Here is a 54,363-nt window from a genome sequence, read left to right as displayed (position 1 = left end):
TGTGGTGTCGCGGCAGGCCGGGCTGCGTCGGGCGCTGACCTCCAGGGTGCCGTTCTGGCAGCTGTTGCGCGGCTCGCTGCTGATTATCGAGATCTGCTTTTTTGCGCTGGCGCTGCAATCGGTGCCGCTGGGCGAATTGCAGGCGATCTCGCTGGTCTATCCACTTCTGGTGACGCTGTTCTCGATTCCGCTGCTGGGCGAGAAGGTCGGCGTGTTCCGCCTGGTGGCGGTCGGCGTGGGGTTTGCCGGCGCACTGATCATCGTGCGTCCGGGCGGGCTGCCCATGGACTGGGGTGTCGGTTTTGCGGTGATCGCGGCGACCCTTTATTCGCTGTATATCGTGCTGACCCGCAAGGTAAGCCAGTACGACAAGGCGCCAACCAGCCTGGCCTATACCGGGATTATCGGGCTGGTGCTGTCGAGCGCGGTGGGCATTTTCTTCTGGCAGCCCATGGCCTGGCCGGATGTGGCGCTGGTGGTCACGATGATGGTGACCACCTGTCTGGGCCATGGGGTGATGATCTATGCGCTGTCACTGGCACCGGCCAGCACGGTGCAGCCGTTCAACTATTTTTCGCTGCCCTGGGCCATCGTGCTGAGCATCGTGGTGTTCGGCCATGTGATTGACCCGGTGTCGCTGGTGGGCGCGGGCATAGTGGTGGCAGCGGGCCTGGTGGTAATGGCCCGCGAGCGGATCAAGCGCGTGCCGATCGTTGACGGCCCGATCCTGCCCGGGCGGGAATAATCAGGCGAAGAGTTTTGACAACCAGACCCCGCCGGCGGCGCTGACCCCGGTCAGGAAGGTGCCCCAGGCCATGTCCACCGCGGCGATGGTGGGGGTGAAGCCCTTCATCGTCGACAGGTTGGTCAGATCGTAGGTGCCATAGGCAACAAAGCCGAACAGGGCACCCAGCGCCAGCGCCTTGAGCACGTCGCCTTCGGCAGGCGCGGCAACCAGGGCGACGACGCCCACCAGATAGGCCAGATAGAACAGACCCGCGACCAGCAAGTTGGGATTGGGTAGCAGGATGCTGCCGATCTCGCGCTGATAAATGCCCTTGCCCATGGTGGAGAGCCAGATGAAATCGAGCGGAAAAAATATCAGCGCGCAGGCAGCGTAGAGGATCAGGTATTTGGTCATGATGCGGGCTCCGGGCGGCGAGGTTGATGCTGATACGCGGCGGGGCGGTTGCAGGATCACCGCGATTGCGGCGTTCTGTCTTCGCGGGGCCTTGAAGTCCATGGCGGGGGAGGGCATGTCAGGGGACGCATGGAGGGTATGGTATGGTCTGGCTGCTGGAAATCGGGTTGGTGCTGCTGCTGGTAGGTGGTGGCTGGACCTATCTGACGCGCGGCAAGCGCGGCAATAACAAGGATTCGCTGACCATGCGCCGGGTCGATGCCTATATCGAGACCATAAGGCGTGAAGCCAGCAACAGGGATCTGGCGGCAATGAGCGACAGCGAGTTGCGCGACCTGCTGCATTCGGGCGCGCACAATATGCGTGTTGCCGGCGAGCGGAAGAACTGGGCTTTGCTGGGGGCTGGCGGGGTGACGCTGTTTTCCGGTGTGATCGCGGCCAATCAGGACGGCATGGCCGGCTTTGCCATTGTCATGGTGGTGGGGGCGCTGGCGATCTACGGACTCAACGAATTTCTGGTGCGTCGCTTGCGGGCGCCGCTTGAAAGGCGCGGCATTGACGTGGACCGGCTCACGGTCGAATAGCAGAACGCCGCCCCGAGGGGCGGCGTTGTCATTTGGGCTAGTCGCCGATGCAGAAATAGCCGTTGGGGCCATTGACGCAGACGCTGCTGTTATTGCGCGGATAGCTGGGGTAGATCGGGGCCGGACGCCGCGGGCGGGGGTCCCAGCCCCGGGGGCGCTGCGGCCGCGGATCGTAGTGCGGGGTGCGATCCCAACGGTCCCAACGATCCCAGCGATCATTGTTGTTCCAGCCACCCTGGCCGCCACGCGACAGGTAATTTGCCGACACCCAGCCATCGGGGCCGCGCTTTTCGACATAGCACCAGCCACCGCGACACTGCTGAACATCGACCTGCTCGCCACGGCGCAGCGAATCGACAACGCGGTATTGGGTCGACGGGCCAGAACGCACATTGACATTGCCGGTGGCGTAGGCCGGGGCAGCAGACGCAGCGGCAGCGGTGGCTACAAGCGCCAGAACTGCGAGGCCGCCTGCCATGAGTTTCTTGCTCAAAGCCATTGGTGATCTCCTTATCCTTGGAGGCATTGATGCCTGTGGGGGCAGATAACACCATGGCGCCTGAACCCAAGCTGAATGGCGCGTTGGGCTGGCGGTCAGAAGGTGAGCAGATCCACGAAGCGCTTGAGCCGCTCGCTCAGCTTCCTGCGCTGTTTTGGCTTGAGCTCGCCCAGCAGCGCCTCTTCAAGCTGGCTCCAGTGATCGGCAAGGCCATTGCGGATGCGCACGCCGCGTTCGCTCAGGGCAACGCCAGCAGCCAGTTGCGGCCCGACAGCCTGACGCGTGACCAGACCCCGTTCGATCAGGCGCGCCAGCCGGGCCGTCAGGCTGGCCTCGGACAGGCCGAGTTCGGCGGCCAGTTCGCTCTCAGTGGTGCCGGCACGGGCAAGCTCAAACAAAATGGCGTCGTCACCCGGCTCAAGGCCACGTTCGGCCAGGGGCAGCAGCAGCGCGCGATGCGCCAACTGGCCCGCCTCGATGAGCCGATAGAGCGTGGAGCGGGATGAGGGCTTGGACATGGGTGGGAAAATAGTCCGAACTCCTGGTGCGCGTCGATTGCGGTTGCAGTCTATCGTTAATCGGGGAACGGCCAAGACCGGATATTGTTCACCTGACGCAGGTGAGTTATGTCTCGATTGCAATGATCTGGTGAACGGGATGCCATGACGCAGGACCTCGCACGCATCCGCGCTTTTGTTCAGGTCTTTGATTCTGGTGGTTTTTCTGCGGCAGCGCGACAGCATGGCCGCTCCAAGGCGCTGCTCAGCAAATATGTCTCGGACCTGGAGGACTATCTGGGGGTGCGGTTGATGAACCGGACGACCAGAAAGCTCAGCCTGACCGAGGCGGGCGAAGGTTACTACCGCGAAGCCAGCGCGCTATTGCAGCAGCTGGACGATCTCGACGCCACCATATCCGACCAGACAGCTGAGCCGCGCGGCCTGTTGCGGGTGTCGGCGCCGCGCAATTTTGGCGAGGATACGCTGGCGCCGGCGATATTTGAGTATCTGCGCAAACACCCCAAGGTGACGCTCGATCTGCGGCTGGAGGATCGCTATGTCGATCTGGTCGATGAAGGGATCGACGTGGCGCTGCGGATCTCGACGCTGGCCGATTCCGCGCTGATCGCGCGCAAGATTGCCAATATGCATGTGATCGTCGGCGCCGCCCCGGAGCTGCTGGCGCTGCACGGCACGCCGAAACATCCGGAAGACCTGCGCAATCTGCCCTGCATTGTCGATGTCAATCTACAGGGTCAGTCGAACTGGCGGTTTGTCGAGGCCGGCAAGACGATTTCGGTGCCGGTGAATGGCCCGCTGCGGGTGAACTCGCCGCTGGCGGCACGCAAGGCGGCGCTGATGGGCCTCGGATTTGTCGTATTGCCGTCCTATCTGGCCGAACCGGTGATAGCCCGTGGCGAGTTGGTGCCAGTACTGACCGAGTTTCTGCCGACCGGGCAAACGCTGCAGGCGGTCTATCCGCATCGGCGTCATCTGGCCGGCAAGGTGCGGGCGCTGATCGATCATCTGGTCGAGTGGTTTCAGACCCACCCCATCCATTAAGGACGACACGTGAGCATCAATACTATTGGACGCCGGTGTGTTGGCGCCGTGCTGGCCGCTCTGGCCCTGACCCTGCCGGTCATGACCCTGCCCGCTCTGGCACATCCGCATATCCTGATCGATGCCAAGGTGACCATGCTGTTTGACGACAGCGGCGCCGTGGCCGGGCTGCGGCACCAATGGTCCTTCGACAGCACGTTTTCGGCCTGGATGATCCAGGGGCTGGACAGCAATGGCGACCGGCAGACCAGTCCGGACGAGCTGCAGGAGCTGGCCGACGAGAACATGGCCGGGCTCGAGGATTACGGGTTCTACACCTATGCCGGAGAGGGCGATGCGCGGATGACCTTCCAGCCCGTCGGTGACCAGCGCATGATCTACGAGGATGGGCGGGTGGTGCTGACCTATTCGGTGACGGCGACAACGCCCTTGCCGGTGACCGGGCGGTTCGAGCTGGCCGTGTATGATCCGGAATATTACGTCGCCATCGGGTTTGCCGATGCGTCGGACGTGACGCTGGAGAATGCTCCGGCCAGCTGTGCCGCCGTGCTGGAGCCGCCCCGGCCGATGGATCCGGCGGTGGAGGAGCGGCTCTATGCGCTGGGGCCCGAAGTGCTGGAGCTGCCGCCCGACCTGGCCGCAGCGATGCGCGGAACCCAGGGGCTGATCGCGGTGCGTTGCGACGGCAGCCCAGCCGCCGCACCGGCGTCAGCGCTGGAGGCTGCGACGGCGGTGGCAGAGGCCAAGCCGAGAACGCCGTTTGGTGGACCACCGGCCGAGGTGGGCCTGAACCTGCCGCAGACGGGATTTTTCGGCTGGCTGGCGACGCAGCAGCGCGATTTCTATGCCGCGCTCACGGCATCGCTGGATGCGTTGCGCAGTGACTGGACGGCGTTCTGGGTGCTGGGCGGGCTGAGCTTTGTCTATGGCATTCTGCACGCGGCCGGGCCGGGGCATGGCAAGGTGGTGATCTCGTCCTATGTGCTGGCCAATGAGACGCAGCTGCGACGCGGGGTGACGCTGAGCGTGCTGTCGGCCATGCTGCAGTCGCTGGTGGCGGTGGTGTTCGTGCTGATTGCAGCGGGATTGCTGGGCATGACCAGCCTGGCGATGGGCGACGCTGCCAACTGGATTGGCATCGCCTCCTACGCCATGGTGGCGCTGCTGGGGCTGTGGCTGATTGCCCGCAAGCTGTTTGGCTGGGGGCACAGCCATGGCCATCACCAGGAGGAGCCCGCCGCGCCCGTGACGCACGAGGCGCATGGGCATTTGCATCATGCGGCGGCGCATGAGCATGGCCACGACGCGCACCCGCACGACCATAGCCACGAGGACCATGACCATCACCATATGCATATCGTGCCGCCAGCGCTGACCAGTGGCAGCTGGCGCGAGCAGCTCGGCGTGGTGCTGGCGGTGGGGATGCGGCCCTGTTCGGGAGCGCTGGTGGTGATGGTGTTCGCGCTGTCGCAAGGGTTGCTGCTGGCCGGCATTGCGGCGGTATTTCTGATGGGGGTGGGAACAGCGATCACCGTGGCGGCGCTGGCGACGCTGGCAGTGACCGCCAAGGGGCTGGCGCAGCGGATCGGCGGCGCCGACAACCCGACCACGGCGGCGATCATGTGGTGGTTTGAATTGCTGGGTGCCGTGGCTGTGCTGGCGTTTGGCGTGGTGCTGCTGCTCGCCAGTTTCTAGGCGATCGCGTCTGGATCACTGTATGCGGCGCGACCCATAGCCGCCTTGCGCCATGGCATGGAGGCGTTATGGTGCGCCTCTGCCTAGAACTCTTCCAAACTGGCGTCCATGTCCGATCACCTGCCCCCCAATCATCCACCCGTCCTCGACCAGAAAATCGGCGTCCTGCTGCTCAATCTGGGCACGCCTGACGCCACCGATTACTGGAGCGTGCGGCGCTATCTCAGAGAGTTCCTCAGCGATCCGCGTGTTATCGAGACGCCGAAATGGCTGTGGTGGCCGCTGCTCAATCTGGTGATCTTGACGGTGCGGCCGCAGAAAAGCGGCCATGCCTATGCGCAGATCTGGGACAAGCAGGAGAATGCCAGCCCGCTGCTGGTGATCACCAGGCGGCAGAGCGCGGCGCTGGCCGAGCGGCTGGCGGGGCACGACAATGTCATGGTGGATTTTGCCATGCGCTATGGCAATCCCTCGACGCAGAGCGTGCTGGAGAGGATGCACGCCGCCGGCTGCACCAAGATCCTGCTGGTGCCGCTCTATCCGCAGAATTCGGCGACGACCACGGCGACGGCCAATGACAAGGCGTTTGACGTGCTCAAGACGATGCGGCGGCAGCCGGCGGTGCGCACTGTGCCGTCGTATTTCGAGGATCCCAAATATATCGAGACGCTCGCCCATTCGATCCGCGACGGGGTGGCAGCGCTGGATTTCGAGCCCGACCTGGTGATCACCAGCTATCACGGCATGCCGGTGACCTATCTGGAGCGCGGCGACGTCTATCACTGCCAATGCTACAAGACGACGCGGCTGGTGCGGGAGTATCTTGGCTGGCCCAAGGACAAGCTGATGGTGACGTTCCAGTCGCGCTTTGGCCCTACCAAATGGCTCGAGCCCTATACCGACAAGACGCTCGAAGCGCTGCCGGGCAAGGGCATCACCAAGGTGGCCATCCTGGCGCCGGCGTTTTCGGCCGACTGCATCGAAACGCTGGAGGAGATCGCCATCGAAGGCCGCAACAGCTTCATGGCCGCCGGTGGCGAGCAGTTCGCCTATATTCCGTGCCTCAATGACAGTCCCCAGGGCATGGACATGATCGAGGACATGGTGCGGCGCGAGCTGAGCGGCTGGCTCTAGGCCGCCGGCTACCAGCCAAAGCCGTCGAAATCGGGCGGACTGGCCTCGATCTTGGCGGCCCAGCCGACCAGATAGGACGCGTCGACCCAGCCGGTGTCGGTGACCAGGCACCAGCGGCCGCTATGGGTGCAATAGTCCAGCGTGACCGTGGCGCCATCGGCAAGGCGGCCGATCTGCTGGTAGCGCAGGCCCGGACCGCTGCGCACGGCAATATCGCCGCCGCTGACCCGCGCCGTCGGCTCGGCGGCCACGGCCTGGGCGGCGCTGAGCGCCACAAGGACCAGGCCGGCGCGGGCGATCGTTCTGAAGTCTGGCATGGCAAGCTCCGGCAATGGACCCGATAGCCTTGCCGCAGCAGCGTGGCGGCGGCAAGGCGGAGGGCTAGAGTTTGACCTTGGCATTGTCACCCATGTCGGGCGCCTGGCCGGTGACGGCGGCCAAGGCCATCTTGGCGGTGGTGACAAGCTGGTTGGGACTGTCCCACAGCTCGCCATCCTCGGGGGTGACGGTGAGCAGGCGGATCGCCGGATCGCTGGCATCGTCCCACCACGCCTTGTCCCAATCGCTCCACAATTGGGTGATCATGGCGCGGTCATTGCTCAGCCTGGCCTTGCCCGAGACGACGGCGTATTTGTGCCCGGCGCTATCGACCCAGGCCATGGAGACGAACGGGAATTGCTCGACCTGTTCGTTCTTGTGACCGGATTCGTCGACGAGAAAATAGATGCTGTGTTCGTCGCGCGACAGGCGGGCCGACAGGGGCCGACTGCGCTGGCGCTCGCCATCCCAGGTGGTGAACATGCAGATGTCGATCTTTCCGGCCAGTTCCCAGATGCGGTCCTGCACCTCGGCGGGCGTCTTGTCGTTGTCGTGGTGTGGCTTGACCATTTTGGCCTCCTTGGGTGTCTGTGCAAGGGCAACGGGTGGCAGCGCCACTGGTTGCCGACGATTTTTTCGTCTCAGCAAGGCGCGGGCGATTTTGGGCTGGATCGGCGGCGGGTGCGGTGGCAAGCCTTGGGCTGGCACTTTTCATCCCGGAGTCGGGCGCATGCGAATCTATCTGCTGATGGCCCATCCTGATCGGCACAGCTTCAACAATGCCATTGCCGATACCTATCAGGCGGCGGCGCTGGCGGCCGGGCACCAGCTGCAGCGGCAGGATCTGGCGACGCTGCATTTCGACCCGAACCTGCACCAGGGCTACAAGGCCGAGCAGACGCTGGAGCCCGATCTGGTGCAGGCGCAGGAGCTGATCGCCTGGTGCGAGCGCTGGGTGATCGTCTATCCGCTGTGGTGGGGCAGCGTGCCGGCGCTGCTGAAGGGGTTTTTCGACCGCACGCTGCTGCCCGGCCAGGCCTTCAGGCCGCATGAGCGCGACCCGATGTGGGACAAGCTGCTGACCGGCCGCTCGGGGCAGTTATTCGTCACCTCGGACGCGCCCAAGGCCTGGACCTGGTGGGCCTATCACAACAGTGACGTGCGCATGGTCAAGCATGCCGTGCTGCAGTTCTGCGGCATCAAGCCGGTGCGGGTGACCCGCTTTGCCGAGATCGGCAGCAGCACGGCGGCGCAGCGCGAGGCCTATCTCGAACAGGTGCGCGCCATGGCCGCCCGGGCGCGCTAGCGCCGGGGGCGGGGCGGGGCGGCAGCTGCTGCCTAGCGGCGCTTGACCGGGCAGGTGGAGATGCCGAGCAGGCGATAGATCGGGCAAGTGCCGATCAGGCCGGTGAGCAGGGGCACGAGGCCCAGCAGCGCGAACCAGCGCCAGCCGGCATCGGGGTACATGAAAAAGGCTGCCAGCAAGGCGAGGCCGACAATGACGCGGATGACCCGGTCGATGGTGCCTTCATTGGTCGTGAACATGGCGCTCTCCTGCGCTGATGGTGACGCTGGCAACACACTAGCAGCGCGCGGCAGCGACCGAATTGATCTGGAACAAACGCCCGGACGATGGCCCGGTGGGGCTTGGCCTGGGCTTGGCCCTGCGCCGGCATCGCCACGCGCGGTCGGGGCGCTGGCGGGACACGGTGGGAAGCGGCTTTCGCCCCAGAGAACAGGCAAGAAGAGGCGAAAGCCGCTTCGCACGATCGGGATTTGTGGCGCACGCCTCGAGCGGCCCCCCTTTCGGGGTGACGATCCCGTGGTGCGGCGGGGCGCCCGCCCCTCTCTCCGCACCGCCGTCGTCCGGCCGGTGGTCAGCATCCACGCCTGAGCCTGGGCGACCCCATGCTCCCCGTCTTCCCGCCCGGCGCCTCGTCAGCGCCGCGTGTTGGTGGCGGGAACGGGGCCAGTATGCAGCAGTTCCGCCGGGCGGGGACAAGCGGCACAAGGCGCCGCCCGCATCAGCCCGCGACCAGCTCACGAGCGGGCCATGGCCGCACGGTGCTCGGCCTGCATTTCTTCGCCCTCAATGGTGCGCCACTCGTTGTCGCCCTCGTCATCGCTATGGGCCTGCCTGAACAGGTCGAGCGCCAGCTGCGCATCGCGCAGCATGCCGGTGAGGTGGCGATGCTCGGGCGGCTGCAGGCGATCAAGCCGGGGCAGGGTGCGGGCGCCGGGTTCGCGCGAGATCAGCCGATAAATGTCGGCCAGCAGCACCGCGCTGGCCCGGGCGAGCAGCGGGCTGGCCAACTGTTTGGGCGCATGGACCTGCGCCGCATGCAGCGTGGCGCGCAAATGCAGCAGCCGCTCGCTCAGCTGCGCGTGCTCCAGTACTTTGGCGAATGAAATCAGATTGTCCATAAAACCCTCCCTGGCGGTTGTCCTGGCGCCCCCCAGCATGAGCGCGCGGCAGGGGCCGAGGATTAGTTTTGGGTTTTTTGGGTTTTTGGAGTGGGGCGGTGGCGGGCTCTGGCGCCGCTCTAGCGGCGGCGGCTGCGCCAGAGCAGGGCCGCGCCGGCCAGCAGCGCGACGAGGCCGGCAAGGGCCCAGGGCAGGGAGGGGCCTTCGAGCGGTTCACAGTCGCCGACGCAGAGGATGGGCGCCATGGTGACCAGCCCGATGCCTTGCAGGAACCACAGGCCCCCGAGCAGGACGAGGACGAGGCCGAAGGCGATGAACAGGTATTTCATGGCGAGGGTTCTCCAGCGGAGAGGCCAGCCTATGCCGGGGATGGGGTCGGGGCAATTGGGGGGGGGGGGGGCAACCGATATGCCGGTTTCTCCCTAGCTGATGAAACCGGCGAGGATAGCAGGGGGGAAAGGGGCAGGGATATTTTGGGTTTTGGGTTTTTGAAGGGGGGCTTTCCCCTTGGGGGAGAGGAATAGTCGGCGCGTTTCAATACCGTCCGTGGTCGCGGATCGCCGTGTCGATCTCGACTTCGAGGGCCGGATGGGCCGCGAGCGCGCGGGTGATCAGGGCGGTGTTGCTCTGGTCGATGGCGCTGGCCAGCTCGTGGGCGCAGGCGCGGTAGGCGTCGGGCGGCAGGCCCGCCTTGAGGGCCGGCAGCAAGGCCTGCAGCGTGCGGCCAGATTCGAAGGCGGTGCGGATCATGGTGCGGGCGAGATCGATGTCCATGGCGGGTTCCCGGTGCTGTCCTCGCCACAAGGATAGCAGCAATCCGGCGGCGGTCGATGGCGCTGCGCGGGGCGCGGTGCGTTCCAATGCACGGCGTCACCCTGGCCCCCGGGTCGCGTCGCGCCCGGTGAAAGGTTTCGGCAGGGGTCCATGCTGAGTCTTTCCAAAGTCTGGAAATTCATCAGGCGCTCACGGGAGCCACCTTGCGGCTGCGGCGCGATCTCGAGATGGGTCCCGGCCTGCGCTGGGATGACATCGGGGATGGGTGGGCCTTGTGGCCGCCCCGACGCATAGCCAGCCGGTGGCGCAGCGCGGCAATGATGCGTCCTGCGCGCGGCGGCAATATTGCACGCGGATCGGGAGCTGTGCGGAGGGGCGCTCTGCTGGACAGCGACAGCGTGCGGTGTGAGGCGATCTGTCGGTAGCCGAGAGCTCAACTGGCTTAACTTCTAAGCGAAAAGCTCTCGGGCATTTTCAAGCTTTGATGGCTTCGCGACCATCCATAAAATCATCTTCCAAAACGACGTCACTGCTAGTGTTCCAAGCATTCTCATGGCTAGCGCCATCTGAGCTGGTGGCCTCAAATGTCGCGGCGGACAGCAGCCAGCTTTCATATTTGGACTGAGAGTCATCAAGCATTTTATTGAAGATTGACTCCAATTTACTGATGTTGTTGGACTTGGACATAGAATCTCCCTCCGACCTGATTGCGCTTAGAATGGTATCAGGCGGTTAACGCTTCGTTAAGAAGAAAAGCTCCCATGTTAACTGAAATTGAGTTTCCGGAAATATTCATTGGGTTAGTTTCTCCAATAGGCGTAGATACTCAAGATGTTGATGCCTCTATAGCAAGTTATTTTAAGGCCGAGGGGTATTCAGTAATCCATATAAAGGTAACTGACTCGTTTAGAAGGCTCAAAGAGGACATAGTTCCTTTGAAGAAATTGGAGAACTCACCATTTTATGAGCGAATAGACAGTCATATAGAGTACGGAAACTACGTAAGGAAAAAATTCAACGACAACAGCATCCTGGCTTCGGCTGCGGTCTCGCTTATATTTAGGCAGAGGTGGAAATCAGAAGTAGCCAATCGACTGAATCCTGCGCTTCCTAGTTACGAGCGTCGCGTCTATATTATTAGTCAATTCAAGCGCAAAGAAGAAGTTGATTTGCTGCGGCAAGTTTATGGAGCGCAGTTTTTCCAAATTTCGGTTTATAGCCGTCGTGAGACGCGAATAAAGTATCTTTCTGCTAAAATAGAGGCTGACAAGCGCCAGGATGACAAAAGGCCTTCCGAAGATTTGGCTCGCTATCTTGTTGCCCGAGACGAGGACGAATCTCGCGAGCCTTTTGGCCAACGAGTGACAAGCGTGTTTCACGATGCGGACTTTATTGTAAACGTTGAAGCCCAGAATCAAACGATAGACAGGCAGGTCGAAAGGTTTGGCGAATTGCTCTTTGGCTCGAACGTCATCTCGCCCACAAAGTCGGAGTATGGCATGTACTCCGCGAAGGTTGCGGCGCTTCGAACATTGGACCTTTCACGCCAAGTAGGTGCAGCAATATTCTCGCCCGGAGGAGAAATTATATCTTTAGGTGCCAATGAGGTTCCCAAGGCGGGAGGGGGAACTTATTGGGCAGATGGTGGAGGTTATGATGCAAGAGAGTACGTCCTAAAAAAGGACTCTAACGATGAGAAAAAGCGTCTCGTAGTACGAGAGATGTACTCGTTAGCGATGGGAACGCAATTCGAAGAGAGTAAATTTCAAGAATTTATTGAGCGAGACGACGTAAAAAATTCTAGGGCGATGGACGCTATTGAATATGGAAGAATTGTGCATGCCGAGATGAACGCGGTGACAGATGCAGCAAGGTTAGGTCGAAATGTTCAAGATGCAGTGCTGTATTGCACGACCTTCCCGTGTCACGTTTGCGCAAAGCACATAGTTGCATCCGGCGTGAAGAGAGTTGTGTATCTTGAGCCCTACCCAAAAAGCTTGGCGCAGGATTTACACCCAGACTCTATAAGTGTTGATGGATCAGAGCGCGGGCGCTTTAGCAAATACCCGGTTGTCGAATTTGAACATTTCTATGGTGTCACCCCTCGTCGCTATCGAGAGTTCTTTGAACGGGGCAAGCGCAAGGCCGATGGAAGACTCCAAAACTATATAAAAGGAAGAAAAATTCCTATTATTAGAATAATACAGCCATCTTACGTCAATTCTGAGAAACTTTGCATAAAGGCTGGATTTGCCAAGCTCCATTCATTGAAGGGGCAGAACTAATAAATTCAGGGTATTGGCGTGGATCAGTATTATTGGCCTGAGGCCGAAGCGCTGGGGTCTGCAGGCCATGGCAGGGAAACGCACGGATGCGGTGGATATTGTGGATCGTTGGGGTGATCGCGGTGCTGCTCGGGCTGTTGTGGCTGGTGCAGGGGCCGATTCCGCCGATCCTCTGCGTCGCCGATTGCGAGACGCTGACCGGACCGGACCTGGGTTGGGCGATTGCCGGGTTGGTGCTGATGCTGGCGGGCGTGGCGGCGGTGGTTTGGGGCAGACCCCCACCTAGCCTCCCCCTGAAGGGGGAGGAATCGCATTAGGGTTGGGGCGCTGTTGGTGGATAAGCACCGGGTTACTCCTCTCCCTGAAGGGGGAGGGATTGGATCGGGGTTGGGGATGGACCCCCACCTGACTTGCCATTCGAGCATAGCTCTCATGGCTTTCTCCCCTCAAATCGCGCCGCTGGCGCGAGTTCCCTCAATTTGATTGAAGCGAAGTGTAGAGCCCTCGGGTCGAGCCCGAGGGTGACGCGCGGGTGGGTGGGGGGCGGTGGGATGACCACGAAGCGACCCCCACCTAGCCTCCCCCTGAAGGGGGAGGAATCGCATTAGGGTTGGGGCGCTGTTGGTGGATAGCACCGGGATACTCCTCCCCCTGAAGGGGGAGGGACCGGGCGGTGGGTGGGGTGGTATTGCAGGTTAACTCGATGCGCTCCTCCCCCTTCAGGGGGAGGTTGGGTGGGGGTGCGAACATGAAAGAGCAGATCTCCTTTGCCCGCGGCTTGCGGCGGGAGCAGACGGTGGCGGAGCGGCGGTTCTGGGCGCTGCTGGAGCCGTGGCGGCGGGCGGGCTGGCATATGCGGCAGCAGGCGCCGATCGGGCCCTATGTGGTGGATTTTGTCTGCAAGCGCGCCCGGATCATTTTCGAGATCGATGGCGACAACCACTTTACCGAGGCAGGTCTGGCGCATGATGCGCGGCGGACGGCTTTTCTCGCCGGGCTGGGCTATCGCGTGGTGCGCTTTGGCAATGACGAGGTGCTGACCAATATCGACGGCGTCGGCGACATGGTGTTCGGGGTGCTGGGGCCGGTGGATGGGGAGCCACCGGGGTGGGGAGAAAATCCGGACTAGCCGAGAGACCCTCACCTGACTTGCCATTCGAGCATAGCTCTCATGGCCTTGTCGGCTCAGATTGGTCCATGGAGCGATTTGCCCTGCGGGTCGGCTCGAAGCCCCTGAAGCGGCGCCCCCACCTAACCTCCCCCTGAAGGGGGAGGGATCAGATCGGGGTTGGGGATGGACCCCCACCCGGCCTCCCACTTAAGGGGGAGGGGCGCATCGAGGTTGTCCACGATGGTGCCCCTTCCACCGCGCGGCTCCTCCCCCTAAGGGGGAGGTTAGGTGGGGGTGCCGGGGTTGGGTGCTGGGGCTAGTTGACCTCGCCCTGCAGCGTATCCAGCTCCATCTCCCTTAGCCGCTTGACCTCGTCGCGGAGGCGGGCCGCTTTCTCGAATTCCAGGTTCGTGGCGGCTTCGCGCATCTGGGTTTCGAGGTCCTTAATGACGGCGGCGAGGTTGGCGCCGACATGGGTGGCTTCCTTGCCGTCGCGGCCTTTGCCGATACTGACGGTGACGTGGTCGCGCTCGTAGACGCTGTCGACGATGTCGTGGATGTTGGAGCGCACCGAGGCGGGGGTGATGCCGTGGGCCTCGTTATAGGCGACCTGCTTTTCGCGGCGGCGGTTGGTTTCGGCCAGGGCGCGTTCCATCGAGCCGGTGATCTTGTCGGCATAGAGGATCACCTTGCCGTCGACGTTACGCGCGGCGCGGCCGATGGTCTGGATCAGGCTGGTTTCGGAGCGCAGGAAGCCTTCCTTGTCGGCGTCGAGAATGGCGACGAAGCCGCATTCGGGAATGTCGAGGCCTTCACGCAGCAGGTTGATGCCGACCAGCACGTCGAAGGCGCCCAGGCGCAGATCGCGGATGATCTCGATGCGCTCGATGGTGTCGACGTCTGAGTGCATGTAGCGCACGCGAATGCCCTGCTCGTGCAGATATTCGGTGAGGTCCTCGGCCATCTTCTTGGTGAGGACGGTGAGCAGGGTGCGGTAGCCGGCCTTGTTGACCTGGCGGATCTCGTCGACCACGTCATCGACCTGGTTCTTGGCCGGGCGGATTTCCACCGGGGGATCGATCAGCCCGGTGGGGCGGATGACCTGTTCGGCGAAGACGCCGCCGGTCTGCTCCATTTCCCACTTGCCGGGGGTGGCCGAGACATAGACCGACTGCGGCCGCATGGCGTTCCACTCCTCAAAGCGCAGCGGGCGGTTGTCCATGCAGGAGGGCAGGCGGAAGCCGTATTCGGCCAGGGTCGCCTTGCGGCGCAGGTCGCCGCGATACATGGCGCCGAGCTGGCCGATGGTGACGTGGGATTCATCGACGAAGACCAGGGCGTTGTCGGGCAGATATTCGAACAGGGTCGGGGGCGGCTCGCCGGGCTTGCGGCCGGAGAAATAGCGCGAATAGTTCTCGATGCCGGCGCAGGAGCCGGTGGCTTCCATCATTTCGAGATCGAACAGGGAGCGCTGCTCGAGGCGTTGCGCTTCGAGGAAGCGGCCGGCGCCGTTGAGCTCCTGCAGGCGGGCATTGAGCTCGGCGCGGATGGCCTTGATGGCCTGGTTCATGGTGGTGCGGGGCGTCACGTGGTGGCTGTTGGCGAAGACGCGGATGAAGGTGAGGTCGGCGCTTTTCTTGCCGGTCAGCGGATCGAACTCGGTGATGGATTCGATCTCGTTGCCGAACAGGGTGACGCGCCAGGCGGCGGCTTCATAGTGGGCGGGGAAGATTTCAACGGTATCGCCGCGCACCCGGAAGGTGCCGCGCACGAAGCCGGTGTCGCCGCGCTTGTATTGCAGGGCCACCAGCTTGGCGAGCAGCTCGCGCTGGTCGATCTTTTGGCCCTTCTGCACGTCGATGGTCATGGCGGTGTAGTCCTCCACCGAGCCGATGCCATAGATGCAGGAGACCGAGGCGACGATGATGACGTCGTTGCGCTCGAGGATCGCCCGCGTCGCCGAGTGGCGCATGCGGTCGATCTGCTCGTTGATGGTGGATTCCTTCTCGATATAGGTGTCGGTGCGCGGGACATAGGCCTCGGGCTGGTAGTAGTCGTAATAGGAGACGAAATATTCCACCGCATTGTCGGGGAAGAAGCTCTTGAACTCGCCATAGAGCTGGGCGGCCAGGGTCTTGTTGGGGGCCAGGATCAGCGCCGGGCGATTGGTGGCGGCGATCACCTTGGCGGCGGTGAAGGTCTTGCCCGAGCCGGTGACGCCGAGCAGCACCTGGTCGGTTTCGCCATTGTTGACGCCTTCCACCAGCTCGGCGATGGCGGTGGGCTGGTCGCCGGCCGGCTCATAGGGCGTCACCATGCGAAACGGCTTGCCGTCGCTGCGCGTGATATTGCTCTTGCCCTGATGCGGCATCCAGGGGGAGGAGCCCTCCACCTCCTTGCGGCCATGCAGGATGATCTGTTCGAGCGCCTTGACCGTGGCGGTAACGCCGACGGCGGCGCCTTCCACCGTTTTGGAGGAGCCGGACTTCGAGCGGGCGCTGGCCATGGCCGATTGCAGCTTGCCCTCGGTATCGGCGCTGCTCGAGGGGCCGGTGGAGGGGACGTGGCCGAAGCCGGCCTGCGGGCTTTCGCCCATGCCGGAGAAATCGACGCGGTCGACCGAGTTTATTTTGGTCTTTGAGGTCTTGGCCGACATGCCGGTGGCGGTGTCGTTGGAGGATTTGGTGGTGCGGCGCTTTTCCAGCGCGGATTTCTTCCTGGCGGCGGTTTCGAGCGCCTTGCGGGCATCCTCGCGCACCTGCTCGGCCTCGGCCGCCTGCTTCTGGTCGGCGCGGTCGAGCGCGCGCTTGTTGCGCATGCGCTCGGCATAGAGCGGCTTGGACGCGGCGATATCCTCGGCCTTCTCGATCTCGCCGAGAAAGTCGTCGATGGAAAAATCAGCTTTGCCGGGGCGGGCAGATTTGTCGGCCATGAACAAACACCAGGGGTCGGGGGTGCGACTCAGATGGGGAGCAGCGCGCGCAGATGCAATGAGGGGCCAAACCTAGTCGCAATCGCGCGGCGATGGAACCGGGCTGCTGACAGGGCGTGGCAGCAGTGAATGGGCGCCCCACCTAGCCTCCCCCTGAAGGGGGAGGGACCGCGCGGTGGGGGGGGCGGGATCTGGGGCAGGCACGGGGCTACCCCTGAAAGGGGGCACCCCCACCTGGCCTCCCCCTGAAGGGGGAGGGACCGCGCGGTGGGTGGGGCGGGATTTGGGGGCAGGCATGGGGTTGCCCGTACCCGCTCAGGGGTGGGTGGGGGTCGGTCAGCGGGGGATGAAGTAGCGGGTCTGGCCGTCGAGCTGGCCGGTGCGGGCCAGGCCGATGGTGGTGAGTGTTTCTAACAGGTTGGCGATGCGGTCGCGGCGCTTGGGTGTATTGCGACCGTCAAAGGCCATGGCGAGGGCTTCGGGGGGCACGGGGGCGGCGGCCTTGCGGAGCACGTCGACGAGGACGGAAATCTGCTCATTGTCATTGCTCGGCCAGGTCGGCTTGTCGCTGCCGGGGATGATGGCCAGATCGGCCTCGGTCTGCACGCCATCGGGGCGGGCGATCTTGTGGCCGAGTTTTGGAATTTGATAGTCGGGGCGCAGCCAGCGGACGAGACCGCGCGCCTCCTCGGCGGCGCGCGCCTGATTGAGGGCGACGAGGCGGGTCAGCAGTTCTTCCTCGGCGGCGAGCTGATCGGCGGTCTTGTATTGGCTTGGCGTGGTGGCGCCGGGCAGGCCGACCAGACGCGGGGCCAGATCGGCCCAGCCATAGGCGGCAAAGACCAGGGTGTCGATTTCGTCGTGGATATCCTTGAGGATGGCGATGTGGCCGGCCTCATAGGCATCGCGTTCCTTGACGCTGAGCGGCTCGATATTGGCGGCGCTGTCCTCGGCGCGACCGGGGCCGGCTTTCCATTCCAGTTCGCGGACCCGTTCGAGGCTGTTGTAGAGCCCGGTCATGGTCAGGAAATCATGGGCGGCAAGGCGTTCCTTGCGGAAGGCATCGAGGCGTTCGCCAAGGGTGGCGAGGCGGGATTGGATGACGGGATTTTCCGACAGGTCGGGGAAGGGGAAGGGATCGAGAACCTTCGATTTGTTGTAGCGCGGACGATCCTCCAGAGTGCCTCCTATTGCCAGCATCCAAACCACATGCAGGCTCGATGACAGGGCAGCCAAGGCAGCGGGGCTATCGAGCCCGATGTTGACCAGCATGTTGTCGGGGCGGATAGATGCATCGAGAAACTGGAAGAAGCGGTGCTTGGCGGTTTCGATGGTGGTGATGTAGCGAGAAAGCGGCGCCAGAACGGGGCGCAGTTCGCGGCGGGGCTCGCCAAATATCCACCAGTTATCGCGGTAGGTATCACGGTTATTGTCGTCGCGTTCCGGCTTCACCGTCTCCGCGACATGCTGATAGACGGCCGGGAACCGCGTTTGCACCTCTGCAATTGGCAACGGGAACAGATCGATGACCATTACATTACGTGGCCGATCCGCGAGGTCGCGGCCATTGCGATAGGGCACGATGAATTGTTCGAGCCCGGGCACGCTGCCAAGCCCGAGCTGTTTGGCCCGCTGCAACGTGACGATGAAGCCCGCGCCATGCAGAGAAACGCCCCGGCTAGAAATCGCTTCATTTGCCATCAGCGCTTTAGCTGAGGCCAGATCGGCGCCAAGGATCAAATCCGCCCGAACCTTGCCCTCGCGCGTCTCTAGCGTCACCTGCGGCGCGTCGGTGTCCAGCCCCTTTTCGCTGATGACAGTCGCCAGCACGCCCTCGCGCTCACCGGCCTGGGCAACCGTCATGGCAATGCGCACGGCGGCCTTGTCGCTGGCCTTCATCCAGGGATGGTCGGGCACCGCGAAGACCAGCGAGAGCGGCAGCTTGGCGGCCATGTGGCGTTCGATGACGCGGCGCGAAAAGGTCTGGGTGATGGAATTGGTGGTGATGAAGCCGAAGCGGCGCAGCGGATTGGGATTGGCCTTGGTCGATTTGCGCAAGAGGCGCTCGGCGGCAGCATCCCAGAAGTGCATGACGAAGTCGGCGCCGCCGGGCACCTTGGGGCGGGTTTTCCAGACGGCCTCGGCATAGCCATCGCCCAACTCGGCGCGCATGTCCTTGCCGCCGATGAAGGGCGGGTTGCCGACGATGAATTCGACCTCGGGCCAGGGCGCGGGGCGCGGGTTGCGGTAGTGGTAGAGTTCGATGCGGGCCTGCGGATCGGGTACCAGTTCGCCGGTGATGGGATGGGCGATGCGGGTCACGCCGTCCCAGCGGGTGACAGGCGCGCCGTGCTCGTCGCGCACCAGATCCTGACTGTCATAGGCCAGAATGGCATCCTGCTGGCGGATGGTGCCATAGGCGTGCAGCACGGGCTCGGAAATGGCGTTGAGGCCAGCGGTGCGCAACTGCCATTTGAGATAGCCGATCCACAGCACCAGATCGGCAATCGGCACGGCGCGGGGGTTGAGTTCGAGGCCGTAGAACTGGCGCGGATTGACGGTCTCGCCTTCCATCATCAGGCGGGACTGATCTTCGCCCAGCCCGTCAATGGCGGCGAGGACTTCGCCCTCCAGCTTTTTCATCAGTTCGAGCGAGACATAGAGAAAATTGCCGGTGCCGCAGGCTGGATCGAGCACGCGCACGGTGCAGAGTTCGTGGTGAAACGCCTTGGCTTCGGCCAGCGCCCTGGCGGCATTGCCGACTTTGAGCGCCTCTTCGATATTGCCCTGCGCCTTGCTCCACTGGTCGCGCAGCGGCTCGATGATGGTGGGGACGACGAGGCGCTCGACATAGGCGCGGGGCGTGTAGTGGGCACCCAGCTTGCTGCGCTCGCGGGAATCCAGCGCGCGCTCCAGCAGGGTGCCGAAAATGGCCGGTTCGACATCGCGCCAATCCTGCCTTGCCGCGACGAGGAGCTCGTGAATGTCCTCGGGCGCCAGCGGCAGCGCCTTGGGATTGGCAAACAGGCCGCCATTGAAATGCTTCAGGCTGGCCATGGAATGAGGCTCGAAGCCGCCAGTATTCATGGTCTGCCACAGGCTTTCCATGGCCAGCGGGAAGGCGGCGGGATTGTCGACCAGCTTGCCCAGCAGCTCGACCATCAGCTTTTCGGGCAGCAGACCGACATCCTCGGCGAACATGGTGAACAGGCAGCGCATGAGGAATTCGGCGACGTCGCGGGCGTCGTGCTTGCCTTCAAGGTTCTTGGCGATCTTGGCGAGCCGTCCGGCGATGTCGCGGGTGACTTCGGCGGACTTTTTGGCCGGATCGAGACTATGCGGATCGGTCCAGACCGCCTTGAGGCGGGCCTGAATGGCGGGGTCGCGCAGATCGTCCATGGAAATGCGGAAGCTCTGCGCATCGGGGAATTGCGCGTAGTTTTTGCCCTGGCCGGAGAAATCGGCATAGAGCTCGATGACATGGCCGACATCGACCAGAATGACGAAGGGCGGGTAGCCATGTTCCACGGGCAGGTGTCGCGTGTAGTCGACCGCCTGCAGATAGGCCGAGCGCATGACGCGGTCCCAGCCGGCGCTGCCGCGCTTGGCGTGGCCGAGCTTGCGGCTCTCTGGGCCTCGGAGCCGAACATATCGGTCTGCTGCGGGTTCTGTGCCTGGCGCCGTGCGGATTGCTTGGCTTCGAGCACGAAACTGCCGCGCTTGTAGCAATCGACATAGAGCTTGGTCGATGAGCCATCGGGGTGGGGGTAGTCCAGGCTCCGCTCGTAGACATAGTCGTTCTGGTGATTGAACTCGCTGCTCATCAGCGGCGCGGGCAGGCCCAGCGCGGTGCACAGACCCGAGATGAAGAGCTGATAATTGGCCCGCTCGGAGCCGCCGGAGGCGGTGGCTTGGGCAATCAGTTCATCAAGTGTCTTCAAGAGCTTGCATCCCCCTGTGGGCACTATTGCCGGAAAGGGGGGCGCAGGGGAAGAGGGGATGGGGATGCGGTTGGGGAGAGACCGCGATATCGGAGCCTGTTGAGATCCCGGAGAGACCCCCACCTGGCCTCCCCCTGAAGGGGGAGGGACGGGATCGGGGGTGGGGGGTGGTTGGTTGCCGGATGGCCGCTCCTGCTGGGAGGGGCGGCTGGGCGTTAGCGCAGGGCGCGCAGGGCGTTGAGGATGACGATGACGTCGATGACTTCCTGCAGCAGGGCGCCCTGGACCGGGGGGAGGTAGCCGAAGGCGGCGGCGATCATGGCGGCGAACGAGAGGCCGAGGCCGACGATGACGCTTTCGAGCGCGATGCGGCGGGTGCGTCTGGCGATGGTGATGGCTTTGGCCAGCGGCGCCAGGGCATCGACCAGCAGCACGACGCCGGCGGCCTCGGAGGAGGCGGCGGCGCCGCGGGCGCCCATGGCGACGCCGACATCGGCGGCAGCCAGCGCGGGGGCGTCGTTGACGCCATCGCCCACCATCATCACCAGCCCTTCGGGCAGGGCTTCGCGGTGCAGCAGGGCCAGCTTGTCCTCGGGGCGCAGATCGCCGAAGGCGGCGTCGACGCCCAGCTCGACGCCGATCGCCTCGGCAATGTCGCCGCGATCGCCGGAGGCCAGCACGATGCGGTTGACGCCCGCCGCCCGCAGCGCAGCGAGCGACTGGCCGGCATCGGCGCGGACGCGATCCTGCAGCACGATCAGGCCATAGGGGCGGCCGTCGACCGCCACGGCCACGGTCATGGCGTCAATCGGCAGGCCGGTGGCCAGATCGGCAAAGCTGCCCTGGGTCAACTGGTCGGTGACGAAGCCGTGGCCGCCGACCAGGGTGGGGCGGCTGTCGACCTGGCCGATGAGGCCTTCGCCGGCGGTTTCGACCACATCACCGGGCGTGGCGAGGCGCAGCCCGGCCGCACTGGCGGCCTGCACCAGCGCGGCGGCCACCACATGGCTGGAGGCCTGATCGAGGCTGGCGGCGGTGCGCAGCACCTGATCGGCGGTGACGCCGGCAATGGTGCGGATATCGGTGACTTCGGGGTGACCGCCGGTCAGGGTGCCGGTCTTGTCGAGCACGGCGGTCTCTACCTTGGCCAGGGCTTCGAGCATGCCGCCATGCTTGACCAGCACGCCGATGCGGGCGGTGCGCGACATGCCCGAAATGATGGCGACGGGCACGGCGAGGATGAGCGGGCAGGGGGTGGCGACCACCAGGACGGCGAGGGCGCGCAGCGGGTCCATGGTCAGGCCCCAGGCGGCGCCGGCCATGGCCACGGTGAGCACGAGAAACCAGATGGCATAGCGGTCAGCCAGCCGCGTCATCGGCGCCTTGCTGTCCTGCGCCGCCTCGACCAGGCGGACAATGCCGGCATAGGTACTCTCGGCGGCCGGGCGGCTGACCAGCAGATCAAAGGGCGCGCCCATCAGGGTGGAGCCACTGAGGGCTTCGGCGCCGGGGGCCAGCTGCACCGGGATGGATTCGCCGGTCAGCGCCGACATGTCGAGCTCGGCCTTGCTGCCGGCGACATGGCCATCAACGGGCAGCACCTCGCCGTGCCGGATCAGCAGGCGATCGCCGGGCATGATGTCGGCGATGGGCACCTCCTCAAGCGTGCTGTCGGTGTAGCGCATGGCCGAATGGGCGACGCGGCCGAGCAGGGCGGTCATTTCCTGGCGGGCGCGACCGGCGGCAAAGGTTTCCAGCAGCTGGCCGCCCGAATACATCAGCGCCACCACATTGCCGGCCAGCGGCTCGCCAAAGGCCAGGGCGGCCGACATGGACAGGGCAGCCACGATATCGAGGCCGACATCGCCGCGCTGCAGGGAGCGCACGATCTGCCAGAGCAGGCCGGCCAGCACCGGAGCGGTGCCCCAGGTCCAGGCCAGATCGGCCGGGCCGGCGCCGCTGGTGAAATACAGCACGGTACCGATGCCCAGACCGAGCAGGGCAATGGTCAGCAGGCCGGCGTCGTAATGGCGCTGCAGCAGGGTTGTCAGGCGGGACATCGATGCGGCTCCTGGGCGGCGCCAACAGGGCGCGGACGCCAAGGTTAGCACAGGCGGGGCAATCGATGTGTGACCTGAATCAATCAGGCGGGGGGCGCCGGGGCAGCGTCCGGGTCGGCATGGTCAGAACAGCATGACCGGGCGTACCTCGACGGCGCCGAGCGTGGCCATGGGGATGTGGCGGGCGATCTCCATGGCCGCATCGGCGTCGGCAACGTCGACCAGAATGAAGCCGGCCAGCACCTCCTTGGATTCGGCGAAAGGGCCATCGGTGATGATGGCGTCGCCGTTGCGCACCCGCACGGTGCGGGCGGAATCGGCGCTGACCAGGGCCTCGGCGGCAATGAACACGCCGCGCTCGACCAGCGCCTGGTCATAGGCTTTGGACAATTGGCCGATGCGGGCCCAATCGGCCTCGGACTGGCGGGCGGCAATGTCGGTGTCGACGACGACGGTACACATGAATTTCATGGCGGCTTTCTCCAGCTTGGCGGTGGGACCGATTGTGATGGCGCGGTCTGCTGACTAGACGAGGGAGGCGGCGCGGTTTCGACAGCCGGGCAGGATATTTTCGCGCCGGCCGGCTGAAACTGGGGGCTTTTCTCCGGCGATGGCGGCGCGGGGGGCGATCACAATTGACAATAAGTTCCACCATGATGAAAACGTGAGGGATCGTTGTGGCGTGCCAGCAGTTGCAGTGTGACGGGTACGTGCAAGTACCCGCCAAAATGGAAGTGACGCCGTGATGAAAGCCAACACAGTGGTACTTGTGGTCGAGGACGAGGCGCTGGTGCGCCTCGACGTGATCAGCCAGATCGAGGACGAGGGTTTTACCGTGATCGAGGCAGCCGATGCCGACGCGGCGATCCGGATCCTGGAAACCAATCCGGATGTGACGATCCTGTTTACCGATATCGACATGCCCGGCTCGATGGACGGGCTGAAGCTGTCGGCGGCGGTGCGCGACCGCTGGCCGCCGGTCAAGATCGTGGTGACCTCGGGCCATCGCATGGTGGAGATTACCGATCTGCCCGATGGCAGCGTGTTTCATGCCAAGCCCTATCGTCATGCCGAGGTGGTCGCCTCGTTCCGCGAGCTGACCGCCCTGGATTAACCGGCCAGATGGCGGCTGCGATGGCTGGCCTGAGCGTGGCGATCAGCGCGATTGCCGGCGGGCTGCGTGGCGGGTCCGGCGATATTGCCTTGCCAAGACCACATTTACCTGTGATAAAGCGATACGTTTTCAGCCTAAGTCGGCTGCCCTGATCCCGGTTCGCCGGTCGTGGCTACCCTCTCTCTCGTGCGAACGTGCTTTCCCCGCTGGCATGCTGCCACCGGATAACTGCTCGTCCGCATGCGACACGAGCCTACTATCAGGATACAAATTTATGTCCACCATTACTGGTACCGTCAAGTTCTTCAACGCAACCAAGGGCTTCGGCTTTATTTCGCCTGAAGACGGCGGCAAGGATGCCTTCGTTCACGTTTCCGCTGTTCAGCGTTCGGGCCTGCAGGGCCTGTATGAAAACGACAAGGTGACCTACGAGCTCGAGACCGGCCGTGACGGCAAGGTGTCGGCTACGAACCTGACCCTGCTCTAGTCTTTCAGACTATTCCGAAGGCCGCCGTGATGTTGAAAACACGGTGGCCTTTGGTCTGTCTGTTGCCTGAAACGCCGTCCCTCGGGGCGGCGTTTTTTGTTTGATGGGGGCGTGGTTGGAACGCTGCAGCGCTGCACGGACAAAAAAGCGCCCGCCGAAGCGGGCGCCTTGTTGGGGTCTCGGGGATAGGGGGATCAGCGCACGCGGACGGAGACGATGTAATTGTCGAACCCGCCCAGCGAGGAGGCGCTGGTGGTATAGGTGCGGCAGTTGCGATAATTGGCGTCCGAGCAGACCTGAACCCGCAGCCCGTCGGGATTGTCGATCGAGGAGATGCGGTCGGCCCAGCCACGGAGGTCGCGGCTGCTCTGACCGGCTTCGAGACAGAAGCTGTCGCCGCGGAAGCGGGTGCGGTCAAAGAAGCAGACTTCGTCGTTGACGGGCCGGATTATCGGGCGCTGGGGCTGGTTGCCGATGCCGAAATTGATGGTTGGGCCATCGCCGTCGCCACCGATCTGGAAGCCGAAGGAAATGCCGGGCTGCGTCGGATGGACCGCACCGCCGCTGCCGGTCGCCAGGTAATTGGCCGAAACCCAGCCATCGGGGCCGGACTTTTCAATGTAGCACCAGGAGCCCTGGCACTGGCGCACGTCAACCCGCTCGCCACGGCGCGCGGTATCGACCACACCATAGCTGGTGCCGGGGCCGGAGCGCACATTGACATTGGTGGTGACGGTGCCGGGCGCCGCATAGGCGGCGGGCAGGAAGACGACGACGGCAGTGGCGGCCACGGCCACGCCGGTGGCAATGTTGAGCAGCAGCTTACGGGTAGATCGGTTCATCTTATGCCTCCGCGTCACGCGCTGCCGCAGCCCACAATCGGGTTTCTGCTGGATGAGCGCAGACTTAGTATTTGCCGAAGAAACGGACAGGGGAAGCAGAAAGTTCCCCGCCGGGCGAATTCGTTGAGTCGGTGTCGGTACTTAGCCGTCGGCAAATGGTGCCGGGCTGATTGATGGTCTCAGTCAACACAGCGCAGATGAACCCTGGCTGAACGGCAGGGCCGGGCAGCGCCGGCTCACTCCGCGATGGGGCGCTTGGTGCCATCCTCGTTCAGCGAGACATAGATGAAGCGCCCATCGGTGACCTTGACGCGCGCATCCACCCGATTGCGCCGGGCCCAGGCCTCGATGCCGATGGTGATCGAGGTGGTGCCGATCCGCTCGACGGTGGTGTAGACGCAGAGCACATCGCCGACCTTGACCGGGGCAATGAAGGTCATGGCCTCGACCGCGACGGTGACGACGCGCCCGGTGACGCGTTCCACAGCGGCGATGGCGCCGGCAATATCCATCTGGCTCATCACCCAGCCGCCAAAAATGTCGCCAGCCGGATTGGTATCGGCGGGCATGGCCAGGGTGCGGATGGTGAGGGCGCCATGGGGCTCAGTGGACGTCGGGGTCAATGTGCAGGTCCTTTCGCCGGCCAGCGGCCGATAGCTTCTTCCCAATGCTTGCGGCACAGCGAGATATAGACCGATTTTTCAATCGACACCTGTTCCCCCTGGGCCAGCACGCGGCCATCGGCGCTCTGGCGGACCACCATGGTGGCCTTGGCGCCGCATGCGCAGATGGTACGAATTTCCCGCAACACGTCGGCAATGGCAAGCAGTTCGGCGGAGCCCGGAAACAGCTTGCCCTGAAAATCGGTGCGCAGGCCAAAGCACATGACCGGAATATTCAGGCGATCGCTGACCCGGGCCAGTTGCCAGACCTGTTCGGGGGTGAGGAACTGGGCCTCATCGACGAAGACGCAATCGACCTTGCCGGCCTCGAGATGCTCGCGCACTGCCTGATAAAGGTCATCATCGCCGGCATAGAGTTCGGCGGGTTCGGCAATGCCGATGCGCGAGGTGATCAGGCCAATGCCATCCTCGACGTAAAGGGCGGAGGTGAACAGCAGCGGGCGCATGCCGCGCTCGCGATAATTGTAGGCGCCCTGCAGCAGCAGGGTGGACTTGCCGGCATTCATGGCGGCGTAGGAGAAATAGAGCTTGGCCATTGGGGGCGCGGTTCTCGCGAGTTGCGACGGGGTGGCTTAGGCAATAGACCGTGCCCGCGCGCGCAAGAAGCGTGCAAGCCAAACATCAACAGTTCATTGCGAGGCCACTATGTCCGATATCACCATTCGCGCTGCGCGTCAGGCCGATGCGGCGGCGCTCAAGCATCTGCTGGACCGGTCCTGGCGCACCCATTGGGGGCCGCACCTGGATGGCCCCGCCCTGGCGCGCTATGAAGCTGAGCAGCCGGCGGCTGGTTATGTGGATGGGTGCATCGAGGCCTTCAAGGTGGCCGAACGCGGCGGCGTGGTGGTGGGGATGTATCATCTGGATGGCGCCTGGCTGCATGCCATTCATGTCGACAGCTGGGCCATCGGCACGGGCGTGGGGCGGGCCCTGATGGATGCAGCCGAGGCGGAAGGGGCGCGGCAGCTGGAGGTGCGGGCCTTCAATAGCCGGGCGCGCGCTTTCTATCTGGCGCGGGGCTGGCTGGAAGCTGCTGAACACGCGGGCTCGGAAATGGGCACGCTGGTGCGCACCATTGTGATGGAGCGCGCCTAGCGGCGGCAAAAAAAGAGGCCGCCACGAGGGGCGACCTGAGCCGATCTCATCGGCAGGGGTGCAAGAGCCGGGGTTGGCGGCCGAGCTCTGCAAAATGCCGGGCGCGACGTTGGGGACGTGGGGCGCGGCAGTCCGGGCCGTGTGGGGCAGGGCCGGGAACATGTATGAGCTTATGGGGGGTGCATGACAGTGTCGTGACGCGGCTGTTCAGGCGGCGTTCAGGCTGGAAAAACCACTGTGGAAGCAGAATAATGCTGATCGGGAGACTGACGATGATGCGCAAGATGTTCGCCATGGCGGCTGGACTGGTGATGTTGGCCGGGGGAGCCGGGGCGGCCATTGCCTCGCCCAACGGGGTGTGGGAACTCGACAGCCGCGACACGCGCATCGCGCTGCAGCTGTGCGGCGACGGCACGCAATTGTGCGGCACGCTGGTCTGGCTGTCCGACGTTGACTACAACAAGCAGTATGAGCGGTTTCTCAATTCGCCGGTGGCCAGCGCGATCAAGCAGACGGGCCCCAACCGCTGGAAGGGCGACATGCAATTGCTCGGTCACAAGATCAACGGCACCATCACCCAGCGCAGCGAGACGCAGATGACGCTGCAGGGCTGTGCGTTCCTGGTGGTGTGCAAGACCTATCAGATGTTCAAGGTCAGCGAATGACCGCCGTGACAGGATTTGCGCGCGCGACGATGGTCGGACTGGTTGGGCTGCTGAGTGTGCCGGCTGTTCTGGCGGCGTCGCCGGCCGGCATCTGGGAAATCGAGATGAAGGATTCGCGCTACCGGGTGGAACTGTGTGGCGATAGCGGACAGGCGCTGTGCGGCACGCTGATCTGGCTGGGCAATGGGGCCGACAGCCCGGAGAACCTGCCCTATCTCAATACGCTGATGATCGACCATGCGCAGCCGAGCGGGCCCGGCACGTGGAAGGGCGACCTGCACCTATATGGGCAGTCGGCAGCCGGAACGATCACCCAGGTCAGCGATGACCAGATCAGCCTGCAAGGCTGTGTGCTGGGCATCATCTGCAAGACCTACCAGATGTTTCGCTACGCCGAGTAGCGCCGCGCGCTAATTGGTATTGCGCGGGATGTGGGTGCGGCGGCGGGTCCAGAGCGGAGGCAGGGCTTCGACGGCGAGGATGGCCACAAAGATCAGCACGGCGCCGGCATAGCCGATGGGCGGCAGGCGCTCGCCCAGGATGATGGCGCCACCCAGGGCGGCAAACAGGCTCTCGGCCGACAGGATGATCGCGGCATTGGCGGGCGGCACATATTGCTGGCCGATGGCCTGGAAGGTGAAGGCCACGGCGGTCGAGAGCAGGCCGGTATAGGCCAGTTCCATCCAGCCGGACTGCAGGGCGCTGAAGTCGGGCTGTTCGAAGACGAAAGCACAGCCCAGCGCGAAGGCGCCTGCCAGCAGAAAGCTGACAGCGGAGACGAAGATGGGCAGGCCGGTGAGGCGTGCCGCCTGGCCGAGCAGGATGACGTGCAGGGCCCAGAACACTGCGCCGATCACCATCAGCCCGTCGCCGGTATTGAAGCTGTCGAGGCCGCCGCCATTGAGGAAGTAGATGCCGATCAGCGCCAGCGGCACGCAGGCATAGATGATGGGGTGCGGCCGGGTGCGGTAGATCAGGAAGCCCAGCACCGGCACGAAGAAGACGTAGAGACCGGTCAGGAAGCCGGCATTGGTGACGGTGGTGGTGATCAGCCCGAACTGCTGCAGGGCCGAGCCGAGAAAGAAAACCAGGCTGACGGCGCCGATCAGCCACCAATGGTTCGTGGTGAGGGGGGCGGGGCGCCTGCGGCGCTCAAGCAAAGCCAGGGGCAAGACGGCGAGGCCGCCAATCAGGTAGCGCAGGCCGGAAAAAGTCAGCGGGCCCATGGAATCCATGGCCGATTTCTGGGCGATGAAGGCCAGGCCCCAAAGCATGGTGCAGATCAGGAGCAGCAGGGCGGCGACGGGACGGGACATTTTTTGGTCTCAATGGGGGGGAAGGCTTACTGCCCGAAGATTCAGTCGACACCCTCCCCCTTGCGGGGAGGGTCAGGGAGGGGGACGGATAGCCGCGGTATCGGGGCTCTCGCACCCCCTCCCAACCTCCCCCGTCAAGGGGGAGGTGTTGCCCGGTGGTTGGGGCAAGGCTGTCTTGCTACTTCAGCTCTCTATCCAAAGCCGCGATGAGCTGGTCGATCTCTTCGGGCGTGGTGTAGTGGGTGAAAGAGAGGCGCAGGACGCCGTGATTGGGGTCGATGCCGAGCGCTTCGAGCAGGCGCCAGGCATAGAAATGCCCGCCACCGGCCATGATGCCGTGCCTGGCCAGCCGGGCCGCGACAGCGCCGCCCGGTTCGTCCAGAGCCAGCGCGATGGTGGGCGCGCGCAGGGCGGGGTCGGCCGGGCCGATCAGGCGGGCGCTGTTCTTGCGCTGCAGATAATCCAGCAAAGGCGCGGCAAGGGCGATTTCCTGGGCGCGCATGGCGGCGTGGGCGCGGCGGAATGGATCGGCGCCCGCAACGCTGTCGCCGGCGATTTCGGCGACGGTTTCGAGATAATCGGCAATGCTGGCAGCCGCCGCGATCTGGGCGTGGTCGGGACCGGCGGGGGTGAGGCGATAGCGCAGCTTGGCGTCGTTGAAGAAATGGCCCTGATTGGGCAGCGCCATGGCGAGGTCTGGCCGCACTGCCATGATCCCCTGATGGGGGCCAAACACCTTGTAGGCGGAGAAGAAATAGATATCGACGCCCAGCGCGGCCAGATCGGGCAGGCCATGGGGGGCGTAGCTGACGCCATCGATGATGGTGAGGGCGCCGACGGCCCTGGCGCGGGCGGCAATCTCGGCCACCGGATTGATTTCGCCGACGACATTGGAGCAGTGCGGGGCGGCGACGAAGCGGACTTTTGCGTCGAGCAGGGCGTCGAGCGCGTCCAGCGACAGGCGGCCGGTCTGGCCGTCGACGGCCCATTGGCGCACCTCGATGCCCAGGCCGGCGAGTTTGCGCCAGGCGCCGGTATTGGCCTCGTGGTCCTGATTGGTGACGATGATGGCGTCGCCAGGCTTGAGGTATTCGCCGAAGGCCTTGCCCAGCACATAGGTATTGGCCGAGGAGGAGGGGCCGAAATGGATCCCGTCGCTGGACACGTTCAGCGCCTGGGCGATGCGGGCATAGCTCAGATCCATTGCCGCGCCGGCGGCCTGGGAGGCCGGGTAGACGCCATAGGGCTGCAGCTTGGTGGCGCGATAGTAATGGTCAAGCCGGGTGAGCACGGCATTGGCGGTGTAGGCGCCGCCGGCGTTCTCGAAAAAGGCCTGACCCTGCAGTGATGGCTCGGCAAAGGCAGGGAACTGGGCGCGGATACGGGCCGGATCAAGGGGCAGGGCGGTCATGGGAAGGGTCCAATCGGAGGGTGTCCGATTGGTAGAGCAAGCCCCGACAAAAGCAAACCCCGGCTGTTGAGAGCCGGGGTTCTCGTCCACGGCCCGGGGGAGCCGCGGCGTGGTGCGATACCCGGATACCGGAGATCGCCGTGGCCGGCCGCAGAACCCGCCCGAAGTTGGGCCTGCAGCCGATCTGAACGGAGTCAGCGGCCCTGGCGCTGACCGCGATGGCCCTGTTCGTACTGGCCGGAATTGCCCATCTGGCCCATTTGGCCCTTCTGGCCCATGCCGCCCCGCTCGCCGCGCTGGGGCATCAGACTGGTCTTCTGCTCATCGGTGAGGCTGTCAAAGAAAGCGGTCAGCGATGGCTGCACGGCTTCAAGGGCAGCGAGCCTTGCCTTCTCGAAGGCAATGCGGTTGGTGAAGGCTTCGCCCATGTCGGGACGTTCAGCTGCTGTTCCGGCAGCCGGCGCGGCGGGGCGCAGGCCGTCGACGGCGGTCGAGAAGCTATTGGCGGCCGCCAGCGCGTCGGTCTTGAGGGTATCATACAGCGCCTGCTGGTCAGCGGTCATGTCGATGGCGTGGCTGAGGCGGACGAGGGCGATTTCAATGCCTTCGGCACCGCGCTCAAAGCCGATCATGCCACCCATGCCGCGCTGCCCACCATGGCGCTGCCCAGCATCCTGGCGCTGGCCCATATTGCCCTTGCCCTGAAACTGTTCCTGGGCAGCAGGTGCGGTGGGTGCGGCAGTCTGGGCGAATGAAGGCGCGATGGCGGAAAGGCCGAGAGCGGCGGTCGTCAGAGCGATGATGGCTGTGGTCTGGAGGGTCTTCATCACGAGTTTTCCTTTGCATGGGAGCCGAAACTTGTCCGGTCTGAAAGGAACCTACAGCGTGCTGCCTCTTCGCGACCTTGCGGCTGCATGAACAGTTTGCCACCTTGGTAAGGTGGCCCCGATCAGCGCGGGCGCCAGGCGAGCAGGCGCATGGCGTTGAGGGTGACGAGGACGGTGGCGCCGGTATCGGCGAGGATGGCGGGCCAGAGGCCGGTTATGCCGACGATGGTGGTGACAAGGAACACCGCCTTGAGCCCGAGCGAGACCGCGATGTTCTGCCAGATATTGGCCATGGTGGCGTTGGACAGGCCGATCATGGCGGCGATGTCGGTGACGCGGCCATGCAGGATGGCAGCGTCGGCGGTTTCCAGCGCCACATCGGTGCCGCCGCCCATGGCGATGCCGATATCGGCCGCGGCCAGGGCCGGCGCGTCATTGATGCCGTCGCCGATCTTGGCGACGATCTGGCCCTGCGCCTGCAGCTCGCGGACGATGGCCTGCTTGTCCTGCGGCAGGAGGCCGGCGCGGACAGCTATGCCGAGATCGGCGCCGATTGCCGCAGCGGTGCGGGCGTTATCGCCGGTCAGCATGATGACGTCAATGTTGATGGCCTTGAGGGCGTCAATGCCTGATCTGGCGTCGGCCCGGGGCTCGTCGCGCATGGCGAGGATGCCGATAAGGGTGCTGTCGGTCAGCAATAGCGAGACGGTCTTGCCCTGATCGGTGAGGGCATCGATGCGCGCGCGCGGCTCGGGCGCAAGGGTCAGTTGCTCGGCGGCGGCGCTGGCGGAGAACAGGAAGTACTCGGCGCCGCCGACCGTGCCGGCGACCCCCTTGCCGGCAATGGCGCGGGCGGCAGCAGCAGGCGGAACCGGGACCTTGTCGGCGCCCGCGCGGGCGAGAATGGCCAGGGCGAGCGGATGGCTGGAGCCGGTTTCCAATGCTGCGGCGAGCGAGAGGATGTCGGCTTCATCCCGGCCGAGGGCCACAATGTCGGTCAGCCTGGGCTTGCCTTCGGTCAACGTGCCGGTCTTGTCGAGCGCGACGGTGGTGATGGTGCGCAGGCCTTCGAGCACGGCGCCGCCCTTGAGCAGTAGGCCGCGACGGGCGCCAGCCGATAGAGCGGCGGCAATGGCGGCGGGGGTGGAGATCACCAGGGCGCAGGGGCAGCCAATGAGCAGGACGGCCAGGCCCTTGTAGATCCACTGGTCCCAGGGCTGGCCCAGCAGCAAGGGCGGCACCATGGCGACGAGCGCGCCGACGACGAGAACGCCGGGGGTATAGTAGCGCGAAAAGCGGTCAATGAAGCGGGCGGTGGGGGCCTTGGATTCCTGGGCCTCCTCGACCAGCTGCACGATGCGCGAAATGGTGTTGTCGCTGGCCGTGGCGGTGACGCGGATCTGCAGCACGGCATCGGTATTGATGGTGCCGGCGAACACGGTATCGCCGGGCTGCTTGCTGGTGGGCACGCTTTCGCCGGTGACCGGGGCCTCGTCGATGGCGCTGTGGCCGGCAATGATCTCGCCATCGGCAGGGATGCGGTCGCCGGGGCGGACCATGATGATGGCGTTGAGCGCCAGGCTGGCGGCAGGGACTTCGGTGGTGCTGTCACCTTCAATCAGAAAGGCGGTCTTGGGCACCAGATCGGCCAGGCCCTTGATCGAGGCGCGGGCGCGGCTGGCGGCGACGCCTTCGAGCAATTCGCCGACCAGGAACAGCAGCACCACCATGGCAGCTTCTTCGGTGGCGCCGATGAAGACCGCACCGATGGCGGCAATGCTCATCAGCGTTTCGATGGAAAAGGGCGAGCCGGCCCTGGCGCCGGCAATGGCGCGGCGGCCGATGGGAATCAGACCCACCAGCAAGGCGAGCAGAAAGGCCTCGTGCCCGATGGACGGAATGAACAGGCCGACCAGATAGGCAGCCAGCAGCGCGGTGCCGCAGGACAGGGCCAACAGGGCCTTGGGGGTTTTCCACCACGGGCCGTCGCCGAGCTCGAAATGGTCATGCGCGGCGCCACCGGCATGGCCGGGGTCACCCGCCGGCAGGCGCGGCGCGGCGCCATCTTCGACCAGTTCATAGCCGAGCGGCTTGATGGCCTGCTGGATGGCGGCGAAGGAAACATCGTCATGCACGACATTGAGGGTGCCGGCAGTGTAGCTGGCGCCAACCTCGGAAACGCCCGGAATGCGGCTGACGGCAGTCTCGATCTTAAGGGCGCAAGCGCCACAATCCATGCCGCCGACCCGGTATTTCGTCTTGATTGTGTCAGCCATGCCGCATCCTTCCGCTCTTGATATAGGCATGCTAGCTTCTCTAGCCACTAGAGGAGCAAGCGAAATATGGACAGGCGTCGCGCCAGAACGCGACAACGCGCCGCCCCGGAGGACAGCGCGTTGCCTATGACACTGGCGGTTATCGCCGGGCTGTTATTGCGTGGGGGTGCGCAACTGGAAGCCGGTGATGCCGACAGCGACATTGATGCCGGTCTGGCCCTGCACGCTGAGCGGCTGCAGCATGAAGCCCTCGCTGGAGCCACCGACCAGGGCATTGGCGCCGACGCCCAGGCCCATCGACGCTTCAGCGCTGACGCCGACATATTCGCCAGCCAGCGAGCCGGGCGCATAGGCATCGGTGCTGGGGGCAAGCACCAGCCACTGGATCACCGATTCCTCGGTGAAGCCGATATCAAGGCCGACCTTGTTGACCGTACCGTAATAGACTTCGGTGGGTTCGCTGGCCTCGGCATCGTAATAGCTGCAGATGGCGTCCTTGGACGAGCCGAGGATCAGGCCAATGCCGCCCTCGACCGTGCATTCCAGTCGGCCGATTTCGACATTTTCCTGGGCATAGGCCGCGCTCGACAGCAGGGCAGTGGCAGCGAGTATGGTTGCGGACATCAGTTTCATTTGCGTACTCCTAGGCAGGCTCAACTCGTGGGCCTGCTGCAGGTTCCGCCAGGCGCTCGGTCCTAGCCGATAGCGACAAATAGGCCGCAGTTGCGGCAGTGAGGAATATCATGGCCTTTCCCATCGGAGAGCTGTCACGCCAGACGGACGTCAAGGTCCCGACCATTCGCTATTACGAGCAGATCGGTCTGCTGCCGGAGGCGCCGCGCAGCGAGGGCAATCGGCGGCTGTATGGCAAAACCGAGGTCGAACGGCTGCGGTTCATTCGCCATTCGCGCGAGCTGGGCTTTGAGATCGAAGATATCCGCGAGCTGCTGGGCATGGCAGCGCAGCCGCAGTCATCTTGCCATCAGGTCGACAGCATTGCGCAGAACCACCTCAAGGAGATCGAGCGGCGCATTGCCAGCCTGACCGCGCTCAAGAGCGAGCTCAGCCGGATGGTGGAGGAGTGCGGGCATGGCCGGGTGTGCGATTGCCGGATCATCGAGGCGCTGGCCGATCACAGCCAGTGCCTCAGTGAGCACTAGGCACGACGCGTGGCGACGGGACGGCGCGATCGCCTCAGTCCCGCGTCAGGCGTAGCTTACCCAGCCGCGGATGGTCAGTCCGGCATAGAACAGGGTCACATCGGAAAATCCGGTCTCGCGCAGCATGGCTTCGTCGTCCTCGGGCGACAGGATACAGAGCTTGCTGGCGATGGCCTGCTTTGCCTGCTCCACATTGGCCGGGGCGGTATCGGCAAAGGCGAGGTGGCGGGCAATCCATTGCGAGCGTTCCGGCTCGGTCTGGGGAAAGCTGATATGGGCGAGGACCAGCGGCGCGCCGGGCAGCAGGCGGGCATGGAGCTGCAGCAGGGTTTCGAAGCGTTGCTCGCGCGGCACAAAGTGCAGGGTGAGCAGACAGACGGCGCCGTCGAACGGCCCCTTTGGTGCGGTGTCGATATAGCCTTCTTGCAGCGCGATGCGGTCCGCGTGCTGGGCCGTGAGGTGTTCGGCACTGCGCAGCATGTCGGCGGAAGGATCAATGCCAGCAAAGGACCACCCGGCATGATCGTCGGCCAATGCCTTGAGTTCGAGACCGCCGCCGGCGCCCAGCACCAGAATCCGCCCGTGTTCGGGCACGCGCTCGGCCAGCAGCATCGAGATCATGCGATGCAGTCCGGCCAGGCCGGGGACCTGTCTGGCCGCGCCCTCGGCATAGGTCCTGGCATGGTTCGCGTTAAAAGCGGTACTGCTGGCGGGCCGGTGGGGCGAAGCGGGTTTCTTGCTCATGCCCCTTAAGTGCTTGGCGCAGCCTTGGACTGTCAAGGCTGATTTCGGTTGCGCGCTGGTGGCAACAAAAAGGGCAGCGCCCGAAAGCGCCGCCTGCAGTGTGGTGTGGTTGTGATGGCGATCAGGCCGCCAGCTCACCGGCCGGAGAGGGCGTGTGGCGGGCCAGGGCGCGGATCACCTGCTTGGCGGTGATACTGCCGATCTGCACGCCGTTCTCGTCCTGCACGCCAACCCATTCATGCTCGGCAAACAGGGGCAGTACATCCTCGCAGCGCGCGTCCTGCGGCACCAGAATGTCACAGCGCTCACCGGCGCCCCTGGTCATGATCGACCGCACATGGATGGCGCGGGCCTTGTTCACTTCGCGCACGAAGTCCTCGATATGCTCATTGGCGGGACGCAGCACGATATCTTCGGGCTTGCCTTCCTGCTGCAGGGCACCGTCCTTGAGCACGGCGATGCGGTCGCCGATCTTGAGGGCCTCGTCGAAGTCGTGGGTGATGAACAGGATGGTCTTGCCCAGCGATTTCTGCAGCTCGATAAGCTGATCCTGCATGCCCGAGCGGATCAGTGGATCAAGCGCCGAGAAGGCTTCGTCCATCAGGATGATGTCGGTATCCATGGCGAGCGCCCGGGCCAGGCCCACACGCTGCTGCTGGCCACCCGAAAGCTGGCGCGGCTGGCTATTCTCATAGCCCGACAGGCCCACCGTTTCGATCCACTTGGCGGCGGTGGCCAGGCGTTCCTGCTTGCCGACGCCACGGACTTCGAGGCCATAGGCGACATTGTCGATGACCGAACGGTGCGGCAGCAGGCCGAACTTCTGGAACACCATGGCGATCTGGGTGCGGCGGAAGGTGCGCAACTCGTCCAGGCTCATCTTCACCACGTCGGCGCCATTGACGACGATCTCGCCGGCGGTGGGGTCGATGAGGCGATTGACGTGGCGGATCAGCGTGGACTTGCCGGAACCCGACAGCCCCATGACCACGAAGATCTGCCCCTTGGCGATGTCGAGCGAGACATTGTCGAGGCCGACGACATGATTGGTCTCGGCCTGCACCTCGGCCTTGGACTTGCCGGAGCCCAGCAGCGCCAGGGCGCTCTGTGGATCGTCGCCAAAAATCTTGGTGACGCCGCGCATGGCAATGGCCAGCGCCGGATTGATGGTTGTGTCAGACATTAGCGCGCCTCCGCCAGGCCGATACGGGCCTGCAATTGTTTGCCGAAGGCCTGAGTGACCCGGTCAAAGATGATGGCCAGGGCAACAATGCCCAGACCGGCGAACAGACCACGGCTGACTTCAAGACGACCAATACCCTGCAGCACCTGATAGCCAAGGCCACCGGCGCCAATCATCGAGGCAATCACCACCATGGAGAGCGCCATCATCGTGGTCTGGTTCACACCCGCCAGAATGGTGGGCAGGGCCAGCGGGATCTGCACGCCGAGCAGGCGCTGGCGTGGATTGGTGCCGAAGGCGCGGCTGGCTTCCATGACGGCCGGATCGACTGAGCGCAGGCCCAGATCGGTCAGGCGCACCAAAGGCGGGGAGGCATAGATGATAGTGGCGATCAGCGCCGGGATCTTGCCCGGGCCAAAGATCATCACCGTCGGGATGAGATAGACGAAACTGGGCAGGGTCTGCATCAGATCGAGCAGCGGGGTGATGGATTTGCGCACATTGAGCGAGCGGCTCATCCAGACGCCGACCGGAATGGCCAGCACGATGGCGGTCAGCGTGGCCGCGATCATCAGGGCCATGGTGGCCATGGCGTCTTCCCACAGATCCATGACGCCCAGGAACAACAGGGCCACCAAGACGACAGCGGGCAGCTTCCAGTTGCGGGTAGAGAGCCAGGCAACACCCACCAGAATGGCGATGATCAGCCACCAGGGGGTGGCAATCAGCAGGTTCTCGATGCTCTTGAGCAGCATCAGCAGGGGATGGGCCGCAGCCTCGAAGCCGCCGCCCCAGTGGCGCACGACCCAGTTGAGGGCGTCATCGACGGCGCGGCGCAGCGGGCGGGTATCAATAATTTCTGGAAACACGGTTTTTCTCTCTCGTGTGGAGGGATGACGCGCGATGCCGGAAGGCGATGACTGCGCATTCGGGCATCACGCGGAAAACGGCCGGGTCGCGACCCGGCCGTATCGGCTTGTTGGCAGACGCGGCGCCTAGCTCAGGCTGGCGCGCACCTTGTCTGCGACTTCAGCAGGAACCCAACCGGTCCAGACATCTTCCTTGGTCTTGAGGAAGTTGACGGCAGTGGCTTCGGCATCAGCCTGGTTCTCGTCGCCATAGACCAGCAGTTCGCTGATCTCGGCATTGGTCAGGCCGACCTTGGAGAAGTACTCGGCAATGGCCGGTGCTTCTTCGGGCAGCCAGGCGGCAGCACCAACGATGGCAGGCGAGGATGGATAGGCGGTTATGCCAGCCGGCTCATCGCAATCGGGGTTTGTGTTGCAGGCGTAAACCTCAGGCTTGATTTCACCCATGTCCAGGGCGACGGCATCGAACTTGCCGAGGATGGCCGTGGGACCCCAATAGTAGAACAGGATGGGCTCTTCACGGGTGAAGGCGCGTGCAATGGAGGCATCGAGCGCACCGCCCGAACCGGGGGAGAACAGGTTCCAGTTCTCTTCCATGTCATAGGCTTCAAACAGCGCGCCGGTGGCCAGTTCGCAACCCCAGCCGGGTGGGCAGGTATAAAGGCGGCCCTTGCTGGAATCCTCGGGGTCGGCAAAGACCTGCGGATTGGCAATGGCTGTCTCAGCCGAGGTGATTTCGGGGTTGGCTTCCTGCGTGTAGCGCGGAATGAACCAGCCCTCCACGGTGCCATCGCTGATGGCGTCGCCAAGAGCGACGGTGGTGCCGTCGCTGACGGCGGCGTCCCACTGTTCCTGAACGGTACTGGTCCAGAGTTCAGGCGCGACAGCGGGCGAACCGCGCGTCACCATGGAACTGGTGGTGGGAACGGTGTCGCCGGTGACGATCTCGACATTGCAGTCGAAGCCGGCGTCAAGCACCTTGGCGTGAATGTGGGCCAAAACGGCCGCAGAGGGCCAGGTGAATTCGGCAATATCAATGGTGCGGTCTGTGCCGCAGGTGACAGCGTCTTGGGCAAAGGCAGGCGAAGAGGCTGCAGCCATAAAGGCAATAGCAATCGCGGCGGCGGCGCCACCGGTTTTCAGCATCATGTGGATATGCTCCATGTCATTTAGTGAGGGCGAAACATATAACCATAGTTGATTGCTGTCAAATCGGCAGTTACTTCGGCGGATGCTGTAATAATCAAGAAAAACAATTCATGTACTATCCGCGCTGCATTGATATCTATCTATTGATGGTCATTTTTCTATCGATTTCAGAAGTGGTTGATCTGGTGAGTGATTGTTTGCAAGAAAAGAAATTCTTAAACATCGCATTATGCGCAAAAAACGGCGGGATTCCGGCGGAATTGTGCGGGTCGGGCGATGCAGGTGATGGGTGCCGCTAGACTTGCGGCGCGGCGGACGGCAGCCGGGCCTGCGCCCAGAAGGCGTCGCAGCGCCTCCGGGTCAGCCTGGCGCTGACCGCAGATGATAACTGCGCTGGCGTGGATGTCGCTCAGGGGGAATGAACGTCGCAGCGGGACGATCATGGACGATCTGGGCCGGCACGATCTGCCAAGGCGATGGGAAAAGGTGACCGGTCGCCGGGCGGAGCGTCGATGGGCAGGCAAGACCAACGGGTCCCGTGCAGACGGAGCCCGCTTTGTTTGTCGGCGAATGCTAGCTGGAAATGTACTCGCGCAGTTCGGCGGCTTCGCGCTCGGCATCCTCGATCTTGAATTTGACGACGTCGCCAATCGAGATGATGCCGATCAAGGCGCCATTTTCGGTCACCGGCATGTGGCGGATGCGGCGGCGGGTCATGCGCTCCATCACCTCGGCAATGGGCGTGTCGCGCTCGCAGGTGACGACGCCACGGGTCATGCATTCGGCGATCGGCAGCGCCAATGTCGTGCTCGCATCTGTGCCGAGGCGGCGAACAATGTCGCGCTCGGAGAGAATGCCGGCAACGGCGTTGTTGGCCCCGGTGATCACCACGGCGCCAATATTGTGGGCGTTGAGCTGGGTCACGGCATCGGCCAGCGAACTGGTATCGGGCAGGGTGTAAACCTGCGCGCCCTTGGTTTGAAGGATGGTGTCAACACGCATTGTTCAGTCCTCCTCTTTGAGCCAGTCTGGACCGCCGCAGCGCCGGGAGCAAGGGGCGGTTGAGCGGATCGCCGGCCTATAAAAAAAGGGCCAGCACGCGCTGGCCCCATTGAGTGGTCAGGGAGAAAAAGGAGGTCAGCCCTCGTTATGGCCGGGCGACCAGTAGCGCCGCACGCGCTTGCGCTTGGGGGCCCGGGCCGGGAGGGCGCCGCGCAAGGCAAATCGCGCGGCTTCAAACAGCATGGCCAGCACCAACAGGGTCAGCGGGATCATGAACACCATGATCTGGGTGTCGGGACTGGTTGCCAGCGTTGCAGCACTGGCCGGTGACACGCCGACCAGCACGGCGGCGGTCGCGCCGACGGTGATCAGGGCCGCCGAGACGGTCCCATAGAGGCCGAAAGTTCTGCGCTTGGAGGACGTCACTTCTTGCATGGGATCAACGTCGCTCCTTGATTGACAGTGCAGCCACTAAGCCATGCGATTGCGGTTCGAGTTGGGACTGATGTTGGCGGGTGCGGTACCATTTGGGGGCAAAACTGTGGCAGCGCCGACATGGTCACCAGCAGGCGGGCGAGGAAATCGTGCGCGCCCGCTTGCCGCCGGACCGGGCACCCCCTATCAGTTACGCCCGGGTTTTGCTGGAGTTGCTGCACATGGGGTTCCTGTCTGACGCATTGGCGCGCGTGGCGCCGTCCGCGACGGTGGCGATCAGCCAGAAGGCGCGCGTCATGGCGCAGGAGGGCCGCGACATCATCGCGCTGTCGGCCGGGGAGCCCGATTTCGATACCCCGCTGCATGTGCGCGAAGCCGCCAAGGCGGCGATGGACGCGGGCAAGACGCGCTACACCAATGTCGATGGCATTCCCGAGCTGAAGGAAGCGGTGGCCGCCAAGTTCCGGCGCGACAACGGGCTCGATGTCACCGCGGCCGACTGCTTTGTGTCCTCGGGCGGCAAGCAGATCATTTTCAACGCCATGCTGGCGACGCTGAATCCGGGCGACGAAGTGGTGGTGCCGGTGCCCTATTGGGTGAGCTATCCCGAAATCGTGCGGCTGTGTGGCGCCGAGCCGGTGTTTGCGGTGGCCGATGCCTCCACCGGCTTCAAGCTGTCGCCGGCGGTGCTGGAGGCGGCGATCACGCCCAAGACCAAGTGGCTGATCCTCAACACCCCCTCCAACCCGACGGGCGCGGCCTATAGCGCGGCCGAGCTCAAGGGGCTGGCCGCAGTGCTGCTGCGCCACCCGCATGTGCACATTCTGACCGACGATATCTATGAAGTGCTGGTCTATGATGGCGGCAGCTTTGCCACCATCGCCCAGGTCGAGCCCAGGCTGCAGCCGCGCACGCTGACGATGAATGGCGTGTCCAAGTCGCACGCCATGACCGGCTGGCGCATCGGCTACTGCACCGGGCCGCGCGACTTGCTGGCTGCGATGACCAAGCTGCAGGGGCAATCGACGTCGAACCCGACATCGATCGCGCAATGGGCGGCGGTGGAAGCACTGAACGGGCCGCAGGATTTTCTGGCCGAGTGGCGGCAGGTGTTTCAGGCGCGGCGCGACATGGTGGTCAAGGGGCTCAACGCCAATACCGGGCTCGATTGCCTGACGCCGGCCGGGGCGTTCTACGTGTTCCCCTCGTGTCAGCGGCTCCTGGGCAAGACCAGTGCCGGTGGCGCGGTGCTGACCACTGACGAGGATTTCGTCATGGCGCTGCTCGAGGAAACCGGGGTGGCGCTGGTGCATGGCACCGCGTTTGGCCTGCCGGGGCATTTCCGGCTGAGCTATGCGGCCAGCAATGCAGAACTGGAGGAGGCGATCAAGCGCATCCAGGGGTTCTGCGCGGGGATTGCGTAGGGTCGGCTTTTTGGGCGCAAGATCGTCTTACGAGCACCGGGTGGCACCTCCTCCTTCACGGGGGAGGCTGGGAGAGGGTGCGAGAGCCCTTATATCGGGGGCATCCGTCCCCCTCCCTGTCCCTCCCCGCAAGGGGGAGGGTGACGACTGAAAAATGGGGGCTTCGCCCGCCCTACTTCCCCATCCAGCTCATGAAACCGGTGCTGTCGCCGCCGGCTTCGGCGAACATCTGGGTCAGCTTGCTGGTCGATTCATAGCTGGCGACGGCGGTCTGATAGAACTGGTCGCTCCAGCCGGCAGCCTGGCGTTCCTCGGCACTCATCGAGGAGTAGATCGAGATGATGTTCTGGGAAAAGGCGGTGGGGTCGCTGGATTTGGCGGCGCTGTGAAAGCCGGCGAGCAGGGCGGCGCCCGATTTGCTGCGCAGGGCCGCCTTGGCCTCGGCGCTTTCGGCGGCCGAGAACTTGTCGTCGGTATTGAGCGCGATGGCCGACAGGGTGCGGCTGGCAAGGCCCGATATGTCGATATAGGTGCCGACGGTGGTCTTGCTGTTGAAGGTGGGCGCCTTGCCGTTGGCAATGGCATCGGCATAGAGCGTATCGAGCGACTTGCGCGCACTGCTGGCGACGTCGGCAATGTCCTGTTGCTGCTGGGCGGCGCCCGCATCGACCAGCGCCAGATAGAGCTGGACCGGATCCTCGTCGCCAGTATCGGGCAGGGTTTTGGGATCACTCTGGAGCTGTTTGATACCCTCGGTGATCGCGGCGCGACCGGCGATCCAGTCGGCCCCGGCCTTTTCCTCGTCGCCCAGACTATCGAGATAGGCTGCGGCGGCCTTGTACAGCGCCGTGAAATTGCCGGTGACCTGGGCGACGCCGGCGGGCCCCGAGAGCGCGTTCTCGAAGCGGCGCTGCATTTCAAGGCCGGCGGCAGCCTGCTCATCGCTGGTGAAGCTGTCATCGCTGGCCATGGCGAACAGTTCACGCTGGTCCAGGCTCGATAGATCGACGGCCAGCTTGCCGGTTTCCAGCGGTGTGCTGCGCCCGGCCTCGGTCAGCAATGCCGCCAGTTTGGCATGGGCTTCGGCCAGCACGGTGGCAAAATCCTTGGCGGCCAGGGCGGCCTGCGCTTCGCTGGACAGGGTGACCGAGGTGGCCGCGCTGTCATCTGTTGTCGGGGTGCTGCTGGCGGCGGCAGCGGTGGTGGCCGGTTTGGCGGCCTGGCTATAGGCGGTGGTGTAGCTGGCACTGGGGTAAGTGGCGCTGACGGCAACCATGTTGGCCTCCTGCAAAGGATGTGCAGAGCACCCTGCAAGCCTTGTGCCGGAGAAAACCCAATTGAATCAATGCCGCGACGTGCCGGGTGCGGGCCGGGGCGGTAAATTTTGCCGGGCTGACGGGCAGCAATGACCACAATGCAAGAAAAAGGCCCCGCCCGAGGGGAGGGCAGGGCCCAGAGATCATCAGCCGAAGCGTCTGACCTTGGAGGAACGGCGCCACGAACGCCGTTGAGTTGGTCGGGGGACTATCCGATGACTCAGGGGGCGACACAATCACGCAATGGGAAGGGCTGCCATGCAGATTCGCCGCTGCAGGCGAGCGGGCAAAAAAAGAGGCTCCAACCGAAGTTGGAGCCCAATGATAGGGCCGAAGCCAAATCTGAAGTAGGGCCCAGCGCAAGGGAGGAGGATATGCGCTGAACCAGTGAACCCAAGCCGCGGGAGGAGGATGCAGCTTAAGTTCGTGTCGCCTAAACGCGGGTCCGAGGGAGGAGGATACGGAGCGGCGTCGCCAGCGACAGGTACACATATAGATTTTGACCGGTTGGTCAGCAATAGAAAGGTCAGCATGTCTGCCATGCATTGGGCGCAGCGACATGTTGTCAATCTGCCTGCAGTCCACGCAGACCGGCGCAGGGCGCCAAGGCCTAGAAGACGGCCAGGTATTTCAGCAGCGAGATGATGCCGATGACGATGATAACGATCTGCAGGATCTGGCGGATGCGGGCCTCGATGGGCAGGCGCTGGACCAGCCACAAGATGAGAACGATGACCAGGAAGGTGATCAGAATGCTGATTAGAACAGAAGTGCCCACGGTATTCTCCAGTGCGCTTTGTGCGCTTTGGGTAACGCGGCTGTGAACGCTTGGTTGCATGGCCGGCCCGCCGGCGCAAAAAAAAAAGCCCTGTCCGAAGACAGGGCCATTGATAGGGCCGAAGCCAAATCGATAGTAGGGCAGAGAGCAAGGGGGAGGAAATGCGCTCTGCCGGTGAACCGTGATCGAAGGAGGAGGAGACGATCCCGGTTCGGTGTCGCGATACTTGTTCCGAGGGAGGAGGATACGGAACGCGCCTCAGCGACGCCCTCCTTATGAACTCTACCGATCTGGTCGGCAATATGGTGATGAACATGTCAGCCATGCAGTTGATGCACGTGCGGCAAAAAAAATGTGGCCCCGCTCGAGGGGAGAGCGGAGCCACAGGGATGCAGGGATAAATCCCCACAAGGAGGGAACACAGGGGGCGCAAGGGAGGAGAAGCGCCCGCACTGCTGAGGGGCATATAGGGGGGCGGGCGCTGCCTAACAATCATGCAGTGCGTATAATAGCTATGCACACACTGCATAGTGTCTGGAATAATTCAATCAAATCAATGCTGCGCGGAATGGCTGCATGGTGGCGTCGGGGCTGATTTGTGAGCAGAGGCGCGCTTTTTAAGGCGATTGCAGGCGCGTTACGACCTCGGCCAGGGTGCCAACATGCTCGATCCTGGCGTAACGCGGATGGTCGGCAGGCTCATCGGCGTGCTCGTGCGACCAGGTAAGATCATGGGGCACATACACGGCGTAACTGCCCGCCGCGAGCGCGGGCAGAATATCGGAGCGCAGGGAATTGCCGACCATGACGGTGTGCTCTGCGCCTTCGGTGTGCCGGGCAAAGATTCGCGCATAGACCTCGGGCGTCTTGTCCGAAACGATCTCGATAGCCGAGAAATACTCGGCCAGGCCCGAGGCGGCGTGCTTGCGCTCCTGATCGAAAGTGTCACCCTTGGTGATCAGGATCAGGCGATGGCTGTCGCTCAGCGTGGACAAGGCCTGATCGACATAAGGCAGGGTCTGGATGGGATAGCTCAGCAGTTCCCGCCCGGCGGCGAGGATTTCGGCGATCACATGGCCGGGAACGCGGTGGTCAGTGACCTCAAGAGCGGTCTCCACCATCGAGAGGGCAAAGCCCTTCATGCCGAAGCCGTAAAAGGACAGATTGCGCACGACAGCGGCGACCAGCCGCTCCTTGAGATCGGGCAAATCGGTGTAGTCGGCCAACAGGTCGGCAAAACGCTGTTCAGTCAGGCGGAAGAACTGCTCATTCTGCCAGAGCGTGTCGTCGGCATCCAGAGCGATGGTGGTGATGCGCGCCATAGCGAGCCGCCTAGAAGCTCCACTCGCGGGCCTTGGCGACGAGGAAGTCGCGGAACACGCCGACGCGCTTGGAATTCTTCAGGGCCGGGGGATAGACGAAGAAGGCCTCATAGGCCGGCAGTTCGGTTTCGGGCAGGACCTGAATCAGGCCGTCTTCCTGCTCGGTAACGTAATCGGGCAGCATGGCGATGCCGGCGCCAGCGCGGCAAGCCTGCATCATGCCATAGATGGCATTGACCTTGAGGGAGGCGCGACGCGGCGCGGAATCGGTCCGCCCCATGCGCTCGAGGTAATTGATATCACCGAGATAGGACGGGACCGGCTCGCCAAAGCTGATGATGCGGTGATCATCGAGCTCCTCGGCGCTGCTGGGCATGCCGAACTCTTCAATGTAGCTCTTGGAAGCGTAGAAATGATTGTGCACGGTGAACAGCTTGCGCTGGATCATCTCGGACTGGTTCGGGCGGTGCAGGCGGATGGCCACATCGGCCTCGCGCATGGCCAGGTCCAGTTCGGAATCGTTGAGACGAATTTCGAGCTGGATCAAGGGATAGAGCTTGATGAACTCATCAAGCCGCGAGCTCAGCCAGGCCGAGCCGATGCCGACCGTGGTGGTGACCACCAGCGGACCGGTCGGCGTGTCCTGGCTCTCGGACATCTGGGTTTCGACCTGCTGCAATTCCCAGTGCATGCGGTGGGCCGTGCGGAACAATTGCTCGCCCACTTCGGTCAGCACCAGACCACGCGCATGGCGAATGAACAGCTTGAGCGCGAGGTCATCTTCCAGCGCGGAAATCTGCCGGCTGACGGCCGACTGGCTCATGCCAAGCTTCTCAGCGGCGTGCGTGAAACTGCCCGACTCGGCGGCGGTGTGGAAGATCCGGAGTTTGTCCCAGTCGAGCATATGGTTTGGCGCTTTCTAGTTGGTCGTCGGCCGCGCTACTCGGCGGCTTCGGCGAGTTCGTGTTCGGCCAGAAAACGTTCCGCCTCCAGGGCGGCCATGCAGCCCATGCCGGCAGCGGTGACGGCCTGACGATAGACATCGTCGGTCACATCGCCAGCGGCAAAGACGCCTGGGATATTGGTCTCGGTGGTGCCGGGCTTCACCTGCAGATAACCGCCCGGCTTCATGTCGAGCTTGCCGGCGAAGATGGCGGTGGCCGGGGCGTGGCCAATGGCAATGAAGATGCCATCGATGGGCTGCTCATAGGTCGTGCCAGTGCTGCGATCGCGCAGGGTGACCGTATTGACCGAAGGCGGCATGGCGGCGCCGCCGACTTCGACAATTTCAGTATTCCAGCGCACTTCGATCTTGGGGTTCTTGAACAGGCGGTCCTGCAGGATGCGCTCGGCGCGGAACTCGTCGCGGCGATGCGCCACAATCACCTTGGAGGCGAAATTGGTCAGGAACAGGGCCTCTTCGACCGCCGTATTGCCACCGCCGACGACCAGCACTTCCTTGTCGCGATAGAAAAAGCCATCGCAGGTGGCGCAGGCGGACACGCCATAGCCCTGGAACTTCTCTTCGCTGGGCAGGCCCAGCCATTTGGCCTGGGCGCCGGTGGCGATGATGACGCTATCGGCGGTGTAGATTTCGCCGCTATCGCCGGTCAGCACGAAAGGACGCTGGTCAAAATCGACATGGGTGATGATGTCGCTGATGATGCGCGTGCCGACATGCTCGGCCTGGGCCTTCATCTGGTCCATCAACCAGGGCCCCTGGATGACGTCGGCAAAGCCGGGGTAATTTTCCACATCGGTGGTGATGGTCAACTGACCGCCGGGCTGCAAACCCTGGATCATGACCGGTTCAAGCATGGCCCGCGCCGCATAGATCGCGGCGGTGTAGCCGGCTGGGCCAGACCCGATGATGACGACTTTGGCGTGCATCGCAATGCTCTCCGACAAGTGGGAGTACTCCCCCGGCGCTAGTTAAAGGCCGAAACCGTACTCTTTCAAGACAAACCGTTCCGCCAGCACGCTGCGCCTGTGGAAGGTATTGGAATGTCACGCCTGCGGGAGCAAATCTCCCGTGTCAGGCGTCAGACGTATTTGAGATTGAGGATTTCATAGCTGCGCGCCCCACCGGGAGCGGCGACCTCGAACGAATCGCCCACCGATTTGCCGATCATGCCCCGGGCGATGGGTGAGGAAATCGAGATGCGGCCGGCCGATGCATCGGCTTCGGGATCGCCGACGATCTGGTAGGTCTTTTCTTCCCCGGTATCCTCGTCGACATAGGTCACCGTGGCGCCGAACTTGACGGTAGAGCCGCTCAGCTTGGACACATCAATGACGTCGGCAAGCGCGAGAATGGTCTCAAGCTCCTTGATCCGCCCTTCATTGAGGCTCTGCTGTTCCTTGGCCGCGTGGTATTCAGCGTTTTCGGACAGATCGCCATGCGCGCGCGCTTCCGAGATCGCCTCGACAATGCGACGGCGCTCAGTGGCAGTGCGGTGCTCATATTCTGCGGCAAGGGCCTTTTGGCCTCCAACCGTCATCGGGATCTTTTCCATTTCGTGGCCTCCATCGGCACGGCAGTAAACAGCTATCATCCCAGCCAAAATCCGTTCGGCCTACGCTTCACGATAATTTTTAGGGGAAATAAGTCTCAAATTGCCCGGCTGCCGCGTTGCGGTCAAGCCAGTGTACGAATGAACATGGTCATGTCCACACGCGCTTTCAAGCATTCTCTTCTCTCGCAGAAAGGTCCCATCATGCAAGTCCTGCTTCCCGTTCTCGCGTTAAGTTTGCTCATCGTGCCCGCTGCCGGGGCGCAAGAGGCGCCATCCAGTGCCGGTTTACTGCGTGCCGAGGTGCTGTCCGAGGGGCTGGACCACCCCTGGGCGCTGGTGTTCATGCCTGATGGGCGGCTGCTGGTGACCGAGCGCAGCGGCCAGTTGCGGGTGATCAATGACGGGGCGGTTGGGGCGCCGATCACGGGGACACCCGATGTGTATGATCAGGGGCAGGGCGGTCTGCTCGACGTGGCGCTGGCGCCCGATTTCGCCGAAAGCGGCCGGATTTATCTGAGCTTTGCCGAAAATGCGGCTGATGCCGGCCTGCAGCGTGGCCAGGGGACAGCGGTCATGACCGCCCGGCTGGTGCTGGAGGGGGATTCCGGCCGGCTGGAGGAGCAGCAGGTGATTTTCCGCATGAACAGGTTCACCACCACCAACCGGCATTTTGGCTCGCGCGTGGTGGTGGGCAATGACGGCAATCTGTTCGTGACGCTGGGGGATCGCGGCGAGCAGGACCGGGCCCAGGATTTCGGCGACCTGGCCGGCGCGGTGGTGCGCATTGCGCCCGATGGCGCGGTGCCGGCGGACAACCCCCAGACCGAGGGCTGGGCGCCGGAGCTGTGGAGCAAGGGGCATCGCAACCCGCAGGGCGCGACGCTGCGTGATGACGGGCAGCTGTTCACAGTTGAGCACGGCGCGCGCGGCGGCGACGAGGTCAATAATCCGCAGCCGGGCGCCAATTATGGCTGGCCGGTGATCACCTATGGCGAGGATTATTCCGGCCTGCCGATCGGGGTGGGGACCGAGAAGCCGGGGCTGGAGCAGCCGCTGTTTTACTGGGACCCCTCGATTTCACCCTCGGGGCTGGATTTTTACGCGGGCGATCTGCTGCCCGATTGGCAGGGCGATCTGCTGACCGGCGGCCTGAGCGGGCAGGTGCTGGTGCGGCTCGATGTGGAGGGCGATGAAATCGTCGGCGAGGAACGCCTGTTTGCCGGGCAGCTGGGCCGGGTGCGCGATGTGAAGGCGGGCCCGGATGGGGCGATCTATCTGATCACCGATGAGGACAATGGACGGCTGATCCGAGTGGCGCCAGCGGCAAACTGAGAGCGATTCCATCCCAGTGCCAAGGCGGCAAGCCAGAACTTCTGACGAATGGCGGCGGGACCTGCTTGCTTCTGCGCCGCGATCCATCGACAATGTATACACTAAACCAGGTGGAGCCGCGTCATGGCCGATACTCGTCACATTGTGGGCGGCGGACCCAAGAAGGTTCTCTATACCCTGGCCACCATTGGCCGCATGGGGGTGGGCAAGGCCGCCAAGGCGCTGACGGCCAAGAATGCCTGCAAGGCCTGTGCCTATGGCATGGGCGGCCAGCGCGGCGGCATGACCAATGAGCTCGATGAGTTTCCCTCGGTCTGCAACAAGAGCGTGCAGGCCCAGTCGACCGACATTCAGCCCGGTATTCCCGAGGCGATCTTCGAGCACAGCATCAAGGATCTGGCCGAGCTGACCGGCCGGGAGATGGAGCATCTGGGGCGGCTGAATACGCCGCTGTTCAAGGCGCGCGGGGCCGACCGTTTCACCCCGGTCGACTGGGAGTTTGCGCTGGCCCATGCCGCCAGCCAGCTAGAGGCCACCGCGCGGGAGCGCAGTTTCTTTTATTCCTCGGGCCGCTCGTCCAATGAGGCGGGGTTTTTGTTCCAGCTGCTGGCGCGGGCCTATGGCACCAATAATGTCAATAATTGCTCGTACTACTGCCACCAGGCGACCAGCGAGGGGCTGGCCAGCACGATTGGCAAGGCGACCTCAAGCGTCGAGCTGGAGGATCTGACCGGGGCCGACCTGATCTTTGTGATCGGGGCCAACCCATCCTCGAACCATCCGCGCTTTATCCACATGCTCAAGAACTGTCGCGAGCGGGGCGGGCAGGTGATCGTGATCAATCCGGCCAGGGAGCCCGGGCTGGTCAAGTTTTCCGTGCCGAAATCGCCCCGTTCCATGCTCAAGGGCGGCAGCGAGATCGCCTCGGATTATTGTCAGCCGCGGATCGGCTCGGATATTGCGCTGTTGAAGGGCATCGCCAAGGCGGTGCTGGAACTGGGGCTCGAGGACCGCGATTTCATCGCCGCGCACAGCAGCGGGTTCGAGGCGTTTGCCGCCGATCTGGCGGGGCTGGGCCGGGAGGAGATCAGCGCGACCTGCGGCATCAGCGCCGGGGAGATCGCCCATATCGCCCGGCAATATGGCAAGGCTGAAAACGCCGTGTTCGCCTGGGGCATGGGGATGACCCATCACATCCATGGTGTGGAAAATGTCGAGGCCATTGCCAATCTGGCGGTGCTGCGCGGCATGGTGGGCAAGCGCTTTGCCGGCCTGCTGCCGCTGCGCGGGCATTCCAATGTGCAGGGCATCGGCACGATCGGGGTCAAGCCCGTGCTGGCGGGGGATGTGCTGGCGAAGATGGAGGCCGAATTCGGCGTCAGCTTCCCGACGGCGCGGGGCATGGACACCATGGCGTGTCTCAAGACCGCCGAGGCGGGAGCGATTGACAGCGCGGTGATCATGGGCGGCAATCTGTGGGGCGCGACGCCGGACACGGCGTTTGCCAGCCGGGCGATGGCTGCCATCGGCTTCAAGCTGTTTCTGACCACGACATTGAATATGGGCCATGTGCACGGGCTCGGCGATGGCGAGGTGATGGTGCTGCCGGTGACGGCGCGCGACGAGGAATGGGAGCCGACCACCCAGGAATCGATGTTCAACTATGTGCGGCTGAGCGATGGCGGCATTCGCCGTCTGGACAATGTGCGGCCCGAAAGCTGGATCCTGGGCGAAATCGGCGCCCGCGTGCTGCCCGGCTCGCCGATCGACTTCAAGGGCTTCAGCGCCCATGCCCGGGTGCGCGACGCCATTGCGGCGATCGTGCCGGGGATGGAACAGCTGGCCGATATCGACGTGGCCAAACGTGAATTCCATATCAAGCACCGGGTGATGCACACGCCCGAATTTGGCACGGTGGACGGCAAGGCGCATTTCGTGGTGACGCCCGTTCCCGCTGCGGCGACCGGCCAGCTCAGCCTGGCCACCATTCGCAGCGAGGGCCAGTTCAACACCATTATCTATGAGGAAAAGGACAGCTATCGCGGCGGCGCCGAACGCGATGCGGTGTTCCTCAATGGCGAGGATATGGCCGGGTTCGGCGTGCGCGAAGGGCAGGTAGTGACCATCGCCTCCGATGTCGGGCGGATGCAGGCAGTGGCCCGGGCCTTCGACCTGCCGCGGGGCAGTGCCATGGCCTATTACCCCGAGGCCAATGTGCTGGTGGGCACGGCGGTCGATCCGCGCAGCAAGACGCCGGCCTTCAAATCGGTGCCGATCTGGCTCGAGCTCGCGGCGGCCGGGGCCTGACGAACCGCTCGCGAAAGGAAAAGCACCGGACGCCGCCCAGCATCACGGCAACTGGATCTGCCAGATTACTGGCAGCGATCAACATGTTTACGGTCTGGTTACTCTGTTTGCACATACATGTACTTGAAAACCGCCGCCATGACGTTGGTTTTATTGCTTAAATTTTAGGCAGTGACGTTCTGGCGGAGCTGAGTACAATTGGGGCACGCTCATGACTAGTAACGGCAAGACGGGTGTTGTGGCCTCGCCGCGAGCCATGCGCATCGTGATGGATGGCATCGGCAGCGAGTTGCAGAGCTATGCCACCAACAATCTGCAGATCGTCAAGCAGACCAAATTGCTGGCCATCAATGCCATTATCGAGGCGGCGCGGGCCGGGGATGCCGGCAAGGGCTTTGCCGTGGTGGCCGACGAGGTGCAGCGCCTGGCCGATCGGGCCGCCGACATTGCGCTGCGCTTCCAGGACGTGCTGATGGGGCGGATTTCGCTCAGCCGCAGCATGAGCGAGACGCTGGTGGAGGAAATGGAGGGCGTGCGGCTGATCGATCTGTCGCAGACGCTGGTACAGCTGATCGTGCGCAACCTCTATGAGCGCACCGCCGACGTGCGCTGGTGGGCGACCGACACGGCGCTCTGGGAGGCGCTGGGCGATCCCGAGCCAGGCAGGCTGGGTTTTGCCGCCGACCGGCTGGCGACGATCAACCGCTTCTACAGCGTCTATTGCGACCTGGTGCTGACCGATGCGCGTGGGCGGGTGGTGGCCAGCGCCAATGGCGCGCATGCCCGCCAGCTGCTGGGGCACGACTTTTCGCGCGAGGCCTGGTTCCGGGGGGCGCTGGCGACCAAGAGCGGCGACGACTATGCGGTGGGCGAGGTGATGGAAAGCGCGGCGCATGACGGGCGCGAAGTGCTGGTCTACAGCACGGCGGTGCGCAGCCAGGGCCGGGCCGATGGCGCCGTGCTGGGGACGCTGGGGGTCTATTTCGACTGGCAGGAACAGGGGCGTTCGATCGTCGAGACCGAGGCCGCCCTGCCGCCCAAGGATGCCGAACGCACCGAGGTGATGCTGCTCGACGCCAAGGGCCGAATGATTGCCACGACCAATCCGGCGCATCGCTTTGCCAGTTTCGACCTGCGCGATGAGGGCCGCGCCCGTGGCAGCTACTATGATGGCAAAGGCAATATCGTCGCCTTTGCCAAGACGCTGGGCTACCAGGAATATGACGGGCTGGGCTGGTGGGGCGTGGTGGTGCAGCGCACCGAGCAGGACGACAGCATCAAGCAGGCGCTGGGGCTCACCGGCTAGCCAAGCGGGTAGGCGACATAGGCAAAGCGCGCGCTGTCGGGGGCCCAGGAATTGACGTTGATGGTGCCCTGACCGCCGAAAAAGCCGATGATGTCGCGCTTGTCACTGCCATCGGGGCGCATGAGGCGCAGGATCACATCCTTGTCGGCCGGGTGGCCCTGGGTGCCGGGCGGGTAGCTGAGATAGACCAGCGAGGCGCCATCGGGCGAGAGGTGCGGGAACCAGTTGACGCGCTCGTCGTCGGTCAATTGTTGCACGCCGCTGCCATCGGCCCGCATGCGGAAGCACTGAGCGTGGCCGGGGGAGGTGCGCTCGGCATTGAAATAGATCCATTGGCCATCGGGAGAGTATTCGGGGCCGTCATGGGGCGCGTCGAGATCGGTCAGGCGGGTGTCGGGGCCACCGGCGCTGGGAATGGTGAAGATGTTGATGCGGCGCGTGCCGTGCGGGGCCTCGACGGCGACATAGGCCAGGGTCAGGCCATCGGGGCTGATGCCGTGCAAATAATAATGATGTGGCGTGGCGTGCGTATTGGAGACGCGGCGCGTTGTGCCGCCGGTGATCGGCACGGCGTAGAGATGGCCATCATCGGCACTGACATAGACGGTCTGGCCATCGGGCGAGAGCACGTGGTCGTTGTTGAGATCGCGCAGCGTGCCGGTGTCGATCCGTGCCGGCGTGCCGCCAGCGGCCGGGATGCGCCAGAGTTCGCCGCCGGCATTGAACACCAGGGTCTGGCCATCAGGTGTCCAGTTGGGCGCCTCGATCACCTCGTCGGCGGCAAAGATCACCGTGCGCCCGCTGCCATTGGGCTTGATGATGGTCAGTTCGGCGCGCTGGCCCGGCTGCAGGGCGCGGCCACGGCGGGTGAATGGCGGATGGCTCAAGATGATCTCCCGGGAAAGGCTGCGTGGCAGGAACGAGAGCTAAGGCTTGGGCGCCGGTCCCATTTGCAGGATGGTCGGCTCCACGCTGAGCAATCGCTGGGCCATCGCCTTGATGTCGTCGACGGTGACAGCGTTGATCAAATCGGGGCGGCGGGCAAGGTAGTCGATACCCAGATCACGCAATTGCAGGCCGACCAGCGTATTGGCGATGGCCGAAGAGGAACTGAGCTCGTTGATCGGGTAGGAGCCGATCAGGTATTTCCTGGCGGCAGCGAGTTCGTCTTCGTCAGGGCCGTCTTCGGCCATTGTGGCGACGACATCCTTGATCACGGCAAGGGTTTCGGCGGCGCGATCGGCCCGTGTGGCGGTGGCGATCACCAGGGCCTGGCTGTGCGCCATATTGTTCAGCGACGCGCTGATGCCATAGGTCAGGCCGCGTTCTTCGCGCACTTCGGTGGTGAGGCGGGAGCCGAAATTGTCGCCGCCCAGGATCTGGGTCATCAGATAGGCTGTCAGATAGTCGGGGTCGTCGCGCTCCAGGCCGGGATAGGCCATGAAGATCGAGGTCTGGGGCAGCTCGTAGGGGACGTGCAGGTCCTGACCAAGCTGTGGGTCAATATCGGCAATGGTGGTCAGATCGGGCGCGTCGGGCAGGGTGCCGAACAGGGTGTCGAGCATGGCGGCGGCGTCTGTGGCGTCGATGGCGCCGACAATGCCGACATGCAGTTTCTGGCGTGCAAACAGCCTTTGGTGCAGCTGGCGCAGATCATCGGCGGTCAGGCTGGCCAGGGTTTGCAGCGTGCCTTCGCTGCGCCGGGCATAGGGGTGCTCGCCATAGAGCGCCGTGGCCCATTGGCGCTGCGCGGTGGTGTTGGGGTTCTGCGCCGCAGCGGTGATGCCGCTGACCAATTGGGCGCGCATGCGATCAATCGGGTTCCGGTCAAAGCGCGGGGCCTCGATGGCCAGTTTGAGCAGGGCGACGGCCTCGTCGCGCTGTTCGGCCAGCATGCGCATCGACCCGTACAGCGCGTCGGCATCGGCAATAAAACCCATTTCGGCGCCGGCATCATCAAGCGCAATCTGGAAGCTCTCGCTGTCGAGCGTGCCGGCGCCTTCGTCGAACAGGGCGGTCAGCAGGCTGGTCAGCCCTTCCTTGCCCGCCGGGTCCTGGGTGGTGCCGCCCTCGAAGGCAAAGCGGATGGTGATGATGGGGACGGCGTAATCCTCCACCAGCCAGGCGTCGATGCCCTGGGGTGAAGTGATGTCCTGAAACACCACTTCGGCCTGCGCCGGCAGGGCGGTGAGCAGCAGGGCAAAGCTGGTGGCGACAACCGCAAGGGCGCGGCGGAGCAAGGGTAGGGTGGTCATGGCTTATTGCGCTCCGGTGGCGGGCGGCAGCAGATAGCTGGTGACGGCTGTTGCGGGATCGAGGTATTTCTTGGCCACCGCCTGAAGCT

Annotated in this window: 57 protein-coding genes and 1 pseudogene (2 of these 58 running past the window's edge); 20 read left to right on the top strand and 38 right to left on the bottom strand. The window is 63.9% G+C overall.

The genetic code is table 11. The features are described from left to right. Positions 1–745: the 3' portion of a DMT family transporter gene (locus tag ABFY71_RS07100; protein ID WP_347945313.1), read on the top strand. Its footprint begins 179 nt before the window's first position; 745 of the gene's 924 nt are visible here — the last part of the coding sequence; its start codon lies off the left edge, out of view; it ends in the stop codon at positions 743–745. On the opposite strand, the gene ABFY71_RS07095 is transcribed toward ABFY71_RS07100, so the two are convergent. Continuing rightward, positions 746–1,141 (bottom strand): DUF2177 family protein, encoded by a 396-nt coding sequence (locus ABFY71_RS07095; protein WP_305580448.1) that lies wholly within the window; start codon positions 1,139–1,141, stop codon positions 746–748. It abuts the gene before it with no gap. A gap of 143 nt (positions 1,142–1,284) precedes the next feature. On the opposite strand from ABFY71_RS07095, the gene ABFY71_RS07090 reads away from it, so the two are divergent. Continuing rightward, positions 1,285–1,725, top strand: coding sequence for a hypothetical protein (locus ABFY71_RS07090; RefSeq protein ID WP_305580446.1), 441 nt, complete (start codon positions 1,285–1,287; stop codon positions 1,723–1,725). A 37-nt stretch (positions 1,726–1,762) separates the two neighbouring features. On the opposite strand, the gene ABFY71_RS07085 is transcribed toward ABFY71_RS07090, so the two are convergent. Together ABFY71_RS07085 and ABFY71_RS07080 are read right to left on the bottom strand one after the other, a co-directional pair. Next, positions 1,763–2,224: an SH3 domain-containing protein gene (locus ABFY71_RS07085; protein WP_347945312.1), complete on the bottom strand. Its 462-nt coding sequence runs from the start codon at positions 2,222–2,224 to the stop codon at positions 1,763–1,765. Between the two features lie 95 nt (positions 2,225–2,319). Continuing rightward, positions 2,320–2,742, bottom strand: coding sequence for a MarR family winged helix-turn-helix transcriptional regulator (locus ABFY71_RS07080; RefSeq protein ID WP_347945311.1), 423 nt, complete (start codon positions 2,740–2,742; stop codon positions 2,320–2,322). Positions 2,743–2,886: 144 nt separating this feature from the next. Between ABFY71_RS07080 and ABFY71_RS07075 the strand changes: the two genes are divergently transcribed. The 3 genes from ABFY71_RS07075 (at position 2,887) to hemH (ending at position 6,615) form a co-directional block, all read left to right on the top strand. Beyond that, a complete protein-coding gene (locus tag ABFY71_RS07075; RefSeq protein WP_347945310.1) occupies positions 2,887–3,786 on the top strand; it encodes a LysR family transcriptional regulator in 900 nt (299 codons plus the stop codon). 9 nt (positions 3,787–3,795) lie between these two features. Beyond that, on the top strand, positions 3,796–5,481 hold the full coding sequence (locus ABFY71_RS07070; RefSeq protein ID WP_347945309.1) for a HoxN/HupN/NixA family nickel/cobalt transporter: 1,686 nt from the start codon (positions 3,796–3,798) through the stop codon (positions 5,479–5,481). Between the two features lie 108 nt (positions 5,482–5,589). After that, positions 5,590–6,615 carry a ferrochelatase gene (hemH, locus tag ABFY71_RS07065; RefSeq protein ID WP_347945308.1) on the top strand — a complete coding sequence of 342 codons (1,026 nt, stop codon included), beginning with the start codon at positions 5,590–5,592 and terminating at the stop codon, positions 6,613–6,615. An 8-nt stretch (positions 6,616–6,623) separates the two neighbouring features. On the opposite strand, the gene ABFY71_RS07060 is transcribed toward hemH, so the two are convergent. Together ABFY71_RS07060 and ABFY71_RS07055 are read right to left on the bottom strand one after the other, a co-directional pair. Continuing rightward, the gene (locus ABFY71_RS07060) at positions 6,624–6,932 is read right to left on the bottom strand and encodes an SH3 domain-containing protein (protein WP_347945307.1); all 309 of its coding nucleotides are present in this window, start codon (positions 6,930–6,932) and stop codon (positions 6,624–6,626) included. A gap of 64 nt (positions 6,933–6,996) precedes the next feature. Next, complete coding sequence (locus ABFY71_RS07055) at positions 6,997–7,503, bottom strand: pyridoxamine 5'-phosphate oxidase family protein (protein ID WP_347945306.1); 507 nt, start codon at positions 7,501–7,503, stop codon at positions 6,997–6,999. A gap of 160 nt (positions 7,504–7,663) precedes the next feature. On the opposite strand from ABFY71_RS07055, the gene ABFY71_RS07050 reads away from it, so the two are divergent. After that, positions 7,664–8,239 (top strand): NAD(P)H-dependent oxidoreductase, encoded by a 576-nt coding sequence (locus ABFY71_RS07050; RefSeq protein ID WP_347945305.1) that lies wholly within the window; start codon positions 7,664–7,666, stop codon positions 8,237–8,239. Positions 8,240–8,271: 32 nt separating this feature from the next. On the opposite strand, the gene ABFY71_RS07045 is transcribed toward ABFY71_RS07050, so the two are convergent. The 5 genes from ABFY71_RS07045 to ABFY71_RS07025 form a co-directional block, all read right to left on the bottom strand. Then, positions 8,272–8,478, bottom strand: coding sequence for a YgaP family membrane protein (locus ABFY71_RS07045; protein WP_305580430.1), 207 nt, complete (start codon positions 8,476–8,478; stop codon positions 8,272–8,274). Positions 8,479–8,973: 495 nt separating this feature from the next. Continuing rightward, positions 8,974–9,357, bottom strand: a complete 384-nt coding sequence (locus ABFY71_RS07040) for a hypothetical protein (RefSeq protein ID WP_347945304.1) — start codon at positions 9,355–9,357, stop codon at positions 8,974–8,976. 119 nt (positions 9,358–9,476) lie between these two features. Beyond that, the gene (locus ABFY71_RS07035) at positions 9,477–9,686 is read right to left on the bottom strand and encodes an LPXTG cell wall anchor domain-containing protein (protein WP_347945302.1); all 210 of its coding nucleotides are present in this window, start codon (positions 9,684–9,686) and stop codon (positions 9,477–9,479) included. A 205-nt stretch (positions 9,687–9,891) separates the two neighbouring features. Further along, positions 9,892–10,131, bottom strand: coding sequence for a hypothetical protein (locus ABFY71_RS07030; protein ID WP_347945300.1), 240 nt, complete (start codon positions 10,129–10,131; stop codon positions 9,892–9,894). A 474-nt stretch (positions 10,132–10,605) separates the two neighbouring features. Next, positions 10,606–10,818 (bottom strand): hypothetical protein, encoded by a 213-nt coding sequence (locus ABFY71_RS07025; RefSeq protein ID WP_347945299.1) that lies wholly within the window; start codon positions 10,816–10,818, stop codon positions 10,606–10,608. 74 nt (positions 10,819–10,892) lie between these two features. Here ABFY71_RS07025 and ABFY71_RS07020 point away from each other — a divergent pair, with 74 nt between their 5' ends. The 3 genes from ABFY71_RS07020 to ABFY71_RS07010 all read left to right on the top strand — a co-directional run bounded on the left by ABFY71_RS07020 (position 10,893) and on the right by ABFY71_RS07010 (position 13,545). Continuing rightward, the gene (locus ABFY71_RS07020; RefSeq protein WP_347945298.1) at positions 10,893–12,416 is read left to right on the top strand and encodes an anti-phage dCTP deaminase; all 1,524 of its coding nucleotides are present in this window, start codon (positions 10,893–10,895) and stop codon (positions 12,414–12,416) included. An 86-nt stretch (positions 12,417–12,502) separates the two neighbouring features. After that, entirely contained in the window at positions 12,503–12,733 is a 231-nt protein-coding gene (locus ABFY71_RS07015; RefSeq protein ID WP_347945297.1) for a hypothetical protein, read from the top strand. A 431-nt stretch (positions 12,734–13,164) separates the two neighbouring features. Beyond that, on the top strand, positions 13,165–13,545 hold the full coding sequence (locus ABFY71_RS07010; RefSeq protein ID WP_347945296.1) for an endonuclease domain-containing protein: 381 nt from the start codon (positions 13,165–13,167) through the stop codon (positions 13,543–13,545). Between the two features lie 298 nt (positions 13,546–13,843). Here the strand turns inward: ABFY71_RS07010 and uvrB are convergent, their stop codons facing one another. The 5 genes and pseudogenes from uvrB to ABFY71_RS06985 all read right to left on the bottom strand — a co-directional run bounded on the left by uvrB (position 13,844) and on the right by ABFY71_RS06985 (position 22,931). Next, positions 13,844–16,183, bottom strand: a complete 2,340-nt coding sequence (gene uvrB / locus ABFY71_RS07005) for an excinuclease ABC subunit UvrB (protein ID WP_431021513.1) — start codon at positions 16,181–16,183, stop codon at positions 13,844–13,846. A 612-nt stretch (positions 16,184–16,795) separates the two neighbouring features. Next, the gene (locus ABFY71_RS07000) at positions 16,796–20,035 is read right to left on the bottom strand and encodes a class I SAM-dependent DNA methyltransferase (protein WP_347945295.1); all 3,240 of its coding nucleotides are present in this window, start codon (positions 20,033–20,035) and stop codon (positions 16,796–16,798) included. Positions 20,036–20,160: 125 nt separating this feature from the next. Continuing rightward, positions 20,161–20,424, bottom strand: a pseudogene (locus ABFY71_RS06995) (hypothetical protein); the annotation flags it as partial. 191 nt (positions 20,425–20,615) lie between these two features. After that, positions 20,616–22,460, bottom strand: coding sequence for a heavy metal translocating P-type ATPase (locus tag ABFY71_RS06990; RefSeq protein ID WP_347945294.1), 1,845 nt, complete (start codon positions 22,458–22,460; stop codon positions 20,616–20,618). Between the two features lie 123 nt (positions 22,461–22,583). After that, positions 22,584–22,931 carry a YciI family protein gene (locus tag ABFY71_RS06985; protein ID WP_347945293.1) on the bottom strand — a complete coding sequence of 116 codons (348 nt, stop codon included), beginning with the start codon at positions 22,929–22,931 and terminating at the stop codon, positions 22,584–22,586. Positions 22,932–23,205: 274 nt separating this feature from the next. Here ABFY71_RS06985 and ABFY71_RS06980 point away from each other — a divergent pair, with 274 nt between their 5' ends. Beyond that, the gene (locus ABFY71_RS06980; protein ID WP_347945292.1) at positions 23,206–23,574 is read left to right on the top strand and encodes a response regulator; all 369 of its coding nucleotides are present in this window, start codon (positions 23,206–23,208) and stop codon (positions 23,572–23,574) included. Between the two features lie 274 nt (positions 23,575–23,848). Further along, positions 23,849–24,061, top strand: a complete 213-nt coding sequence (locus tag ABFY71_RS06975; RefSeq protein WP_137152574.1) for a cold-shock protein — start codon at positions 23,849–23,851, stop codon at positions 24,059–24,061. A gap of 194 nt (positions 24,062–24,255) precedes the next feature. On the opposite strand, the gene ABFY71_RS06970 is transcribed toward ABFY71_RS06975, so the two are convergent. The 3 genes from ABFY71_RS06970 to ABFY71_RS06960 form a co-directional block, all read right to left on the bottom strand. Next, positions 24,256–24,903 carry an SH3 domain-containing protein gene (locus ABFY71_RS06970; protein WP_347945291.1) on the bottom strand — a complete coding sequence of 216 codons (648 nt, stop codon included), beginning with the start codon at positions 24,901–24,903 and terminating at the stop codon, positions 24,256–24,258. Positions 24,904–25,139: 236 nt separating this feature from the next. Next, on the bottom strand, positions 25,140–25,472 hold the full coding sequence (locus ABFY71_RS06965; protein ID WP_347945331.1) for an acyl-CoA thioesterase: 333 nt from the start codon (positions 25,470–25,472) through the stop codon (positions 25,140–25,142). Positions 25,473–25,522: 50 nt separating this feature from the next. Continuing rightward, on the bottom strand, positions 25,523–26,122 hold the full coding sequence (locus ABFY71_RS06960; protein WP_347945290.1) for a thymidine kinase: 600 nt from the start codon (positions 26,120–26,122) through the stop codon (positions 25,523–25,525). Positions 26,123–26,231: 109 nt separating this feature from the next. Here ABFY71_RS06960 and ABFY71_RS06955 point away from each other — a divergent pair, with 109 nt between their 5' ends. The 3 genes from ABFY71_RS06955 to ABFY71_RS06945 all read left to right on the top strand — a co-directional run bounded on the left by ABFY71_RS06955 (position 26,232) and on the right by ABFY71_RS06945 (position 27,747). Further along, the gene (locus ABFY71_RS06955; protein WP_305582313.1) at positions 26,232–26,681 is read left to right on the top strand and encodes a GNAT family N-acetyltransferase; all 450 of its coding nucleotides are present in this window, start codon (positions 26,232–26,234) and stop codon (positions 26,679–26,681) included. Positions 26,682–26,932: 251 nt separating this feature from the next. Next, positions 26,933–27,346, top strand: a complete 414-nt coding sequence (locus ABFY71_RS06950) for a DUF2147 domain-containing protein (protein ID WP_347945289.1) — start codon at positions 26,933–26,935, stop codon at positions 27,344–27,346. Further along, positions 27,343–27,747, top strand: coding sequence for a DUF2147 domain-containing protein (locus ABFY71_RS06945; protein WP_347945288.1), 405 nt, complete (start codon positions 27,343–27,345; stop codon positions 27,745–27,747). The genes ABFY71_RS06950 and ABFY71_RS06945 overlap by 4 nt, the downstream gene beginning before the upstream one ends. A gap of 9 nt (positions 27,748–27,756) precedes the next feature. Here ABFY71_RS06945 and ABFY71_RS06940 read toward each other — a convergent pair whose 3' ends face one another. From ABFY71_RS06940 to ABFY71_RS06920, 5 genes are all read right to left on the bottom strand, one after another. Continuing rightward, a complete protein-coding gene (locus tag ABFY71_RS06940; protein WP_347945287.1) occupies positions 27,757–28,662 on the bottom strand; it encodes a DMT family transporter in 906 nt (301 codons plus the stop codon). 178 nt (positions 28,663–28,840) lie between these two features. Beyond that, complete coding sequence (locus ABFY71_RS06935; RefSeq protein ID WP_347945286.1) at positions 28,841–30,073, bottom strand: aminotransferase class V-fold PLP-dependent enzyme; 1,233 nt, start codon at positions 30,071–30,073, stop codon at positions 28,841–28,843. Positions 30,074–30,267: 194 nt separating this feature from the next. Beyond that, positions 30,268–30,900, bottom strand: a complete 633-nt coding sequence (locus ABFY71_RS06930; protein ID WP_305582302.1) for a Spy/CpxP family protein refolding chaperone — start codon at positions 30,898–30,900, stop codon at positions 30,268–30,270. Between the two features lie 122 nt (positions 30,901–31,022). Beyond that, positions 31,023–33,176 carry a heavy metal translocating P-type ATPase gene (locus tag ABFY71_RS06925; protein WP_347945284.1) on the bottom strand — a complete coding sequence of 718 codons (2,154 nt, stop codon included), beginning with the start codon at positions 33,174–33,176 and terminating at the stop codon, positions 31,023–31,025. 153 nt (positions 33,177–33,329) lie between these two features. Beyond that, a complete protein-coding gene (locus ABFY71_RS06920) occupies positions 33,330–33,809 on the bottom strand; it encodes a DUF992 domain-containing protein (protein ID WP_347945282.1) in 480 nt (159 codons plus the stop codon). A gap of 110 nt (positions 33,810–33,919) precedes the next feature. On the opposite strand from ABFY71_RS06920, the gene ABFY71_RS06915 reads away from it, so the two are divergent. After that, positions 33,920–34,336 (top strand): MerR family transcriptional regulator, encoded by a 417-nt coding sequence (locus ABFY71_RS06915; protein WP_347945280.1) that lies wholly within the window; start codon positions 33,920–33,922, stop codon positions 34,334–34,336. A 45-nt stretch (positions 34,337–34,381) separates the two neighbouring features. Here the strand turns inward: ABFY71_RS06915 and ABFY71_RS06910 are convergent, their stop codons facing one another. From ABFY71_RS06910 to ABFY71_RS06895, 4 genes are all read right to left on the bottom strand, one after another. Next, positions 34,382–35,080 carry a class I SAM-dependent methyltransferase gene (locus ABFY71_RS06910; RefSeq protein ID WP_347945279.1) on the bottom strand — a complete coding sequence of 233 codons (699 nt, stop codon included), beginning with the start codon at positions 35,078–35,080 and terminating at the stop codon, positions 34,382–34,384. Between the two features lie 121 nt (positions 35,081–35,201). Then, a complete protein-coding gene (locus ABFY71_RS06905) occupies positions 35,202–36,263 on the bottom strand; it encodes a quaternary amine ABC transporter ATP-binding protein (protein ID WP_347945278.1) in 1,062 nt (353 codons plus the stop codon). Continuing rightward, positions 36,263–37,132, bottom strand: a complete 870-nt coding sequence (locus ABFY71_RS06900) for an ABC transporter permease (RefSeq protein ID WP_347945277.1) — start codon at positions 37,130–37,132, stop codon at positions 36,263–36,265. Before ABFY71_RS06900 ends, ABFY71_RS06905 begins: the two co-directional genes overlap by 1 nt. Before the next feature lie 126 nt (positions 37,133–37,258). Continuing rightward, positions 37,259–38,281, bottom strand: coding sequence for a glycine betaine ABC transporter substrate-binding protein (locus ABFY71_RS06895; RefSeq protein ID WP_347945276.1), 1,023 nt, complete (start codon positions 38,279–38,281; stop codon positions 37,259–37,261). Positions 38,282–38,391: 110 nt separating this feature from the next. On the opposite strand from ABFY71_RS06895, the gene ABFY71_RS06890 reads away from it, so the two are divergent. Then, positions 38,392–38,580, top strand: coding sequence for a hypothetical protein (locus ABFY71_RS06890; RefSeq protein ID WP_347945275.1), 189 nt, complete (start codon positions 38,392–38,394; stop codon positions 38,578–38,580). 274 nt (positions 38,581–38,854) lie between these two features. Here ABFY71_RS06890 and ABFY71_RS06885 read toward each other — a convergent pair whose 3' ends face one another. Continuing rightward, positions 38,855–39,283: a CBS domain-containing protein gene (locus ABFY71_RS06885; protein ID WP_347945274.1), complete on the bottom strand. Its 429-nt coding sequence runs from the start codon at positions 39,281–39,283 to the stop codon at positions 38,855–38,857. A 135-nt stretch (positions 39,284–39,418) separates the two neighbouring features. Further along, positions 39,419–39,718 carry a hypothetical protein gene (locus ABFY71_RS06880; protein WP_347945273.1) on the bottom strand — a complete coding sequence of 100 codons (300 nt, stop codon included), beginning with the start codon at positions 39,716–39,718 and terminating at the stop codon, positions 39,419–39,421. Between the two features lie 221 nt (positions 39,719–39,939). On the opposite strand from ABFY71_RS06880, the gene ABFY71_RS06875 reads away from it, so the two are divergent. Next, positions 39,940–41,142, top strand: coding sequence for a pyridoxal phosphate-dependent aminotransferase (locus ABFY71_RS06875; protein ID WP_347945272.1), 1,203 nt, complete (start codon positions 39,940–39,942; stop codon positions 41,140–41,142). 172 nt (positions 41,143–41,314) lie between these two features. Here the strand turns inward: ABFY71_RS06875 and ABFY71_RS06870 are convergent, their stop codons facing one another. The 6 genes from ABFY71_RS06870 to greA form a co-directional block, all read right to left on the bottom strand. Beyond that, the gene (locus ABFY71_RS06870) at positions 41,315–42,418 is read right to left on the bottom strand and encodes a ParB N-terminal domain-containing protein (protein ID WP_347945271.1); all 1,104 of its coding nucleotides are present in this window, start codon (positions 42,416–42,418) and stop codon (positions 41,315–41,317) included. 650 nt (positions 42,419–43,068) lie between these two features. Next, entirely contained in the window at positions 43,069–43,236 is a 168-nt protein-coding gene (locus ABFY71_RS06865) for a Thivi_2564 family membrane protein (protein ID WP_347945270.1), read from the bottom strand. 617 nt (positions 43,237–43,853) lie between these two features. Further along, positions 43,854–44,558 (bottom strand): HAD family hydrolase, encoded by a 705-nt coding sequence (locus ABFY71_RS06860; RefSeq protein ID WP_347945269.1) that lies wholly within the window; start codon positions 44,556–44,558, stop codon positions 43,854–43,856. Between the two features lie 10 nt (positions 44,559–44,568). After that, positions 44,569–45,462: a LysR family transcriptional regulator gene (locus ABFY71_RS06855; RefSeq protein WP_305582274.1), complete on the bottom strand. Its 894-nt coding sequence runs from the start codon at positions 45,460–45,462 to the stop codon at positions 44,569–44,571. A gap of 35 nt (positions 45,463–45,497) precedes the next feature. Further along, positions 45,498–46,448, bottom strand: coding sequence for a thioredoxin-disulfide reductase (gene trxB / locus ABFY71_RS06850; RefSeq protein WP_347945268.1), 951 nt, complete (start codon positions 46,446–46,448; stop codon positions 45,498–45,500). A gap of 152 nt (positions 46,449–46,600) precedes the next feature. After that, the gene (gene greA, locus ABFY71_RS06845) at positions 46,601–47,074 is read right to left on the bottom strand and encodes a transcription elongation factor GreA (RefSeq protein WP_347945267.1); all 474 of its coding nucleotides are present in this window, start codon (positions 47,072–47,074) and stop codon (positions 46,601–46,603) included. A 201-nt stretch (positions 47,075–47,275) separates the two neighbouring features. Between greA and ABFY71_RS06840 the strand changes: the two genes are divergently transcribed. The 3 genes from ABFY71_RS06840 to ABFY71_RS06830 all read left to right on the top strand — a co-directional run bounded on the left by ABFY71_RS06840 (position 47,276) and on the right by ABFY71_RS06830 (position 52,019). Continuing rightward, on the top strand, positions 47,276–48,406 hold the full coding sequence (locus ABFY71_RS06840; protein WP_347945266.1) for a PQQ-dependent sugar dehydrogenase: 1,131 nt from the start codon (positions 47,276–47,278) through the stop codon (positions 48,404–48,406). Positions 48,407–48,529: 123 nt separating this feature from the next. Then, a complete protein-coding gene (locus tag ABFY71_RS06835; RefSeq protein WP_347945265.1) occupies positions 48,530–50,713 on the top strand; it encodes an FdhF/YdeP family oxidoreductase in 2,184 nt (727 codons plus the stop codon). Positions 50,714–50,924: 211 nt separating this feature from the next. After that, positions 50,925–52,019, top strand: a complete 1,095-nt coding sequence (locus ABFY71_RS06830; RefSeq protein ID WP_347945264.1) for a methyl-accepting chemotaxis protein — start codon at positions 50,925–50,927, stop codon at positions 52,017–52,019. Here ABFY71_RS06830 and ABFY71_RS06825 read toward each other — a convergent pair. The 3 genes in view from ABFY71_RS06825 to ABFY71_RS06815 are tightly spaced (at most 39 nt apart) and all read right to left on the bottom strand, a layout consistent with a single transcriptional unit that may run on beyond the window. After that, on the bottom strand, positions 52,016–52,906 hold the full coding sequence (locus ABFY71_RS06825) for a TolB family protein (protein ID WP_347945263.1): 891 nt from the start codon (positions 52,904–52,906) through the stop codon (positions 52,016–52,018). The genes ABFY71_RS06830 and ABFY71_RS06825 overlap by 4 nt on opposite strands. 39 nt (positions 52,907–52,945) lie before the next feature. Next, positions 52,946–54,274, bottom strand: coding sequence for a M16 family metallopeptidase (locus tag ABFY71_RS06820; protein ID WP_347945261.1), 1,329 nt, complete (start codon positions 54,272–54,274; stop codon positions 52,946–52,948). A 3-nt stretch (positions 54,275–54,277) separates the two neighbouring features. Continuing rightward, on the bottom strand, positions 54,278–54,363 hold the 3' portion of the coding sequence (locus ABFY71_RS06815; RefSeq protein ID WP_347945259.1) for a M16 family metallopeptidase. The gene runs 1,270 nt beyond the window's last position; only the last 86 of its 1,356 coding nucleotides appear in the window; its start codon lies beyond the right edge, outside the window; it ends in the stop codon at positions 54,278–54,280.

Source organism: Devosia alba (assembly GCF_039938915.1).
Lineage (GTDB): Bacteria > Pseudomonadota > Alphaproteobacteria > Rhizobiales > Devosiaceae > Devosia > Devosia alba.
The sequence above is the reverse complement of the archived record's forward strand: the minus strand, read 5'-3'. Positions and strand labels throughout refer to the sequence as shown.

Coding starts and splice junctions, on each gene's coding strand:
- ABFY71_RS06940 (WP_347945287.1), bottom strand. CDS start 28,662: ATGTCCCGTCCCGTCGCCGCCCTGCTGCTCCTGATCTGCACCATGCTT.
- ABFY71_RS07045 (WP_305580430.1), bottom strand. CDS start 8,478: ATGTTCACGACCAATGAAGGCACCATCGACCGGGTCATCCGCGTCATT.
- ABFY71_RS06905 (WP_347945278.1), bottom strand. CDS start 36,263: ATGTCTGACACAACCATCAATCCGGCGCTGGCCATTGCCATGCGCGGC.
- ABFY71_RS06870 (WP_347945271.1), bottom strand. CDS start 42,418: ATGGTTGCCGTCAGCGCCACTTACCCCAGTGCCAGCTACACCACCGCC.
- ABFY71_RS06925 (WP_347945284.1), bottom strand. CDS start 33,176: ATGGCTGACACAATCAAGACGAAATACCGGGTCGGCGGCATGGATTGT.
- ABFY71_RS06955 (WP_305582313.1), top strand. CDS start 26,232: ATGTCCGATATCACCATTCGCGCTGCGCGTCAGGCCGATGCGGCGGCG.
- ABFY71_RS06950 (WP_347945289.1), top strand. CDS start 26,933: ATGCTGATCGGGAGACTGACGATGATGCGCAAGATGTTCGCCATGGCG.
- ABFY71_RS06855 (WP_305582274.1), bottom strand. CDS start 45,462: ATGCTCGACTGGGACAAACTCCGGATCTTCCACACCGCCGCCGAGTCG.
- uvrB (WP_431021513.1), bottom strand. CDS start 16,183: ATGTCGGCCAAGACCTCAAAGACCAAAATAAACTCGGTCGACCGCGTC.
- ABFY71_RS06875 (WP_347945272.1), top strand. CDS start 39,940: ATGGGGTTCCTGTCTGACGCATTGGCGCGCGTGGCGCCGTCCGCGACG.
- ABFY71_RS07080 (WP_347945311.1), bottom strand. CDS start 2,742: ATGTCCAAGCCCTCATCCCGCTCCACGCTCTATCGGCTCATCGAGGCG.
- ABFY71_RS07090 (WP_305580446.1), top strand. CDS start 1,285: ATGGTCTGGCTGCTGGAAATCGGGTTGGTGCTGCTGCTGGTAGGTGGT.
- ABFY71_RS07055 (WP_347945306.1), bottom strand. CDS start 7,503: ATGGTCAAGCCACACCACGACAACGACAAGACGCCCGCCGAGGTGCAG.
- ABFY71_RS06880 (WP_347945273.1), bottom strand. CDS start 39,718: ATGCAAGAAGTGACGTCCTCCAAGCGCAGAACTTTCGGCCTCTATGGG.
- ABFY71_RS06910 (WP_347945279.1), bottom strand. CDS start 35,080: ATGAGCAAGAAACCCGCTTCGCCCCACCGGCCCGCCAGCAGTACCGCT.
- ABFY71_RS06985 (WP_347945293.1), bottom strand. CDS start 22,931: ATGAAATTCATGTGTACCGTCGTCGTCGACACCGACATTGCCGCCCGC.
- ABFY71_RS07050 (WP_347945305.1), top strand. CDS start 7,664: ATGCGAATCTATCTGCTGATGGCCCATCCTGATCGGCACAGCTTCAAC.
- ABFY71_RS06885 (WP_347945274.1), bottom strand. CDS start 39,283: ATGCGTGTTGACACCATCCTTCAAACCAAGGGCGCGCAGGTTTACACC.
- ABFY71_RS07025 (WP_347945299.1), bottom strand. CDS start 10,818: ATGTCCAAGTCCAACAACATCAGTAAATTGGAGTCAATCTTCAATAAA.
- ABFY71_RS06820 (WP_347945261.1), bottom strand. CDS start 54,274: ATGACCACCCTACCCTTGCTCCGCCGCGCCCTTGCGGTTGTCGCCACC.
- ABFY71_RS07015 (WP_347945297.1), top strand. CDS start 12,503: ATGCGGTGGATATTGTGGATCGTTGGGGTGATCGCGGTGCTGCTCGGG.
- ABFY71_RS06945 (WP_347945288.1), top strand. CDS start 27,343: ATGACCGCCGTGACAGGATTTGCGCGCGCGACGATGGTCGGACTGGTT.
- hemH (WP_347945308.1), top strand. CDS start 5,590: ATGTCCGATCACCTGCCCCCCAATCATCCACCCGTCCTCGACCAGAAA.
- ABFY71_RS06840 (WP_347945266.1), top strand. CDS start 47,276: ATGCAAGTCCTGCTTCCCGTTCTCGCGTTAAGTTTGCTCATCGTGCCC.
- ABFY71_RS06920 (WP_347945282.1), bottom strand. CDS start 33,809: ATGAAACTGATGTCCGCAACCATACTCGCTGCCACTGCCCTGCTGTCG.
- ABFY71_RS06990 (WP_347945294.1), bottom strand. CDS start 22,460: ATGTCCCGCCTGACAACCCTGCTGCAGCGCCATTACGACGCCGGCCTG.
- ABFY71_RS06965 (WP_347945331.1), bottom strand. CDS start 25,472: ATGCCCGCCGATACCAATCCGGCTGGCGACATTTTTGGCGGCTGGGTG.
- ABFY71_RS07060 (WP_347945307.1), bottom strand. CDS start 6,932: ATGCCAGACTTCAGAACGATCGCCCGCGCCGGCCTGGTCCTTGTGGCG.
- greA (WP_347945267.1), bottom strand. CDS start 47,074: ATGGAAAAGATCCCGATGACGGTTGGAGGCCAAAAGGCCCTTGCCGCA.
- ABFY71_RS06960 (WP_347945290.1), bottom strand. CDS start 26,122: ATGGCCAAGCTCTATTTCTCCTACGCCGCCATGAATGCCGGCAAGTCC.
- ABFY71_RS06935 (WP_347945286.1), bottom strand. CDS start 30,073: ATGACCGCCCTGCCCCTTGATCCGGCCCGTATCCGCGCCCAGTTCCCT.
- ABFY71_RS07075 (WP_347945310.1), top strand. CDS start 2,887: ATGACGCAGGACCTCGCACGCATCCGCGCTTTTGTTCAGGTCTTTGAT.
- ABFY71_RS07035 (WP_347945302.1), bottom strand. CDS start 9,686: ATGAAATACCTGTTCATCGCCTTCGGCCTCGTCCTCGTCCTGCTCGGG.
- ABFY71_RS06915 (WP_347945280.1), top strand. CDS start 33,920: ATGGCCTTTCCCATCGGAGAGCTGTCACGCCAGACGGACGTCAAGGTC.
- trxB (WP_347945268.1), bottom strand. CDS start 46,448: ATGCACGCCAAAGTCGTCATCATCGGGTCTGGCCCAGCCGGCTACACC.
- ABFY71_RS07020 (WP_347945298.1), top strand. CDS start 10,893: ATGTTAACTGAAATTGAGTTTCCGGAAATATTCATTGGGTTAGTTTCT.
- ABFY71_RS06890 (WP_347945275.1), top strand. CDS start 38,392: ATGTACTATCCGCGCTGCATTGATATCTATCTATTGATGGTCATTTTT.
- ABFY71_RS07040 (WP_347945304.1), bottom strand. CDS start 9,357: ATGGACAATCTGATTTCATTCGCCAAAGTACTGGAGCACGCGCAGCTG.
- ABFY71_RS06930 (WP_305582302.1), bottom strand. CDS start 30,900: ATGAAGACCCTCCAGACCACAGCCATCATCGCTCTGACGACCGCCGCT.
- ABFY71_RS06830 (WP_347945264.1), top strand. CDS start 50,925: ATGACTAGTAACGGCAAGACGGGTGTTGTGGCCTCGCCGCGAGCCATG.
- ABFY71_RS06860 (WP_347945269.1), bottom strand. CDS start 44,558: ATGGCGCGCATCACCACCATCGCTCTGGATGCCGACGACACGCTCTGG.
- ABFY71_RS06970 (WP_347945291.1), bottom strand. CDS start 24,903: ATGAACCGATCTACCCGTAAGCTGCTGCTCAACATTGCCACCGGCGTG.
- ABFY71_RS07010 (WP_347945296.1), top strand. CDS start 13,165: ATGAAAGAGCAGATCTCCTTTGCCCGCGGCTTGCGGCGGGAGCAGACG.
- ABFY71_RS06980 (WP_347945292.1), top strand. CDS start 23,206: ATGAAAGCCAACACAGTGGTACTTGTGGTCGAGGACGAGGCGCTGGTG.
- ABFY71_RS07000 (WP_347945295.1), bottom strand. CDS start 20,035: ATGCGCTCGGCCTATCTGCAGGCGGTCGACTACACGCGACACCTGCCC.
- ABFY71_RS07030 (WP_347945300.1), bottom strand. CDS start 10,131: ATGGACATCGATCTCGCCCGCACCATGATCCGCACCGCCTTCGAATCT.
- ABFY71_RS06975 (WP_137152574.1), top strand. CDS start 23,849: ATGTCCACCATTACTGGTACCGTCAAGTTCTTCAACGCAACCAAGGGC.
- ABFY71_RS06895 (WP_347945276.1), bottom strand. CDS start 38,281: ATGATGCTGAAAACCGGTGGCGCCGCCGCCGCGATTGCTATTGCCTTT.
- ABFY71_RS06835 (WP_347945265.1), top strand. CDS start 48,530: ATGGCCGATACTCGTCACATTGTGGGCGGCGGACCCAAGAAGGTTCTC.
- ABFY71_RS07095 (WP_305580448.1), bottom strand. CDS start 1,141: ATGACCAAATACCTGATCCTCTACGCTGCCTGCGCGCTGATATTTTTT.
- ABFY71_RS07085 (WP_347945312.1), bottom strand. CDS start 2,224: ATGGCTTTGAGCAAGAAACTCATGGCAGGCGGCCTCGCAGTTCTGGCG.